The 57,671-nt window shown below is 57.8% G+C and carries 37 protein-coding genes, 3 tRNA genes and 1 other RNA gene; 18 read left to right on the top strand and 23 right to left on the bottom strand.

The features are described from left to right. Positions 1-201: 201 nt before the first annotated feature. Positions 202-298: signal recognition particle sRNA small type (ffs, locus tag QFX05_RS04805), an RNA gene on the bottom strand. Between the two features lie 198 nt (positions 299-496). Here ffs and QFX05_RS04810 point away from each other — a divergent pair. The 7 genes from QFX05_RS04810 (at position 497) to purL (ending at position 10,775) form a co-directional block, all read left to right on the top strand. Further along, positions 497-3,313 (top strand): DNA polymerase III subunit gamma and tau, encoded by a 2,817-nt coding sequence (locus QFX05_RS04810; protein ID WP_279741387.1) that lies wholly within the window; start codon positions 497-499, stop codon positions 3,311-3,313. A gap of 170 nt (positions 3,314-3,483) precedes the next feature. Continuing rightward, entirely contained in the window at positions 3,484-4,629 is a 1,146-nt protein-coding gene (recR, locus tag QFX05_RS04815) for a recombination mediator RecR (RefSeq protein ID WP_279741389.1), read from the top strand. Between the two features lie 187 nt (positions 4,630-4,816). Then, a complete protein-coding gene (locus QFX05_RS04820; RefSeq protein ID WP_279741391.1) occupies positions 4,817-6,112 on the top strand; it encodes an aspartate kinase in 1,296 nt (431 codons plus the stop codon). Between the two features lie 97 nt (positions 6,113-6,209). Then, positions 6,210-7,160, top strand: coding sequence for a 3-methyladenine DNA glycosylase (locus QFX05_RS04825; protein WP_279741393.1), 951 nt, complete (start codon positions 6,210-6,212; stop codon positions 7,158-7,160). A 201-nt stretch (positions 7,161-7,361) separates the two neighbouring features. Then, entirely contained in the window at positions 7,362-7,613 is a 252-nt protein-coding gene (gene purS / locus QFX05_RS04830) for a phosphoribosylformylglycinamidine synthase subunit PurS (protein WP_279741394.1), read from the top strand. 5 nt (positions 7,614-7,618) lie between these two features. Next, complete coding sequence (purQ, locus tag QFX05_RS04835) at positions 7,619-8,431, top strand: phosphoribosylformylglycinamidine synthase subunit PurQ (RefSeq protein WP_279741396.1); 813 nt, start codon at positions 7,619-7,621, stop codon at positions 8,429-8,431. A gap of 25 nt (positions 8,432-8,456) precedes the next feature. Continuing rightward, complete coding sequence (gene purL, locus QFX05_RS04840; RefSeq protein WP_279741398.1) at positions 8,457-10,775, top strand: phosphoribosylformylglycinamidine synthase subunit PurL; 2,319 nt, start codon at positions 8,457-8,459, stop codon at positions 10,773-10,775. Positions 10,776-10,883: 108 nt separating this feature from the next. Here purL and QFX05_RS04845 read toward each other — a convergent pair whose 3' ends face one another. Beyond that, the gene (locus QFX05_RS04845; protein WP_279741399.1) at positions 10,884-11,546 is read right to left on the bottom strand and encodes a biliverdin-producing heme oxygenase; all 663 of its coding nucleotides are present in this window, start codon (positions 11,544-11,546) and stop codon (positions 10,884-10,886) included. Between the two features lie 235 nt (positions 11,547-11,781). Between QFX05_RS04845 and QFX05_RS04850 the strand changes: the two genes are divergently transcribed. From QFX05_RS04850 to QFX05_RS04880, 7 genes are all read left to right on the top strand, one after another. Beyond that, complete coding sequence (locus tag QFX05_RS04850; RefSeq protein WP_279741400.1) at positions 11,782-14,187, top strand: HtaA domain-containing protein; 2,406 nt, start codon at positions 11,782-11,784, stop codon at positions 14,185-14,187. Between the two features lie 181 nt (positions 14,188-14,368). After that, entirely contained in the window at positions 14,369-15,532 is a 1,164-nt protein-coding gene (locus tag QFX05_RS04855) for a heme/hemin ABC transporter substrate-binding protein (RefSeq protein ID WP_279741402.1), read from the top strand. Beyond that, complete coding sequence (locus QFX05_RS04860; RefSeq protein ID WP_314079102.1) at positions 15,532-16,611, top strand: FecCD family ABC transporter permease; 1,080 nt, start codon at positions 15,532-15,534, stop codon at positions 16,609-16,611. Before QFX05_RS04855 ends, QFX05_RS04860 begins: the two co-directional genes overlap by 1 nt. Continuing rightward, complete coding sequence (locus QFX05_RS04865; RefSeq protein ID WP_279741404.1) at positions 16,608-17,378, top strand: heme ABC transporter ATP-binding protein; 771 nt, start codon at positions 16,608-16,610, stop codon at positions 17,376-17,378. The genes QFX05_RS04860 and QFX05_RS04865 overlap by 4 nt, the downstream gene beginning before the upstream one ends. 243 nt (positions 17,379-17,621) lie before the next feature. Next, positions 17,622-20,183 carry an HAD-IC family P-type ATPase gene (locus QFX05_RS04870; RefSeq protein ID WP_279741406.1) on the top strand — a complete coding sequence of 854 codons (2,562 nt, stop codon included), beginning with the start codon at positions 17,622-17,624 and terminating at the stop codon, positions 20,181-20,183. 547 nt (positions 20,184-20,730) lie between these two features. Further along, positions 20,731-22,824, top strand: coding sequence for a glucose PTS transporter subunit IIA (locus QFX05_RS08370; protein WP_279741428.1), 2,094 nt, complete (start codon positions 20,731-20,733; stop codon positions 22,822-22,824). Between the two features lie 196 nt (positions 22,825-23,020). Continuing rightward, positions 23,021-24,049, top strand: coding sequence for a dihydrodipicolinate synthase (locus QFX05_RS04880; protein ID WP_279741430.1), 1,029 nt, complete (start codon positions 23,021-23,023; stop codon positions 24,047-24,049). Positions 24,050-24,231: 182 nt separating this feature from the next. On the opposite strand, the gene QFX05_RS04885 is transcribed toward QFX05_RS04880, so the two are convergent. From QFX05_RS04885 to QFX05_RS04935, 11 genes are all read right to left on the bottom strand, one after another. Further along, positions 24,232-25,935 (bottom strand): ABC transporter family substrate-binding protein, encoded by a 1,704-nt coding sequence (locus QFX05_RS04885; protein WP_279741432.1) that lies wholly within the window; start codon positions 25,933-25,935, stop codon positions 24,232-24,234. A 255-nt stretch (positions 25,936-26,190) separates the two neighbouring features. Beyond that, positions 26,191-27,891 (bottom strand): ABC transporter family substrate-binding protein, encoded by a 1,701-nt coding sequence (locus QFX05_RS04890; RefSeq protein ID WP_279741434.1) that lies wholly within the window; start codon positions 27,889-27,891, stop codon positions 26,191-26,193. Positions 27,892-28,222: 331 nt separating this feature from the next. Continuing rightward, positions 28,223-29,932, bottom strand: coding sequence for an ABC transporter family substrate-binding protein (locus QFX05_RS04895; RefSeq protein WP_279741436.1), 1,710 nt, complete (start codon positions 29,930-29,932; stop codon positions 28,223-28,225). Positions 29,933-30,376: 444 nt separating this feature from the next. After that, positions 30,377-32,077, bottom strand: coding sequence for an ABC transporter family substrate-binding protein (locus tag QFX05_RS04900; protein WP_279741437.1), 1,701 nt, complete (start codon positions 32,075-32,077; stop codon positions 30,377-30,379). Between the two features lie 410 nt (positions 32,078-32,487). After that, positions 32,488-34,218 (bottom strand): ABC transporter family substrate-binding protein, encoded by a 1,731-nt coding sequence (locus QFX05_RS04905; protein ID WP_279741438.1) that lies wholly within the window; start codon positions 34,216-34,218, stop codon positions 32,488-32,490. A 369-nt stretch (positions 34,219-34,587) separates the two neighbouring features. Then, positions 34,588-36,288, bottom strand: coding sequence for an ABC transporter family substrate-binding protein (locus QFX05_RS04910; RefSeq protein ID WP_279741440.1), 1,701 nt, complete (start codon positions 36,286-36,288; stop codon positions 34,588-34,590). A gap of 430 nt (positions 36,289-36,718) precedes the next feature. Further along, positions 36,719-38,812, bottom strand: coding sequence for an ABC transporter ATP-binding protein (locus QFX05_RS04915; protein WP_279741441.1), 2,094 nt, complete (start codon positions 38,810-38,812; stop codon positions 36,719-36,721). Next, a complete protein-coding gene (locus tag QFX05_RS04920) occupies positions 38,812-39,813 on the bottom strand; it encodes an ABC transporter permease (protein WP_005507216.1) in 1,002 nt (333 codons plus the stop codon). Before QFX05_RS04920 ends, QFX05_RS04915 begins: the two co-directional genes overlap by 1 nt. After that, complete coding sequence (locus QFX05_RS04925) at positions 39,810-40,805, bottom strand: ABC transporter permease (RefSeq protein ID WP_005507218.1); 996 nt, start codon at positions 40,803-40,805, stop codon at positions 39,810-39,812. The genes QFX05_RS04920 and QFX05_RS04925 overlap by 4 nt, the downstream gene beginning before the upstream one ends. 516 nt (positions 40,806-41,321) lie before the next feature. After that, positions 41,322-43,049 (bottom strand): MDR family MFS transporter, encoded by a 1,728-nt coding sequence (locus QFX05_RS04930; RefSeq protein ID WP_279741446.1) that lies wholly within the window; start codon positions 43,047-43,049, stop codon positions 41,322-41,324. 132 nt (positions 43,050-43,181) lie between these two features. Next, positions 43,182-43,895 carry a TetR/AcrR family transcriptional regulator gene (locus QFX05_RS04935; RefSeq protein ID WP_044146137.1) on the bottom strand — a complete coding sequence of 238 codons (714 nt, stop codon included), beginning with the start codon at positions 43,893-43,895 and terminating at the stop codon, positions 43,182-43,184. 71 nt (positions 43,896-43,966) lie between these two features. On the opposite strand from QFX05_RS04935, the gene cls reads away from it, so the two are divergent. Together cls and QFX05_RS04945 are read left to right on the top strand one after the other, a co-directional pair. Next, a complete protein-coding gene (gene cls / locus QFX05_RS04940; RefSeq protein ID WP_279741451.1) occupies positions 43,967-45,445 on the top strand; it encodes a cardiolipin synthase in 1,479 nt (492 codons plus the stop codon). Between the two features lie 63 nt (positions 45,446-45,508). Beyond that, entirely contained in the window at positions 45,509-46,066 is a 558-nt protein-coding gene (locus QFX05_RS04945; protein WP_279741453.1) for a hypothetical protein, read from the top strand. 222 nt (positions 46,067-46,288) lie between these two features. Here the strand turns inward: QFX05_RS04945 and QFX05_RS04950 are convergent, their stop codons facing one another. Beyond that, on the bottom strand, positions 46,289-47,485 hold the full coding sequence (locus tag QFX05_RS04950) for an RNase H family protein (RefSeq protein ID WP_279741455.1): 1,197 nt from the start codon (positions 47,483-47,485) through the stop codon (positions 46,289-46,291). 270 nt (positions 47,486-47,755) lie between these two features. Between QFX05_RS04950 and QFX05_RS04955 the strand changes: the two genes are divergently transcribed. Further along, positions 47,756-48,034, top strand: a complete 279-nt coding sequence (locus tag QFX05_RS04955) for a putative quinol monooxygenase (protein ID WP_279741457.1) — start codon at positions 47,756-47,758, stop codon at positions 48,032-48,034. 88 nt (positions 48,035-48,122) lie between these two features. Here the strand turns inward: QFX05_RS04955 and QFX05_RS04960 are convergent, their stop codons facing one another. Both QFX05_RS04960 and ilvD read right to left on the bottom strand, forming a co-directional pair. After that, positions 48,123-49,157 carry a 2-oxoglutarate dehydrogenase gene (locus QFX05_RS04960; protein ID WP_279741459.1) on the bottom strand — a complete coding sequence of 345 codons (1,035 nt, stop codon included), beginning with the start codon at positions 49,155-49,157 and terminating at the stop codon, positions 48,123-48,125. A gap of 252 nt (positions 49,158-49,409) precedes the next feature. Beyond that, a complete protein-coding gene (gene ilvD, locus QFX05_RS04965) occupies positions 49,410-51,254 on the bottom strand; it encodes a dihydroxy-acid dehydratase (RefSeq protein ID WP_279741461.1) in 1,845 nt (614 codons plus the stop codon). 402 nt (positions 51,255-51,656) lie between these two features. Here ilvD and QFX05_RS04970 point away from each other — a divergent pair, with 402 nt between their 5' ends. Continuing rightward, complete coding sequence (locus QFX05_RS04970) at positions 51,657-53,483, top strand: alpha,alpha-phosphotrehalase (protein WP_279741462.1); 1,827 nt, start codon at positions 51,657-51,659, stop codon at positions 53,481-53,483. A 145-nt stretch (positions 53,484-53,628) separates the two neighbouring features. On the opposite strand, the gene QFX05_RS04975 is transcribed toward QFX05_RS04970, so the two are convergent. The 7 genes from QFX05_RS04975 to QFX05_RS05005 form a co-directional block, all read right to left on the bottom strand. Further along, positions 53,629-54,594 carry an ABC transporter substrate-binding protein gene (locus QFX05_RS04975; protein ID WP_279741463.1) on the bottom strand — a complete coding sequence of 322 codons (966 nt, stop codon included), beginning with the start codon at positions 54,592-54,594 and terminating at the stop codon, positions 53,629-53,631. Positions 54,595-54,599: 5 nt separating this feature from the next. Next, entirely contained in the window at positions 54,600-55,298 is a 699-nt protein-coding gene (locus tag QFX05_RS04980; RefSeq protein WP_279741465.1) for an ABC transporter permease, read from the bottom strand. Between the two features lie 3 nt (positions 55,299-55,301). Continuing rightward, the gene (locus tag QFX05_RS04985; RefSeq protein ID WP_279741467.1) at positions 55,302-56,066 is read right to left on the bottom strand and encodes an ABC transporter permease; all 765 of its coding nucleotides are present in this window, start codon (positions 56,064-56,066) and stop codon (positions 55,302-55,304) included. Next, entirely contained in the window at positions 56,066-57,013 is a 948-nt protein-coding gene (locus QFX05_RS04990; RefSeq protein ID WP_279741468.1) for an ABC transporter ATP-binding protein, read from the bottom strand. Before QFX05_RS04990 ends, QFX05_RS04985 begins: the two co-directional genes overlap by 1 nt. Before the next feature lie 264 nt (positions 57,014-57,277). Continuing rightward, a tRNA-Phe gene (locus QFX05_RS04995) sits at positions 57,278-57,350 on the bottom strand. 73 nt (positions 57,351-57,423) lie between these two features. After that, a tRNA-Asp gene (locus QFX05_RS05000) sits at positions 57,424-57,497 on the bottom strand. 69 nt (positions 57,498-57,566) lie between these two features. Next, positions 57,567-57,639, bottom strand: a tRNA-Glu gene (locus QFX05_RS05005). Positions 57,640-57,671 lie beyond the last annotated feature (32 nt).

Here is a 57,671-nt window from a genome sequence, read left to right on the forward strand (position 1 = left end):
AGCGGGCACGCAGTGCATATGACGGGTGCAAACTATCCAGGTGCCTAATTTTGGGCATGAAAAACCTCCTACGCAACCGCTGAGGATTCGGATTCTGAGCGAGCGAAGAACAAATCCGGATCCGAAGCCGCGGAGCGCCAGCGGAGCGGGCACGCAGTGCATATGACGGGTGCAAACTATCCAGGTGCCTAATTTTGGGTATGAAAAAACCTCCTACGCACCCGTCATAGCTCGAATACCCTTGCTACCTTCCGGTCCTGGGGGAGTTTTCCAAGATAACGCCACGTAAGAGGCAAGAACCAGTGTACCGGATTTTTGGGTTCTTGGGAATTCGGCGTGTCTGCGGTATTTCTGTGGGCATACATATCACCCGGGCGAGCATCCGGGGTGGTGGTGTGATGTGTTCGCTGGTGACTGTCGGCCACTCGGGCTGGGGGTAAAACGTCTAAAATGGTATGGATTGTCCTATCCGCACCCCCGAGTTGAAGAGGTTGCCGTGAGCACTGCCCTTTATCGTCGTTATCGTCCCGAGACCTTTGCTGAGGTTATCGGGCAGGAGCACGTGACCGAACCTCTTATGGTCGCCCTGGAGAAGAACCGTGTAAATCACGCGTACCTGTTCTCGGGTCCGCGTGGTTGCGGTAAGACCACGTCGGCGCGTATTTTGGCGCGTTGTTTGAACTGTGCGCAGGGTCCGACTCCTACTCCGTGTGGTGTGTGTGATTCGTGCCGTGAGCTCTCGCGTGATGGTGGCGGTTCCCTTGATGTGATTGAGATGGACGCGGCGAGCCACGGCGGTGTGGATCATGCCCGTGACCTGCGTGAGCGCGCTACTTTGGCGCCGGTGCGTGACCGTTACAAAATCTTCATTATTGATGAGGCGCATATGGTGACCCGTGAGGGTTTCAATGCGCTACTAAAGATCGTAGAGGAGCCGCCGGAGCACGTGAAGTTTATCTTCGCGACGACTGAGCCGAATAAGGTGCTGGGTACTATTCGTTCGCGTACTCACCATTACCCGTTCCGTCTGGTTCCGCCGGAGGTTCTTCTGCCATTCCTTCAGGGTCTGTGCGACCAAGAGCAGGTGGCTGTAGAGCCGGGTGTGCTGCAGCTGGTGATTCGTGCTGGTGGCGGTTCGGTGCGTGATTCGCTGTCGATTCTTGATCAGCTGATGGCTGGTGCGTCTTCGCAGAGCGGTATTGAGTATGACCGTGCGGTAGCACTGCTGGGTTATACCCACGCACAGCTTCTGGATGAGGTTATTGAGGCGTTGGGTGCGAAGGATGCGCCGACTCTCTTTGGTGCGGTTTCTCGTGTGGTGGCGACTGGTCAGGATCCTCGCCGTTTTGTGGAGGATTTACTCGAGCGTCTACGTGATTTGATTGTGGTGAAGGCTGTTCCACAGGCTGCCGGTCAGATCTTGCAGGGTATTCCGCAAGATCAGTTGGAGCGTTTGGCTCAGCAGGCTCAGGCTCTGGGTGAGCGTGAGCTGACGGTTGCTGCGGGTACGGCACATGAGACTTTGAATGGTATGACAGGTGCGGCGAATCCGCAGCTTCAGCTGGAGTTGCTGTGTGCTCGTCTGCTTCTGCCTGCGGTGGAGAATTCTGCCGGTGGCACTGAGGTTGCGGCATTGGCTTCTCGACTGCAGGTGTTGGAGCGTCGCGTGGTTTCTGGTTCTGCTGGTTCAGTTCCGGCGCAGGATGGCATGTCTGTTGCTCGTGCGGCAGGTATGGCGGCAGCTGGCCTGGCGCCTAAGACTCAGACTCCTAATGCGCAGGTTCCTAGCACCCCGATTCAGGAAGCGGTTCAGGAGCCGGCTCAGCCCGTGCAGCAGCTTACTTCCCAGCAGGTACCCCCTCAACAGAGCGGCTCTCAGCAGGCTAGCGCCGGTGCTCCCCCGCTGGCGGGCGCGCCCCTTAGCACTGTACCTCTGGCACGGACCGTGCAGGCCCCTGCACCTCAGGTTGGTGCTCCCCTGGCGGGTAACACCCCTGCAGCACCTCATGCTCCGGAGGCTCCGAATGCCCCGACTTCTGCTGCAGCTGATGCCACTGCGTCGGGTACCCCCTCCGCGCCTTTGAAGCTTAACCCGAACGATCCGCTGGCGGCTGTTCAGGGTAATTGGCGTGCCATCCTTAACCGAATGAGCATTCCGGGTGCGGCGGAGCAGCTGATGAAGGTGCATCCAGCCCGGATGGACGACGCGACCCTGTACGTGAGCGCCGACATTGCGACTTTGCATGCGGTTAAGGGCTTTGTACCCGAGCTGACCGCCCGCGTGAGTGAGTTCCTGCGCCGTCAGGTGACCATTCACGCTCAGGTGGCGAAGCCCGGTGAGCAGGCCAGGCCTGCAGTTCAGCCTGCCCCTGTAGCTCAGTCCACAGCCCCCAGTGCTGCCGCAACGCAGCCTGCAGTTCCGGCGGCTGTCGCCCCGCAGGCGTCTCAACCGTCCGTTCAGCAGACTCCCCCGCAGTCCGCGCAGCCGGCGCCACTGGCTGATGGTCTGCGCGGCGGTGAGGATGCGTGGCGTCGCCACGGTCAGCCGCTGACCGGCGCAAACACCCCCGAGTCTACGAGCGTGGATGCGCCCCTGGGTGCATGGGAGGTTGCCACGATTCCGCAGAGCGCCACCGAGGAGGCACCTCAGCAGGCTGCCCCGGTTGCCCCGCAGGCACCGGCTGGCCCGCTTGCACCTGAGCCCCCGGTAGCCCAGCAGGTTCCGGTTGCTCCGGCGGGCGGTTTTGGTGAACGTGATTCCTTTGCGGCCTCCGGTAGTGGGGTTCCACAGCAGGAGAGCGCTGCTGAACCCCAGCATGCCCCAAATCCCCAGGGTGAGCCGGAGTCTCCGTTCTCGCAGGAGCCCCCTCACCTGGAGGAACCTCCGTATGAGGAGGAGCCCACCTTTGAGGATGAGCCTGCCTACACTGAACCGGTTGAGGCACCCGCGATGCCCGCAGCGCCTGTAATGCCTGCTACGCATGCAGCACCGGCTGGTCCGCTCGCTACTCCGGTTGCCCCAACAGACCCCCTTGCTGCGGCAGGTCCGTTGGCAGAGACACCGCAGACGACTGCGGCTGATAATACTCCAGCAAGCGATGTGAAGCCCGCAGCGCCAGCTTCTAACGCACCTACCGTGCCGACTCCTAACGCACCGGCGGGACCGGCTCGCCCGCCACACGCCGCATCCGATGAAGACTACGTCTCTGAGGATGACGAGAAGCTCGAAAACAGCGCCTTTATCGGTTTGCGCGCTATCGAAAAAATTATTGGGGGCACCGTCATTGACGAACGCCCCCTGCACCAGCCCTAACACGGGGTCGTAGGTGCCGCGCCCGCCATCGCACCGATGGCGGGCGCACTCATTCCACCCGCATACTCGCTACGCGAAACGCCCCTAAACTGTCGGGGGTTGGGTGCATACTCATAACGTCGCCCAAGAACAACACACCAGCACGACACACCACATCTGAAGGAGAAGCCATGTACGAGGGAGCAGTTCAAAACCTCATTGACGAGCTCGGCCGCCTGCCGGGTGTGGGCCCCAAGTCGGCTCAGCGCATCGCTTTTCACATTCTGAATGCGGATGCTGCCGATATGGCGCGCCTAGCCAACGCCATTTCCACGGTGAAGACCAGCGTGAGCTTCTGCGAAGAGTGCGGCAATGTTTCCGAGACGAAGCTGTGCACCATCTGTCGTGATGAGCGCCGCGACCCGTCCGTGTTGTGTGTGGTCGAAGAATCAAAGGATGTGGTGGCGATTGAGCGCACCCGTTCTTTTACCGGCCGCTACCATGTGCTCGGTGGCGCCATTAACCCGCTGGCGGGTGTGGGCCCGGAGCAGTTGCGTATTCGTGAGCTGGTGTCCCGCCTGGCGGATGAGCGCATTCAGGAGATTATTCTGGCAATGGATCCGAACCTTGAGGGTGAGGCAACCGCAACCTACCTGTCACGCATGCTTGTGCCTCTGGGTGTGCGCCTATCGCGTCTGGCGTCGGGTCTGCCGGTCGGCGGCGATCTGGAGTACGCGGACGAGATTACCCTAGGCCGCGCGTTGGAGGGCCGCCGCGTTATTAGCGAGGGCACAGCGGTGGCTCATACTGCCGCCGAGGACTTTGAGCGCGTGAACCGCGAGGAGGAACAGGAGCGTGAGCAGGCGGCTCAGGTTCAGGCTCAGGAGGCGAAGCAGAGTCGTCGCCGCTGGAATTCGAGCATGTTTGATGACCTGGATTCTGAGGATTCTGCCGGTGCCCGCAGGGAGGCACCCGCCGCTGAGGGTGTGCAGGGCACAGTTGATGAGCAGCTGATTGAGCAGGTTCTGCAGGAGGCTGAGGAATTCGGCGACAAGGAATCCGGCGAGGAGGTCTCACCCGCCGATTCTGCTAATACTGAAACCACCGCAGAAGCCACCCCTGATCTGGGCGAAGACTCCGGCAAGGACGCCCCAGCGAGTACCGCCTCCGAACCCGCCGAAGCACCCGTAGCCGAGCAGGCAGAAAATGCGCCGGAGGTGTTCCGCACCCCCGACTATGAAGAGAAGATCCGCTCGATTCAGAACGCCCCGTTGCGTACCCCGAAGCCGGATGTTCCGCCGCTGCCGGGTGTCACTTACGTGAACCCGTGGACATAAAAACTCGCCTCCGCGGGCTTGCCGCACCCACCTCCACATTCCGCATCACTACCGCGTAATACTACGTAATATTTCACGGGACAATACATACGGGTGCACAGTTCGCCGCTTGTGCTGAACGCCGTCTACTATAAACGAGAGGCCGGCGTCTGCCGGTAGCACACAAGTAACTGACCTGGAGATATCAATGAGCCTGATCGTCCAAAAGTTCGGCGGTTCCTCCGTAGCGGATGCGGAGGGTATCAAACGCGTTGCCCGCCGCGTCGTGGACACTCAGAAGGCAGGTAACGATGTAGTCGTCGTGGTGTCCGCTATGGGTGACACCACCGATGAGCTGCTCGACCTTGCCGCAGAGGTCACCAGCAATGTCACTCCTTCCCGTGAGCTGGACATGCTGCTGACTGCCGGTGAACGCATTTCGACCGCAATCCTGTCGATGGCAATTAACGACCTGGGTGCTAAGGCCCAGTCTTTCACTGGTTCTCAGGCTGGCATGATTACCGACGGCGTGCACGGTTCTGCGCGTCTGGTAGAGGTCAAGCCGGAGCGTATCCGCGAGTCGATTGACGCCGGCAATATTGCGATTGTTGCTGGTTTCCAGGGTATGAACCGTCAGAGCGGCGATATTACGACTCTGGGCCGTGGCGGTTCTGATACGACCGCTGTTGCGCTGGCAGCTGCACTGAACGCTGACGTGTGCGAGATTTACTCGGATGTTGACGGCGTGTTCACTGCTGACCCGCGCATCGTTCCGACCGCGCATAAGCTGGATACCGTCACCAGTGAAGAGATGCTGGAGATGGCGGCAAATGGTGCGAAGATTCTGCACCTGCGCTGTGTCGAGTATGCTCGCCGTTTTAATTTGAAGCTTCATGTGCGTTCTTCGTTCTCGAACCTTGAAGGCACCATTGTGATCCCGGAGGACTCCGCGGAACTGACCCCCACCCATCTGAAGGAGATTCCCTTGGAACAGCCCCTGATTTCTGGTGTTGCACACGATCGTAGCCAGGCGAAGATTACCGTTGTTGGCGTTCCGGACGTTCCCGGTTCGGCAGCTAAGGTGTTCGGCCTGATCAACGAGGCGAAGGTTAACCTGGACATGATTGTTCAGAACGTGCCGACTGACCGCCCGAACGTGACCGATATTTCCTTCACTCTGGATCAGGCTCAGGGCGATGCTGCGCTGAAGGCGCTGAAGGCTGCGCAGGCTGAGCTGGGCTTCCAGGAGGTTATTTACAACGAGTCGGTTGGTAAGCTGTCGCTGGTTGGCGCGGGTATGAAGACTAGCCCGGGCGTTTCGTTCACTTTCTTTGACGCACTGTCTTCTGCTGGTGTGAACATTGACATGATTTCGACTTCTGAGATTCGTATTTCTGTGATTACTGAGCTGAGCAAGCTGGATGAGGCTGTGCGCGCGGTGCACACTGCGTTCGGCTTGGACACTGAGGGCGAGGCTACTGTTTACGGTGGTACTGGCCGCTAGGGCTCGTTTGTGAGCTGTACGCTTCGGGAGGGGCGGTACCGGGTTTTCTCGGCACCGCCCCTTCGTCGTATTTTTATGCATAGTTTAGGCTAGAAGCATGAGTAGTGTTGTATTTTCCCAGGTGATGGATGCCCGCGAATGGCGTGCCGCCCAGTCAGCGCATGAGGCGCGTGCCGGCCGCTACGCCGACCCGTTTGCGCAGCGTCGCGCCCGCCACGAGGCGCACCCCGTGGAGGACTTCCTCTTCACCTACTACACGCTCAAGCCCGGCCAGTTTAAGCGCTGGCACCCCGGCGCCGGCATCATCCTGCTGGATGCACCCGAGCGCGCCTCCTGGCGTTTTTACCGGCCCGCAACCGAACAGGAGCTCCTTGACGCTGGCTGCACTCCCGAGGTGGCGCGCACCCAGGCAGAGGCCGCCTCCGCCGTCACCGTGGACGTCACCGATTTTGTGGAACGCCGCGCTACCGCTCTTGCTTTTACTCATGAAATTCTGCGCAATACCGCGGCGAAGAAGGGGCAGTTCGGCTGCTTTGGCATGCACGAGTGGGCGATGGCATACAAGTCAGTGGAGAACAATATCCGCCACGACTACCTGCAGTTGCGCCTGGGTGCGGAGGGCACGGACCATGTGGTGGAGAAGCACCGCATCCGTTGCTCCCACTTTGATGCGTTCCGTTTCTTTATGCCGCAGGCCGCACCCATGAACGAGCTGCAGCCGACCCGCGAGTCCCAGCGTTTTTTGGAGCAGCCGGCGTGCCTACACGCGAATATGGACGTGTACAAGTGGGCATATAAACTGTTGCCGCTGGTTGATTCGACCCTGGTCATGGATTGTTTCGACCTAGCGTGGGATGCGCGCGAACTGGATATGCGCGCGGCCCCCTACGATATTCGTGACTGGGGGTACGAACCGATTCCGGTGGAGACGACCGAGGGTAAGGCTGAGTACGTGCGGATTCAGCGTGAGCTCTCGGAGTATTCGATTGAGCTGCGTGAGCGCCTACTGAGGGTGTGCGAGCAGTATCTACCCCCGTTGGGTGATTAGCGGCCGGTGTTCACCGGTTTGTCGGGAACTACTCGCGGATGGGTTTCTAAGGCTCTGCTGCTGGCCCAGTGCATGAGAAAAAGACAGGTGATGGGTCGCTCATTTGTTCATTGGTAGGTCTCGCCATCTCACTTTTTGCTTCACTGGGGTAGAATGAGATACGGCTCATACAGAACCCACGCACCCAAGGAGTGCCCACACATGGCCCGTATTGTTGTTGATGTTATGCTCAAGCCCGAAATTCTTGACCCGCAGGGTAAGGCTATTTCTCACGAGCTTCCCCGTATCGGCGTCGATTCCTTCGTGGATGTTCGCCAGGGTAAGCGCTTCGAGCTGACCGTCGAGGGTGAGGCTACTGAGGAGCACCTCGCAGTTGCCCGTAAGGCTGCTGAAGAGTTGCTGTCGAACCCTGTCATCGAAGACGTTGTGAACGTTTCGGTTCTGGAGGACTAAGACCTATGGCTGAGTCCCTCGCACCTACTGAAGTCCCCCTGGTTGGCGACTTTTCTACTTATTCTCCGAACCCCGCTTTCGCCGATGCGCGCGTTGGCGTGGTGACTTTCCCCGGCACCCTGGATGACCGTGACGCTGCGCGTGCTGTCCGCCTGGCTGGCGGTACTGTTGTCGAGCTGTGGCACGACGACGCTGATTTGAAGAACGTTGATGCCGTCATTATTCCTGGCGGTTTCTCCTATGGTGACTACCTGCGTGCCGGCGCTATTGCTGCGAAGGCTCCCGTGATGCATTCGGTGATTGATGCCGCTAACGCTGCTGGTACCTCCGGTTCTGCTCCCCTGCCTGTTCTGGGTATTTGCAATGGTTTCCAGATTCTGACTGAGTCTCACCTGCTGCCCGGTTCGATGATTAAGAACGATCACCGCAAGTTCATTTGCCGTGACCAGGTTCTGCGCATTGAGAATAACTCCACCTCCTGGACGAGCAACTACGCTGCTGGCCAGGAGATTGTTGTTCCTCTGAAGAACCAGGACGGTCAGTATGTTGCTGACCCGAAGACTCTGGAAGCGCTGGAGGCTGAGGGCCGCGTGGTGTTCCGCTACGTTGGTTTCAACCCGAACGGTTCCCGTAACGACATTGCTGGCATCAGCAATGAGCGCGGTAACGTGGTCGGTCTGATGCCGCACCCGGAGCACGCTGTGGAGCCTGGCTTCGGTCCTTCCTCTTCCGGTTTTGGTGAGGTTTCTCTGCGCGGTGGCGCCGATGGTCTCGGCGTATTCACCTCGGTTCTTGCCAACCTGATTAACGCCCGCTAACGCACGACAAGGATTCTAAGAAGTTATGAGCGAAAAGCAGTTTAACCTCGACACCGTCGAGCACGCGGCGGCAACCCCGGACACTGAACTCCCCTGGGCTGAGCTGGGCCTGAAGGAGAACGAGTTCGAGGATATTAAGGAGATTCTTGGTCGCCGTCCTACCGCGGCTGAGCTGGCGATGTACTCGGTCATGTGGTCCGAGCACTGCTCCTATAAGTCTTCTAAGGTTCATCTGAAGCAGTTCGGTGCGAAGGTCACCGATGAGATGAAGAAGGACCTGATGGTCGGTATCGGCGAGAACGCCGGTGTGACCAACATTGGTGACGGCTGGGCTGTTACCTTCAAGATTGAGTCCCACAACCACCCGTCGTATGTGGAGCCTTACCAGGGTGCTGCTACCGGTGTGGGCGGTATTGTGCGTGACATTATTTCCATGGGTGCACGCCCGATTGCTGTGATGGATCCGCTGCGTTTCGGCGCGATTGATCACCCGGACACCGCCCGCGTTATTGGCGGCGTGGTTGCCGGTATTGGTGGTTACGGTAACTCCCTGGGCCTGCCGAACATCGGCGGCGAGGTTGAGTTCGATTCCTGCTACCAGGCAAACCCGCTGGTCAACGCACTGGCTGTGGGCATTATGCGCCACGAGGACATCCGCCTGGCGAACGCATCGGGCGTGGGCAACAAGGTTGTTCTGTTCGGTGCACGCACCGGTGGCGACGGCATCGGCGGCGCGTCGGTGCTGGCTTCTGAGTCGTTCGATGACACCAAGCCTTCGAAGCGTCCTGCTGTTCAGGTGGGCGACCCCTTCGCTGAGAAGGTTCTGATTGAGTGCTGCCTGGAGCTGTTCAAGGGCTCCGTGGTTGAGGGTATTCAAGACCTGGGTGCTGCGGGTATTTCCTGCGCAACCAGCGAGCTGGCTTCTAACGGTGAGGGCGGCATGCACGTCGACCTTACCAAGGTTCTGCTGCGTGACCCCACTCTGACTCCAGGTGAGATTCTGATGTCTGAGTCTCAGGAGCGCATGATGGCTGTTGTCTCCCCCGAGAACGTGGAGCGCTTCGAAGCGATCATGAATAAGTGGGGCGTGGAGTACTCCTTCCTCGGTGAGGTCACCGATTCTGGTCGCCTGGTCATCGAGTGGGACGGCGAGGTCATCGTGGATGTTGACCCCCGCACCGTTGCACACGACGGCCCCACCTACGAGCGTCCTTACGCACGCCCCGAGTGGCAGGATGACCTGCAGGCTAACCACTTCACCGGTTCGCCTGCTGACGATTCCCGCCCGCGCGGTGAGGAGCTGGGCGAGGCAATCAAGGCGTTCATGGCGTCCCCGAACATGTGCTCCAAGTCCTGGATTACCAACCAGTACGACCGCTACGTTCAGGGCAACACCGCCCTGTCCATGCCGGACGATGGCGGCGTGGTGCGCGTGGACGAGAACACCAACCTCGGTGTTGCTCTGGCGACCGACGCCTCCCCGCGTTTCACCTACCTGGATCCGTACGAGGGTGCTCGCGCGTCCTTGGCTGAGGCGTACCGTAACGTTGCGACCGTTGGTGCACGCCCCGTGGCTGTGTCTGACTGCCTGAACTTCGGCTCTCCCGAGGATCCGGACGTCATGTGGCAGTTCGCTGAGGCTGTTCGCGGCCTCGCTGATGGCTGCATGGAGCTGGGTGTTCCGGTGACCGGTGGTAACGTGTCCCTGTACAACCAGACCGGTGGCAAGGCTATTAACCCGACCCCCGTGGTGGCGATGATGGGTGTGATGGATGACGTCACTCGCCGCACCCCTTCGGGTTGGGCTCCTGAGCATGACGGTCAGGCTATCTACCTGCTGGGTACTACTCGGGATGAGCTGGACGGCTCCGAGTGGGCTCGCTTCAAGGGCCACCTGGGCGGTCAGCCGCCGAAGGTTGATCTGACTCTGGAGCGTCAGCTGGGTGACATGCTGGTGAATATGTCTCGTGACGGCATGATTGATGCCGCACACGACGTGTCTGCTGGTGGTCTGGCTGCGGCTCTGTCGGAGGCTTGCCTGCGTTTCAACACCGGTGCCCGCATTGGTCTGGGTGAGGTTGCTGAGCGTGACGGCGTGGACCTGTTCACCATGCTGTTCTCTGAGTCCCTGGGCCGCGTTGTGGTTTCGGTTCCGCGTTCTGAGGAGGTGCGCTTCAAGGATATGTGCACTGCTCGCCAGTTCCCCTTCGCACGTATTGGTGTGGTGGATGCTAAGTCGAACGCTCTGGACTTCCAGGATGAGGTTTCTATTGACCTGGATGAGCTGCGTGCAGCTCACGAGGGTACTCTCGCTTCTTACTTCGGTGAGGTTGCGAAGGGCTAGTTTTCGACTAGTTTGAGACTAACGCCGAAAGGGGCGGATGCTTGTGAAAGCATCCGCCCCTTTTGTTATGCCCGCAGGCTTGTGCGTTGGACGTTTAGGCGTTCAGGTTTATGCCTCGGCGACCTTGCGGCCCAGCTGCGCGAACAGGGAAGCGTTGATGCGGAAGCCTTCGACGCATTCTTCGATGAGAGCTTCGCGCTGTTCGTCGGTCAGGGGTGCGTTGTCGAGCAGTTCTCGGTAGCCGTCCTTGAAGACCTTGGGCTTGGGCAGTTCGGTGAAGCGGTACATGCTCAGTGCTTCGGCTGGGATGCCGTAGTGCCGGGTGACCAGCGCTGCGACTGCCTGGCCGCCGGAGAGGTCACCGAGGTAGCGCAAGTAGTGGTGTGCGAGGTAGCGTTCGGGGGAGTTGATGGTGGCGCGGATGCGCTCTACGTATTCTGCGGTTGCGGGCAGGGGCGCGTCGATGTCTCCGTCCTGGCCGAGCGCACGGATGTCTGCACGGATGTATTCTGCACGGTCGAGGCCGGGGTGGATAAAGGGTTCGGTGATGGGGCTGGGTTCTGCGCGGTAGTGTTCGGAGACTGCTTCGAGCGCTTCGTAGATGTGCACGTACTGGTTGATGAGACGCAGGTATGCCTCGGTGTTGAGGGAGCCGCCCATGAGGTCTTCCATGAAGGTGGAGTGTTCGGCGTTGTCATGGACGTGCTTGGTGCTTTCCTTCAGGCGTGAGGAGAAGCGTTCCTGGGTGGTTTCGGGGGCGGTCACGGTCATTGTGAGTTCCTAAAGTAGCTTGTGGGTGAACAATAAATGCTTTAGTGACACAATGTCACCAAACATGCTACTGACATATTGTCACCAAAAACCGGTTTTGGCAATAGTTTTCAAAAACTTTTGCTAAGGTTTACCTCAGGCGCAAGTCATCCTAGGCATTAAGTTACACAAATATAGGCTAATAAGGCTAGACTTGATACGAACACCACAATCGCAAAATTCAAGGAGACACCGAATGTCTACCCCCTCTCTCACCAAGCGCACTTGGGCGTTCTTGGCTTCAGCAACCATCGGCCTCAGCGGCGTCGCTGGCGTACCCGCGGCCTTCGCAGCTGAAACCAACTCCCACATCAGCGCCGGTGAGGTAACCGCAGCCTCAGAGCAGAGCCTGCAGGACGTCACCGTCAACTGGGGTCTGAAGAAGTCCTTCCGCTCCTACATCAACGGCGCCTTCTCCCAGGGCTCCCAGAAACTGACCGGCGTCACCACCAACGAAGACGGCTCCTACCACTTCACCTCCGCCGAAGGCACCGTAGCCAACGGCGAATACTCCGTCACCTTCACCGGCTCCTCGATTCACTACACCGCACACCACGGTCTGCTGGAAGTCATCATCTCCGACCTCTCCGTCACCATTAAGGACGGCGTGGGCACCGTGCGAGCCAACGTTCAGTCGCGCCCCTACAACGGCAACACCACCCCGAACGACCTGGTCGAAACCAAGAATATGACCATTGGCACTTTCAACGCTTCCGGTCTGAAGGTTGAGGGTAACACCATCACCCTGCCCAGCGTTGACGAGGAAAACGGCACCCGCGTCAAGCTTGCCGAAGAGGCAACCGGCGCCTTCGCGGGCTTCTACAGGGCAGGTCAGGAGCTGGATGCACTCGGCTTCTCCGCAACCATCGTGACCAAGGAAGCACCCGCGCCGAGCCCTGAGCCCAGCAATGAGCCGACTGCAGAGCCCAGCAGCGAGCCGTCCGCTGAGCCCAGCAACAAGCCAACCTCTGCACCGACCAGCGAGGCACCCAAGCCCGCAGAGCCCACCTCTGCACCGACCAGCGAGGCACCCAAGCCCGCAGAGCCCACCTCTGCAGCACCGAGCGCTGAGCCCTCCCCCACGGCACCTCCCTCCCCCGCCGCAACCACCGAGCCCAAGCGTGAAGAAAAGGTCACCGGCAACGTCGTCGAGTCCGGCACCCTCAGCTGGGATATCCGTGAGTCCTTCCTGAAGTACCTGACCGGCTTCGCACACGGCTCCGTGAACGTTGAGGGCATGGAGAAGACCGCGGCTGGCGGCTTCAAGTACACTCAGGCATCTGGCGTGTACAACCCCGAGACCAAGACCGGCCAGATCAACTTCGCGGGCATCGCAGAGTTCACCGGCCACAATGGTCAGCTCAAGACCACCTTCAAGAACATGCGCCTGGTCGTCGTCAACGGTAAGGGCACCCTGGTCGCTGACGTAGACGCACTGACCCGCGACGGCAAGTCCATTTCCAAGACCGGTCTGGCATTCGCTGAGGTGGACCTCTCCGGCGCGAGCGTGAAGGACGGCTTCTTCTCGGCGCAGAACGCGGCAGTCACCCTCACCGATGAAGGTTCCGATGTGCTCTTCGCGGGCCAGTACCGCGGTGCCGACAACGCCATGGCACCGCTGAACTTCTCCGTAAAGCTCAGCGAGCAGATCGCAGAGAACACCGTTGAGGTTCCCCGCATCTCTGAGAACAAGTCCTCCGAGAGCGGCACCTCCGATAACAAGGGTTCTGAGAACGGCTCTTCTAACGAGGGCTCCTCGAACTCCGGTGCTAACGGCTCCGGTTCTAACGGTTCGGCAGGCGCCTCCGGCAGCGTTTCTAACGGCGGTTCTTCCTCGAACGGTTCTGTCAGTAACAACCCGGCACAGCCGGTCTGCGTACCCGTCACCCGCACCCGCGAGGTGCAGGAGCAGGGCGCATCCGACGGCACCATTAAGAGCGCAAACCTTGGCTGGGGCGTGCGTGATTCCTTCCGCAACTACCTGCGCGGCGGCATTGCAAACGGTAGCTGGGAGCTGAACGGCACCTCCTACTCTTCGGAGGCGTTCAACTGGTCTAACGGTACCGGCACCTTCAATGGCGGTAAGGGTTCTATCTCCTTCAGCGGTTCGGTTCGTTTCACCGGTCACCACGGCATTCTGGATACCACCATTGCGAACCCGCGCCTTGAGATTAACGGCAATTCCGGCACTCTCTACGCGACCATGACCAGCAATGATCCCTCCGGCAAGGCAACTAACTACGGTGAGGTGGCACTGCTGAAGGTGGATCTTTCGGGTCTGCAGAGCTCCGCTGAGGCTGTTAGCGTCAACGGTGCGGCAACCGCCCTGACCGCTGAGGGTGCGAAGGCGTTCGCTGGCTTCTACGATGCCGGTAAGGACATGGCTCCGCTGAGTTTCTCCGCAGCGGTTAACAGCGCGAAGACCACCACCAAGACCGTGACCGAGACTGTCTACGAGGGTGAGGGTTGCGACCCGGTCACCGGCAAGCCTCTGGCTTCCACCGGTGCATCCGGTGTTGAGGGCACCCTGGTTGCAGGTTTCATCGCTGTTGCAGCTGGTGCGGGTACCGTCGTGTACACTCGCCGCCGCAAGAAGGCATAACGGCACCTCACGAGGACGCCCACACTATCGGCTCGCCTGTGAGACTCAACTATGAGGTTCGCCGGTGAGCCGACACGGTCCTGCGGGGGTGCAGATTTTCACTGCACCCCCGCTTCAGGTGCCAGGTTTTGCCCCGGCGCCCACCCCAGTTTTCTAGCTCCCCTTTTTCTGAGAGACGACGATGTTTTCTTCCCTTTCCTCTTCTGCCCTGAACCGCCGCGATGCAATGAAGTATGCGGCGTTCTCTATCACTTCCGCGTTTCTGCTGAGCTCTTGCGGTGTGGGTACTCAGAACCCGGCTGCTTCTTCAAGTGCTTCGCAGGCTGTGGTGGATGAGCAGAGCACCCGCACCGTTTTGGAGAACCTGGCGGATCAGTTGCGTTCTTCTATTGCCCCTGATCAGAAGGCTCTGCGCGGCCCCAATAGCGCCGCGGACACCCCCGAAATTCAGCCGATGGTCGATACCTCCACTCCGGCTTTCCCGGTAACGTTCAAGGATTTCAACGGCACTGAGGTGACCGTTAAGTCCGCTGACCGTGTGCTGGCGCTGGACCTGTACGGCACTCTGGCTCAGCAGATGATTGCGCTGGGTCTGGGCGGTCGTCTGGTCGGTCGTGTCACCTCCTCGACTGAGCAGTCGCTGGCTCATCTGCCGCTGGTGACTCAGAACGGTCACGACCTGAACGCTGAGGCGATTCTGGCGACCTCCCCGGACCTGGTGCTGTGGGATAAGAGTAACGGCCCGATTGAGGTTGTAGATCAGCTGCGCGCGGCGGGTGTGACTGTCGTGGTCTTCGACCATGAGCGTCGTATGGATAAGATCATTCCGCAGCTCAAGGCTGTTGCGCAGGCGCTGGGTGTTCCAGAAGCGGGCGAGCAGGTTGCTACCCGCGTGCAGAAGGACCTGGATTACGCCCTGCAGGTGCTCAAGGACGTTGCCCCGAAGGGGGAGCAACAGGTGTCGTTCGCGTTCCTCTACGTGCGCGGTACCGCTGGTGTGTTCTTTGTGCTCGGCAAGGGTTCGGGCGCTGATGATTTGATTCAGGCTATTGGCGGCAAGGATGTGGCATCTGAGCAGAACGCGACGAATATTATTCCGGCAACCAGTGAGGCGCTGGTGAAGCTGAACCCGGACGTGATTCTGACAATGAGCGGCGGCATTAAGTCCACCGGTGGTTTGGATGGTTTCTTGGCTCGCCCGGGTGTGGGTGAGACGAATGCCGGTAAGAATAAGCGCATTATCGATATGGGTGACGGCCAAATTCTGTCCTATGGCCCGAATACTCCAGCGGTGTTACTCTCGCTGGCTAAGGCTGCGTACTCCACTCCTGCAGGAGCCCAGTAGTGGCTGCTATGAAGAGTGCGGCGGGTACGCGGGATTATCGTGCTTCGCGTCGGCGTCGTGCCGGTCTGACGTTTACGTTTTTGGCGGTGGCGCTGTGCGCTGTGATGGTGTTGTCTGCGGGTTTGGGCCAGTACAATATCCCGATTGATCAGGTGGTTGCTTCTGTTGGCCGCCGTCTGGGTCTTGCACCGGAGAACCCGGCGATGCAGCTGGCGGATAGCACTCTGTGGAATATCCGTTTCCCACGTGTGCTGTTAGGCGTGCTGGTGGGTGCCGCTTTGGGTACTTCCGGCGCGGTGATGCAGTCGGTGTTTGGTAACCCGTTGGCTGAGCCGGGCGTGATTGGTGTTTCCTCGGGCGCGGCGGTTGGCGCGTGTTTGTCGATTGTGTTGAACCTGCAGTTCTTCGGTATTTTTACGACTCCTGCATTCGCGTTTGTGGGTGCGTTGGCGGCTACTGCACTGGTGTATTTCCTGTCGCGTTCTTCGGGCCGTGCGAAGGTTCTGTCGATGATTTTGACGGGTATTGCGGTGACTGCGGTGGCGAATGCGATTATTGCGTTCCTCATGTTTATTGCTGATACGACGAGCCGCGATCAGATTGTGTTCTGGCAGATGGGTTCGCTGAACGGCTCCACGTGGAAGGCTGTGGCGAGCGTGTGGCCGGTTATTCTGATTGGCTTGGTGGCGTGTTTTGTGATGGCTTCTTCGCTGGATGTTTTGGCATTGGGTGAGCGTGCGGCGCAGCATTCGGGCGTGAACGTGGAGCGTCTACGTGCGGTGTCTATTGCGGCGACGGCTTTGTTGACGGGTGCCGCGGTGGCGTATGCGGGCATTATTGCGTTTATTGGTCTGATTATTCCTCACCTGTTGCGCATGATTTTGGGTCCGTCGAATCGTGTGTTGTTGCCGGCTTCGGCGTTGGGTGGTGCCCTGTTGATTGCGCTGTCTGATTTGGGTGCGCGTACGCTGGTACCTTTTGCTGATTTGCCGATTGGTATTTTTACGGCTTTGGTGGGCGGCCCAACGTTCTTCGTGTTGTTGCGTCGTTCCCTGGGCCAAAGCGGAGGTGCTTCGTGAGTGAGTTGTTGAGCCTGTCCGGTGTGTGTTTTAGCGCTGGTGGGCGTCAGATTTTGAATGATGTGTCCCTGTCGGTTTCTGCGGGCGAGGTTATTTCGCTGATTGGTCCTAATGGTGCCGGTAAGTCGACTCTGCTGGGTGTGATTGCTGGTGATATTGCGCCCAGTAGCGGTGAGATTCTGCTGGATGGCGCCCCTTTGGGTTCGATTCATGCCCGTCAGATGGCGCGTCAGCGTGCGATGCTGCTGCAGAAGTTGAATGTGGCGTTTTCGTACACGGTGCATGAGGTGGTTCAGATGGGCCGTACCCCGTGGAAGGGTACGGAGCGCGCTGAAGAGGATGACGCCGTGGTTGCTTCGATGATGGAGCGTACGTCGGTGACTCATTTGTCGGATCGCGATATTACGACTCTGTCCGGTGGTGAGAGTGGTCGTGCGCATTTGGCGCGTGTGTTTGCTCAGCAGACTCCGCTGATTCTTTTGGATGAGCCGACTGCGGCGCTGGACATTACGCATCAGGAACAGACATTGCGAGTGAGCCGCGAGTTAGCTGCTGAGGGCGCTGCGGTGCTGACAGTGCTTCATGACCTGGACGTGGCGGCTGCGTATTCTGACCGTATGGTGTTGTTGCGTGGTGGTGAGGTGGTTGCTTCGGGCGCCCCTGAGCAGGTATGTTCGGCGGAGTTGTTGTCTGAGGTATATCAGCATCCGATTGAGGTGTTGAGGCATCCGGTGACGAATCGTTTGTTGATTCTACCGGAGCGCTGATTCTGCTGGTGTGCTGATTCTATGGGGCGTTAGCGAACCGTCCCACAAACACTTTCTACCTCAAAATATGCCAGTATTCGCATATATTAAATCTCCGTCCCGGAATGGCTGTAAATATCAAGCTCATTAACAGGGCGGAGATTATCTTTATCCCCTTCTGCACAGATACACTGAAAGGTAGTGTCCGCAATACTGAACTCTATTCAGTTCAGCATTCCATCCATTCGAGAAAGAGACCCCTGCATGGATCCTCAGCAGAAAACGGCAGCGCCTGCTGTTGCCGGCTACATTCCCGAATATTCTGAAACACCGCATAGCGGATCTTTCGATATTGCCCAGCACGGTTTGAGTAGCAATGATGTTGCTCGCCTGACTGCTGAGGGTAGGGTCAATACCCAGAACACTAAGTCTTCTCGCACGCTGTGGAGCATTATGCGTGCGCACTTGTTCACGGTCTTCAACTTTGTGTTGGGTGCCTGTGGCGCTGTGGTGATTGCATACCAGCGTTGGGCTGATTTGCTCTTCCTAGCGGCTGTTATCGCTAACGTGGTGATCGGTTTTGTGCAGGAGTACAAGGCGAAGCTTGAGCTGGACCGCATCTCCCTGCTGGATCGCTCCCCCGCTACTGCTGTGCGTGACGGTAAGAGCGTTGAGGTTCCGATGGAGCAGCTGGTTGAGGGTGACGTTGTCATCCTCAAGCGCGGCGATCAGGTTCCCGCGGATGCTATTGTGCTCACCTCCGATTCTTTGGAGCTGGACGAGTCCCTGCTGACCGGTGAGAACGACCCGATTGCTAAGCGCCCCGGCGATATGGTGCTGTCGGCGTCGAGTGTGCTGGGTGGTACTGGCCGCGTCCTGCTCTCTCACGTGGGTGCTAATTCTCGTGCAAGCAAGATTTCTGATGAGGCGCGCCAGTTCTCACGTATTCAGTCCGAGCTGCGTGATGCGCTGAACCGTGTGGTCCGCTGGATTACGGTGGGCCTTGCGGTCATTATTCCTGTGGTGTCGTGGGGTCAGATTCAGGCGGCTGGTGGCCTGGAGACCGTGCAGCAGAACCACCTGTGGGAGCAGGTTTCTATTGCTGTGGTGTCCTCGGTTGCTTCGATGATTCCGCAGGGTCTGGCGCTGATGACTACTCTGGCGTTTGCGGCGGCGGCTGTGGCGCTGGGTCGTAAGCACAACATCCTGGTGCAGGAACAGCCTGCGGTTGAGGTTCTGGCTCGTGTGGATGTGGTCTGCTTCGATAAGACCGGCACCCTGACTGAGGGTGGCGTGATTTTTGATTCGGTACGCCCACTGGACACCGTTGCTGAGGCTGAGGGCCCTACCGTTAACTCGGCGGAGCACACTTCCTGGCGTGCTTCTCTACCTGCTGGCTGGAATGAGGCGTTGTCGTGGTTTGGTCACGATGAGAACGCGAACCCGACCGCTGCGGCTCTGACCGGTGGTTTCCCGGATGGCTCCTCTGCGTCGGTGAGTGGTATTGTACCGTTCTCCTCAGCTCTACGTTTTAGTGCGATTGAGTTTAAGGATTCGGGTGCGTGGCTTCTGGGTGCTCCGGAGGCGCTTCTCGCCAAGGGTAGCGCTGAACGTGAGCGCGCCGCTGAGCTGGCGGCACTGGGTCTGCGCACTATGGTTTTGGCACATGCTTCCGCGGTGGTTCGCAATGAGAAGGATGAGCCGATCCAGAAAATCCCGTCGGATGCTGCCCCGGTTCTGTTCGTCATTTTCCGTGAGAATGTGCGTGCGGATGCACCTCAGATTGTGGAGTATTTCCACCGTCAGGGCGTGACTTTGAAGGTCTTCTCGGGTGATAATCCGTTCACTGTGGCTGCAGCTGCGAAGACTGCGGGTATGGATACTTCTGCGGGCGCGGTTGATGCTTCGACTCTGCCTGAGGACGGTCCGGAGCTCGCTGAGGCTGCGGCTACTCACAATATTTTCGGTCGTGTGTCGCCCGAGCAGAAGAAGAACATGGTGATTGCTCTGAAGGAGCGTGGCCATGTGGTGGCGATGACCGGTGACGGCATTAATGACGCTTTGGCACTCAAGCATGCAAGCTTGGGTATTGCGATGGGTAACGCTGCTCCGGCGACGAAGGCTGTTTCTCGCCTGGTTCTGTTGGATGGTAAGTTCTCGTCTCTGCCGGCTGCGTTGGAGCAGGGACGTCAGGTCATTACGAATATTGAGATGGTGGCGAACCTGTTCTTGACGAAGACTGGTTTCGCGATTCTTCTGGGTGTTATGTTCAGCCTCTTTGGTTTGACCTTCCCGTTCTTGCCGCGTCAGTACTCAACTGCGGACTTCTTGATTGTGGGTGCATCGTCCTTCGCATTGACCCTGTTGCCGAATTCACGCCGTTATGTGCCGGGCTTCTTGCGCCGCGTGCTGAATTACACGGTTCCGAACTCGATTATTGTGGTTGCGATGCTGTTGGCGGTGACATTCACGGCTCGTGGTATGGGTGTTGAGGATATCCGTCAGATTCAGACAGCTTCGTTCATTACCCTGGTGATGATGGGTCTGTGGAACTTGGCTGCGGTGGCTCGTCCGTTCAACCGTGCTCGTGTTCTGCTGTTTGGTGCGTTGCTGGCAGTATTCTTTGCAGCGCTGTTCGTGCCGATTCTGGTGGAGTACCACCAGTTCGTTGCTGTGCTTCCCCACCTGCTGTGGACCGCTCTGGGCGCAGGCGCTCTGGGTGCCGTGCTGATTGAGGTGAATGCGCACCGTAACCGCCGCTGGCAGAAGCGTAATTACCCTGAGTTGGAGGTTGCTCCGCTGAATTTCTTCCCGGCTAAGAAGTAGTTAGTCGGAAGGTAGTTACTTCGGTAGCGTGTGGGCTCCGTATCCTGTGGATGCGGGGCCCTTTCGCGTTATCGAAAGCACCCCGTCCGGTGTGTGTGGGGATTTACCGGGGCACGCTGGAGCCCTGCCGGAGGCTCCCCACAAACGATGCCGAGAGTGTGTCTCAGCGATCACTTGAGTGGAACTTTTAACAGCTTCTGATACCGCCCTGCTCCCACCTTGCTCTTAACCTGGGAAAACCCTTAGAGTTACAGGGAACTATTTGAGAAGGGAAACCTTCTTCAGGGTTGTTACTGGTTTGGCAGGCAAGACCTGAGTTACTCAACACCGTATGGGACGGCAGTATATACTTGCCGAGAATCCCCTCTATTTGCTGTACCGAAGCTCTATAGTGAGCACGAGTGTAGTGCTTCCGGTGATTGAGAGACTCGGGTCTTTTGTGTTTTCTGAACGTGTTTTCCGGGGCTTTTCGGCTACCGCAACGTCAGGTAGGCACAGCCTCCGGCAGCAACAGTATAGACATTGACCGCATATCTAAGGAAGTATCGTGAATAACCGCGAACTTGGCGAGAAGATTCTTGACGGCCTGGGTGGCCCCGAGAACATCGCGCACATTACTCACTGTGCAACCCGCCTTCGTGTCACTCCTGTATCCAACGATGCAGTGCAGAACAAGAAGATTGAGGGCCTGCCCGGTGTTCTCTCTGTGATTGAGCAGTCCGGCCAGACTCAGGTTGTTCTGGGCGAGCGCGTTGAGGCCGTGTACAACGAGATCAACGCTCTGCCGGCTATGGCTGGTCACTCTGAGGGTGATACCAAGGTTGAGGCTGAGGGCAAGAAGACCAACTGGATCAACAGCGTCTTCGACGTTCTGTCTGACTCTTTCCGTCCGCTGCTGTGGGCACTTCTGGGTACCTCGATGATCCTGACCCTAATCGTGTTCATGCAGCAGCTGGGCTTCTTCGGCCAGTACACTGACTTGACCGGTCAGAGCGTGAACATCGACATCATTAACGGTGCTCGTGTGGCTGACCCGGAGGAAGCTAAGGCTCTGAACACCCAGTGGATGCAGCAGTTTGCTTTCTGGTACATCCTGAAGGCTGCTTCGCTGTCTGTTCTGAACTTCATGCCCATCATGCTGGGTGCTACCGCTGCTAAGCGTCTGGGCGCGAACATGTGGGTTGGTGCGGCTATCCCCGCTGCACTGATGACCGGCACCTTCACCGATCTGACTGCTCTTGCTGACCCCGCCACCAAGGTTCTGAACGTTCCGTTCTTCGGTCTGGATCTGCCGCTGTACGCATTCAGCTACACCGGCCAGGTCTTCCCCCCGCTGCTGGCTGTTGCTCTGCTGGCTCCGCTTGAGCGCTTCCTGAAGAAGGTTATTCCTTCGATGCTGCAGATGGTGTTCGTGCCGATGATTTCGGTCATCATTCTGGTTCCGGTGACCGCGTTCCTGGTTGGCCCCATCGGTATCGGTGTGGCTATGGGCATCTCTGACTTCCTGAAGATGGTTAACGACCAGGCTCCGGCTCTGGTTGGTGCTCTGATTGCTGGCCTGTACCTGTTCATGGTTCCGCTGGGTCTGCACTGGCCGCTGAACGCTGTCATGATTAACAACCTGCAGACCATGGGTACTGACTTCATTCAGTCCCCGATGGGTGCTTACAACTTCGCTGTGTTCGGCCTGGTCACCGGTGTGGCTATTAAGGCTAAGCACGACCGCGAGCTGCGCCAGACCGCTGTTGGTGCGTCGATGTCCGGTCTGCTCGGTGGTATTTCTGAGCCGTCCCTGTACGGTGTTGTGCTCCGTTACAAGCGCGTGATTCCGATTATTCTGGTTCCCGCTGTTATTGGTGGCGCTACCATTTCCTTCCTGGGTGTTAAATCTTACGCGTTTGCGTTCACTTCGCTGCTGTCGATTCCGGCGATGCAGCCTTCTCATCTGTACGCGATTGGTCTGGCTATTGCGTTCTTCGGCGCTATGACCGGTGTTCTGCTGTTCGGTTACGAGTCGAAGGCTGACGCTGTAAGGCACGCTGCGGAGCGTAAGGCTGAGGATGCTGAGGCCGCTCCTAAGGCTGAGGCTGTTGCCGCTAAGGCTGAGGCTGTTGCCGCTAAGGCTGCTCCGGCTGCTACCGCTACTACGACCGCCGTTGCTGCACCCGCTGCTTCCGCCGGTGAGGTCATTGAGCTGCACGCCCCCATTGAGGGTACTGCTGTTGCTCTGTCTGATGTTCCGGACCCGATCTTCGCTGCTGGCAAGCTGGGCGAGGGGGTGGCGATTGAGCCGACCGGTACCACCGTGGTTGCTCCCGCTGCCGGTAAGGTTGCTGCAACCTACCCCTCGGGCCACGCTGTGGGTCTGAAGCTGGAGAACGGCATTGAGCTGCTAATTCACGTTGGTCTGGATACCGTGAACCTGGACGGTAAGGGCTTCAGCGTGAAGGTTGCTAAGGGCGATGTTGTTGCTGCTGGCGACGCTCTGATTGAGTTCGACCCTGAGGTTATCAAGGAGGCGGGTTACCCGCTGATTACCCCGGTGATTGTGACCAACACCCGCAAGTTCGCTGAGGTTAAGGGTCTGCCGGGCGTTGCTCACCAGAACCTGAGCACTGTCCTGAAGGTGACCACTAAGTAGTTCGCTATATAGGCTCTAAGGGGCCCCACCATTACGGTGGGGCCCCTTTCCTTATATCACCCCTTTTCATATGCTCTGCTTCCTGATGTGCTGATTCTTTGGGCCGGGTTTGCTGGGGCGTATGCACTAGCCGGGGGTATTTCTGCTAATGTAAGAATAAGCTCAACAAGGAAGTTCTCAAGTGATAGGGAGTACGATGATGTCTTCTGATACTAGGACATGGGATACCGGGGTGTGGGAAGAGCAGCAAAAAGAGCTACGCGCTCTTTCTCCTGTTCGGCGGCTGATGCGCCGGCTCAATCTTGAGGCGCTCGTTTACGAGTCCGCGCCGTTCCCGGTTCTGCTGCGTAGACTCTCCGCGCTGATTCCAGCCTGCCTTCTGTGGTGGGTTATCTACGAGCCGCACCGGCTTGCTTCCTCCACCAGCCTCCCCGAGGGTACTCATGCTATTACGCTACTCCCCGGAGCCTGGGGTGACCCCGCTACGGGGGCTTATGGAGGTCTTCCTGAGCTGCCGGGGGTCCTCGTGCGCTGGGTGCTGTGCATCGCGGCAATGGTGGCTGTCGTTCATCTCTGCGGCGTCAAGGCGAAGGGTCAGAGCTTCACCATTCCTCACGATGCGCGTTCACGGCTGATTGCGCTGATGCAGGCTCTGGGCATTTTCGGTGCTTTCGCCCTGGTCGTCTGGATCGAGTACATGATGACTCCGCTGACCCTCATGTTTGAAACCGTGTACGCGGGCCCGACCGCAGCCTATAGCGGCGACGGCATGATTCCCCTGCACCTGTTCCTGTCCTCCTCGTTGAGCGCTATTTTCTTGGGCTATTTTTGTGTGAACATTCTTGCCTCGCTGAATATCCCCGGGTACCTGGGCATCCCCGCAATTATTTACGTGGGGGCGCTCCCATGGGCTCAGGCGGAGCGGCACCAATTCACCTTGGCGCTGGCGTGGGTTATTGCGGTGGCGCTGGTGAGTTGGCTGGTACGCGGCATGTGGGGCACCCTGCTGGCATGCGTGGGCTATTCTCTCTGGATTGTGCTGGTGGCAACCAGCGGTGATCCTTTTGATCTGTCCGCTAATATGAGCCGTGTGCTCGTAATTTTGGGTTTCCCGCTGGCTTTCATCGTCGCTGGAGGCGGCATTTACCGCATCTTCTATCTGCGGCAGAACCCGAAGATGTTGAGGTACCTGCAAGAGCGCGCCCTGTACCTGGGCGAGTGGTAGCAACCGGTTAGGGCGATGTTCCCCTAGTTTTTGTAATTACATATCCCGCTAATGTATCCAGCTAAAGGACACAGAACAAGCGGGACAGAAAATCCCGGGCACTCTCTCGTGAGAGTACCCGGGATTTCGAGTCCTACAGGACGACTAGAGCATTACCGAAAAGGGTATTACTCCCGTCTGTTCTACTCCTGCCAGCCAACGTTGACCCAGTAGTCAGCGCTGGTGTAGCTCTGCTTGAACAGGGACGGACCGTAGTTCGCGACCTTAGCCTTGACAGCGGCGTACATCGGGCCGTTTGCGTAGGGCAGGTACACTGCGACCTTCTCGTAGTAGAGCTTCTCCGCCTCGTTAGCGATCTTGATGCGCTCGTCTTCCTTCTCGGTGTTCTGCAGCTTCTCGATGAGCTTATCAACTTCGGGGTCACCGACTCCGAACACCTCGGTGGTGAAGAAGTAGGGTGCCGAGGAAGCCAGGTCGGGCAGAACGCCCCAACCGGTGAAGATTGCTTCGTAGCTCTTCTGGCCGAGCACGGAGTTGGAGTTCGACTGCGGCTGGTTGTCAGCGCTCAGGCGGATACCTGCGGACTTCAGCTGCTGCTCCAGAATCTGGTAGACAGCCTGGTAGACCGCCTCGGAACCGAAAGAGGTCAGAGCGAAGCCAGCAACCTTGCCGTTCTTAGCGTAGTAGTCGCCGGACTTGGAGTAGCCTGCGGCCTCCAGAATCTTGCCAGCTGCCTGTGCACCGGTGTCACCAGCGTAGTTGTTCTGGTAACCCTTCTGGAACGGCATTGCGATGATGGAGCCGGGCAGCGGCTCGGTCCAGCCGAGCTGCGAGAAGTATGCCTTAGCGATCTGCTCGCGGTCCACAGAAGCAAGGATTGCGCGGCGCAGTGCCAGATCCTCGATGCGCTTGGGGTTCAGCTGAATGACGTTGACGTTGGTGTTCTGGCTCTGGCGAATCTCGGTGCCAGCCTGGCCCTTCACAGCGTTGTAGCTGGTTGCGCCGATGAAGGTGAACGCGTCCAGTTCGCCGTTCTTGAAGCTTGCACGGATTGCTTCGGAGTCCATCTGACGCCAGATGATGCGGTCCAGGACCGGCTTCTCGCCCCACCACTTGTCGTTCTTGACCAGGGTGAGAACCTTCTGGGAGGAGTTCCACTCGCCAATCTTGAAGGGACCTGCCCAGTACTGGTCGAGGGGCTTGTCAACGAAGCCTTCGTTGAAGAGGTTGACATCTTCCAGTGCGGGGTGGATTGCGAAGGCGCACAGACCCTCGGAGGGGTAGTACGGGGTCTTCATGGTGACCTTAACGTGGAAGTTGTCGCCGTCCACAGCCTCGATGCTTTCAACCTGCTGCCACATGGTGTTGTCGGTGATGTGGTAGGGGTTGTCGGTGGTTGCGCGGTAGACCTTCCAGCAAGCCTGCACAGCCTTCACGTCCATGGGGGTGCCGTCGTTGAAGGCAGCCTTGGGGTTGATCTTGAAGGTCGCGGTCTGCACACCGTTGACGGTTTCGGTCTTGTGCTCGAGGCAGAACTCGGGGTTGAGGGTGCCTTCACCGTCAGGGCTCATAGTGTAGAAGCCCATAACAGCGGGGATGTTGCAGGGTGCCAGCGCATCCAGGTTGCTGGAAGTATAGCCGCTCTGGGTCTGCAGGTTGAAGTTGGGGCCCAGCGCAGTAGCTGCGAGGGTCAGGGTTCCGCCCTGCTTGAGGGAGGAACGGTCCTGCTTGTTGACCTGAAGGTTCTTCAGAATATCTTCAGCGTTGCTAGCGGCGCTACCGCCAACCTTTTCCTTCGAGCCGCCGCAGGCAGCCAGCAGACCGACGGTGCCGAGGGCAACGGTGCCGGTCAGGAGGGTACGGCGAGAGACAGACATGCTCTTCATGGAATTTCTCCTAGAGTATTCGCAGTGTTGTGGAGTCGGTACGCGAACGGTGCGTAGCCAGCACTCCAACCCGGCGGGAGGACAGTCTCTGCCGGGGTGGGCAGAATGCCCACATTTGCTTTTAAGTATATCCTTGCTACTCTCTAGGGCATGGAAAAGCGGCGCGCTACAGAAGGTTTTAATCCTTTTGTAACACGCCGCGGTAGCGCTTTTGCCCTTATGGGGTGTGTGAGCTGTGCTCAGCGCTTAAGATTTTTACTTTTCCCAACCGACGTTGATCCATACGTTCGGGTTGTAGTAGGGCAGACCGAAGAGCATGGGACCGTAGTTCGCCAGGCCCTTACGGCATGCCTTGAAGTTTGGGCCGTTGTGGGTCGGGACGTAGATTGCGACCTCGTCCATGTGGCGCTTCTCCAGCTCGTTCATGATCTTGAGCTGTTCCTTCGGGTCCTCGGTGGACATCATGGTTGCTGCCAGCGAGTCCAGGTCCTTACCGTGACCGTTGTTGGTCGCGGAGATGTAGAAGTAGTTCGCTGCGTCCACCGGGGAGGTGGTGATGCCGTAGCCGCCGCTCTTGATGGTGAAGTTCTTCGCAGAGATGATGCTTGCCATTTCGGATGCACCGTGGTTGTCGATGCTCAGCTCAATACCGATTTCCTTCATCTGCTGGGTGAGGAACTGTGCGGTGGAGCTGACGACCGGGTCGGTACCGAAGGTGGTCACCGAGTAGGAAGCCTTAACCCCGTCCTTCTCGTAGTAGTCGCCATTCTTGGTGTAGCCTGCATCCTCGAGGATCTTGGTAGCTACGTCCTTGCCGAGCTTGGTCGGGTAGTTGTCCTGGTAGCCTTCCTGCATGGGCAGCATGCACATGGAGCCGGGCAGGTTTTCCTTCCAGCCAAGCTTCTCGTAGCGCAGCTTCAGCAGCTGGTCACGGTTCAGAGCTGCAACGAATGCGCGGCGTACGGGCAGGGGCATCTTTTCGGGGTTGATTTCGTAGTTGCCCACGGCCAGTGCGCTACCCTTGCGGATATCGGTGTTTGCCACGCTGGAGAGCTCATTGTAGGAGCTGAGGGTGCTTGCGTCAGCGTAGTCGATTTCGTTGTTCTTGAATGCTGCCTGCTCTGCCTGGGAGCTCATTTCACGCCAGATAATACGCTCAAGCAGAGGCTTGGTGCCCCACCACTTCTCGTTGCGGACGACGGTGAGCACCTTGGAGGAGGAGTTCCACTCGCCGACCTTGAAGGGACCTGCCCAGTACTGGTCGAGGGGCTTGTCGTTCAGGCCGTCGTTGAAGAACTTGGGGTCGGCGAATGCCGGGTGCAGGAACGAGGTGAAGCTGCCTTCGATGGGGTACCAGGGCTTGGACATGGTGACCTTCACGTGGCGGGTATCGCCGTCCACAGCCTCGACGCTTGCGACCTGTTCCCAGATGGGCGAGGGGGTGATCTGGTAGTCCGAACCGGATGCCGCGGCGGTGTAGATGGTCTGGTAGCTCTTGACGGCGTTCACGTCGATGGGGGTGCCGTCGTTGAAGACTGCCTTGGGGTTGATCTTGAAGGTGACGGTCTGCACGCCGTCAACGGTCTGAGCCTTGTATTCGGTGACGTAGTCCTCGTTCATGTGGCCTTCACCGCGGAAGTCGGAGTAGTAGCCGCCAGTGAATGAGGAGTTAATTGCCGCCTGAATATTTAGGTTACCTGCGGTGTAGCCGTTGGTGTTGAGGATGTTAAAGTTCGGGCCAATGCCGTCTGCGCTCAGTCGCAGCTCGCCGCCATCCTTGAGGGCGGAGCGGTCCTTCTCGTTGTAGGAGACTGCCTTGGAAAGGTCGTCGCCAGCGGAGAGAGCGTTGCTTTCGTTCTTGGCGGAGTTGCCGCCGCAGGCTGCGAGCAGGCCGACGGTACCCAGGGCAACGGTGCCGGTGAGCAGGGTACGACGGTTGAGAGTGAAAGTGGTCATTAGTTTTCCTCAGTTAGGTGGGATGCTGCTTTGCTGTACGCGGGGGAACACAACCCGCACACCTTTGTGACAGCACACACATTTTGCATTGGCAACAGTATACACACATTTCCCACACAATATGACCCAGTTCACCATTCCAGGGAAATATTTCAGTCAATCCCCGAAACCACCCCACCACAAAACCACCCTTCAAAAACACAGAAAAGCCCCGCAGTACCCCACCTCTGAGGCGGAATACCGCGGGACTTTACCCTTCCGGAGTCTTATGCCGGCGCCTCCGAAAATTCAGAAACCCCCGGATAGAAATCCAGAAAATTAACCTGTGGCTTTAGTTCTGCCAACCCACATTGACCCAGCGCTTGGGGTCGGCGTAGCTGGTTGCGAAGAGGGAAGGACCGTAGTTAGCCAGCTTCTCCTTCACAGCTGCGTAGCTGGGACCGTTGCCGTAGGGGAAGTAAATAGCAACCTTCTCCATGTGCTGCTTCTCAGCCTCAGCAGCCATCTTCAGCTGCTCATCATGGGATTCCTTCTCGTAAATGGACGCAATGAACTTATCCAGCTCGGGATCACCCACACCCTCGTTGATTTCGCTGGTGTAGAAGTACTGAACGCTGTCTGCGGGGTCAGCACCAATACCCCAACCGGAGAAGGCGCAGTCGTACTGCTTGGAGCCCATCACGGAGTTGAACTGGGACTGCGGCTGGTTATCCTGCTCGAGCTTAATACCTGCCGCCTTGAGCTGCTGCTCAAGGTTCTGGAACTGAGCCAGGGAGGTTGCATCCGAACCGAAGTAGGTGATGGAGAAGCCTGCAGTCTTGCCGTCCTTGGCGTAGTAGTCGCCGGACTTGGAGTAGCCTGCTGCCTCCAGGATCTTTGCCGCAGCCTCGGCACCGGGGTTGGTGGGCATAGCGTCCTGGTAGCCCTTCTGGAAAGGCATAGCAATCAGGGAGCCGGTCAGAGGCTCTTCCCAGTTGATCTGGCTGAACTTGACCTTAGCCAGCTGGGAGCGGTCAACCGCGGCGAAGACTGCACGGCGCAGGGCGGTGTCGGTCACGCGGGTCGGATTGAACTGCAGGTTGACGACACCGACACTCTGACCGGAGCGAATCTGAACACCGGGCTGACCCTTGACAGCGTTGTAGGTTGCCAGGCCAGCAAAGCCGATACTGTCCAGCTCGCCATTCTTGAACGCTGCGCGCTCTGCTTCGTCGCCCATTTCGCGCCAGATAATGCGGTCCAGCAGAGGCTTCTCGCCCCACCACTTGTCGTTGGGCACGAGGGTGAGGGTCTTAGCCGAAGAGTTCCACTCGCCAATCTTGAAGGGGCCGGACCAGTACTGATCCATGGGCTTGTTCACGAAGCCGTTGTTGAAGAGCTCCTTGTCGGTCAGTGCGGGGTGCAGACCGAGCAGGCCGAGGGTCTCAGCGGGGTACAGGGGCTTGGACATAACGATCTTGACGCGGGTCTTGTCGCCATCCACGGGGTCGATGGACGCCACCTGCTGCCAGAAGGGAGCTGCGATGACGTTGTAGCCGTCATCGGGGTTGCGGTAGACGGTCCACGCGGCGCGGATTGCCTCAATGTCAACGGGGGTGCCGTCGTTGAAGACAGCCTTAGAGTTGAGCTTGAAAGTGATGGTCTGCACGCCACCAACGGTCTCTGCCTTGTAGTCGCTGACATAGTCGTCGTTGAGGCTGTATTCGCCAGCAGGGCTCAGGGAGGTGAAGCCGATAGCGGAGGGAATGTTGCAGGCGCCACCGAATGCGGTGAGGTTCTCGGTGGTGTAGCCGCTCTGAGTCAGAATGTTGAAGTTCGGGCCGATTGCGGAGACGCTACCGCGGAAATCGCCACCCTGCTTGAGGGAGGAGCGGTCCTGCTTGTTGATTTCGAGGTTCTTGACGATTTCCTCGGTGCTTGAAGCAGCCTTACCGCTGATCTTCTTGTCAGAGCCACCACCGCATGCAGCGAGCAGGCCGACGGTACCCAGGGCAACGGTGCCGGTCAGCAGGGTACGGCGGTTAATACGTAGATGAGTCATGTGTTCTCCTCGTGCCGGAGGGCTCAGGTGCTATTCGATAAGCGCACCGTGTTGTGCGCCGTTTTTTGCGGGAGCGCCGAAGCTCCCGCCCATCACCTTTGTGAGAGCCCCCACATATTTTGTAATTGAAACACAGTATACCCCCAAAAGAAGCGACGCAGACCACAGTCCAGGCTCTGGAAGAACTATACACTGTCTAAAAGTCATAGATTCAGCATCTGAACCCGCATCATCACGCGGAAGCCGCGTGCAAAAACTAAAAAATGAAATATTATGTCGCATTGGCGCGCGAGCGTGTCACATCCAATACTTTGAGAGTCATTACAGGGTAAAAGCATATCAACGGGTAGCTAAAGCACCCCTGCACCTTCCAAAAGAAAAAGCTCCCCCGCCCCTATACGACACTGCGAAAACGTATAGGGGCGGGGAGCTTAAAACTGCGGCTTATGCCATCCAGCCGACCGTAGACCAGTCAGTACTCTTGAAGAGGAACGCACCGTAGTTAGCGAGCTTCGGGCGGCATGCCTTAAAGTCTGGACCATTGAGGAACGGGACGAAGAGGCAAACCTCGCTCATGTGCTTCTTCTCAATTTCGTTGCACTTCTCGGCGCGCTTAGCGTCGTCGAGAATGGTGACCATCTCGTCGACCATAGCGTCGATTTCGGGGGTGCCGACGCCGTTCCAGTTCTTGGAGTGGTAGAAGTACTCGGCAGCACTGGTCGGATCGGAGCCCACACCGAAGCCCGAAATGCTTACGTCGTACTCGCGGTTACCAACAACCTTCGAAAATTCGGACTGTGCACGCGAATCGAGTTCGAAGTTAATGCCGATTTCCTTCATGCTCTGAATGAAGGTCTGTGCCTGGCCCTTGGTGGTGGCGTCATCACCGAAGGTGGTCAGCTTCAGGGTGATGGTCTTGCCGTCCTTCGCGTAGAAGTCGCCAGACTTGGTGTAGCCTGCGTTCTCCAGGACCTTGCGTGCTTCCTCCGGGTTACGTGCCGGGTAGTTGTCACGGTAGTACTGGGAGGAACCCATCAGAAGCATCGAGCCGGGAACTTCTTCTTCGTAGGGCAGACCCTGGAAGCGAATCTTTGCCAGGGCACCACGGTCGATACCCAGGAAAATTGCCTTACGCACGGCAACATCAGTGATGTGCTGTGCATTCAGGTTCATGCCGCCAGCGAAGAGTCGGTGACCGCGGCGGATCTCGGAGTTCGCAACGTCCTTCATCTCATTGTAGGCGCTGAGGGTACGTGCTTCCACGACGTCCAGTTCGCCATTCTTGTAAGCGGCGCGAGCTGCAGCATCTGCCATTTCACGCACAACAATCCGGTCCAGCTTAGGCTTCTCACCCCACCACTTGTCGTTGGGCACAGCGGTAAAGGTCTTCTCGGAGGAGTTCCAGCCGTTGGGTGCCAGAGTGAAGGGGCCGCAACCGAGCTCGGGGTGGGGATTGTCCACGAAGCCTTCATTGAAGAGGTTTACGTCAAGCATTGCCGGGTGCAGGATTCCGCCGAAGAGCAGACCCTTGAGGGGGTTGTGTGCAGTCTTGAAGACAACGCGTGCGTGGTAGCGGTCGCCGTCGATAGCTTCAACACTTTCGATGAACTCGTAGATACCTGCTGCAGCAATCTTATATTCACCCTCGGGGTCACGCTGAATCTGCCAAGTTGCCTTGAGAGCCTCAATGTCGATGGGGGTGCCATCATTGAAGACTGCCTTGGGGTTCAGGCGAACCTCTGCGGTAATCTTGCCATCTACTTCCTTAGCTTCGAAGCCGAGGCAGTAGTTGGGGTCGATCTCATCTTCACCCTTGTAGGTGCTGCGCCAGATGCCGGCGCTGGCGATAACACCCATGGTTTCGGAGACGGAGGTGCTGGAGCCGTTCTGGGAGAAGCGGTTGAAATCCGGACCCAGGGAGTAGGTGCTCAGGTTCAGGGTACCGCCCTGCTTGAGCTTCGAGGGGTCCTGCTCGTTAATTTCGTAGAGCGGGGTTTCGCTTGCCTTGTGCTCGGTCTTGGAGGATGAGGAGCCACAAGCGCTCAGTACGCCGGCAGCAGCGACGGCGGTTGCGCCGCCAAACAGTACGCGGCGGCTCATGATCGGATTGAATCCGGAGAGGGAGGGGATGGGGTGGGGGCTCATGATGGGCTCCTTGTGGGTGTAGACTGCGCTAATGCAGTGTTTGCAGTGTAAAGTGGGTGGCTCGTATGCTCTGGCGGCGGGGTTTCCGCTTACAGGAGCGCCTGCCATCTGCGGTGATGGGCGGGCAGGTCATGCCATGGAAAATAATGTGACCTAAATCTATGTTTTAAGCCACATTTAATATTTTTAGTAGTGTACACCACACACGTCACTACAAGTGTGCACCACGATAAATATTTCTTAATTATTACGACAGAACCTAAATCCACCTCACCAAAACCCCACCACCCGTCGCGCCGCACGCCCTCCCCCGCCACCCAAAATCCCGCCTCCCAAAATGACTAACGGGCACAGCAAAGCGGGTCGAACGCGCACATACGCATTCGACCCGCTCACAAGACAGGCTCCTTTTAGGAGTTCATCCAACCCACAGCAGCCCAGTCCATCGACTTATACAGGCGCGGACCGTAGTTAGCCAGGTTCTTCTTGACCATTACAAAGTCCGGACCATTGGTGATGGTGCTCAGGAAAGCGAACTCAGCCATGTGCTTCTTCTCAATCTCATTGCAGGCAAGGTTACGCTCCTTGTCGTCCTCAATGAGAGTCATAGCATCAATGAGGGCGTCAATTTCCGCGCTACCGATACCCTCGTTGTTCTCGGAGTAGTAGAACTGCTTGGTACCCTCGGTTGCATCAGCAGAGACCGAGTAACCACTGAAGGAAATATCATAGTCCCAGTTGCCCAGAATGGTGGCGAACTCACTATCAGCGTGCTGATCAATCCGGATCTTGATGCCAACATCCTTCATCTGCTGAGTGAAGGTCTGAGCCTTACCCTTAGTGGTCGGATCGTCACCGAAGACCACCACTGCGCAGCCAGCCTTCATGCCGTCCTTCTCGTAGTACTCGCCGTTCTTGGTGTAGCCGGCAGCCTCCAGAATCTTCTGCGCCTCCGAAACACTGTTATTCGGGGTCGGGTAGTTGTCCTGGTAGTAGGGCGAGAACGGCATGTGAATCATCGAGCCGGGAATCGATTCTTCATAAGGCAAGCCCTGGAACTGAATCTTTGCGAGTGCTTCACGGTTGGTACCGACGAAGATCGCCTTACGCAAGGCAGCATCCTTGACGCGGCGGGGATTGATATCCAGACCACCGGCGTAGAGGCGGGTGCCCTTACGCAGTTCGGTACCCGCAATGTTTTTCACCTCAGCATAGGTGGAGGAGGTGCTTGCACCGATAGCGTCAATTTCATCGTTCTTGAACGCGGCACGTGCAGCGCTGGACTCCATCTGGGTAAAGACAATCTTGTCCAGCAGGGGCTTGGTGCCCCACCACTTGTCGTTGGGTACAATGCTGAAGGTCTTTGCGGTGGAGTCCCAGCCCTTATCCGCCAGGGTGAAGGGGCCAGCCCAGTACTCGGGGTGGGGCGCATCCACGAAGCCGTTGTTGAAGAGCTCGACGTCTTCCAGTGCGGGGTGCAGAATCTCAGAGAAGAGGCTCTGCAGCGGGTAGAAGGGCTTGGAGAAGGTGACGGTTGCACTGTAGTCGTCTTCGCCCTTTTCTACGGATTCAACGAATTCGTAGATGCCGCTGGAGACAATGTTGTAGCCGTTATCCAGACTCTTGAAGATGTTCCAGGTGGACTGGAGCGCCTTGTAGGTGATGGGGGTGCCATCGTTGAAGACAGCCTTGGGGTTGAGCTTGACGGCAACCTGAACCTTGTCGCCCTTCTTGCTGTGCTCGAAGGAGACAGCGAAGTCGGTGTTCAGCTTGTAGGTGCCATTAAAGTCGAGGTTCCACATGCCAGCCTGACTGATGGTGCTCATAACGTTGACGTTATCGCTGGTGTTACCGCTCTGGGTGTAGAAGTTGAAGTTCGGACCGATGGATCCGGCGGGCAGGCGCAGGATGCCGCCCTTCTTCAGGCTGTTCACATCCTGAGCGTTGATGTTGTAGAGGTCTTCGATATTGGCACCGGCGCCGGCTGCCTTGGTCTTTTCGGAGCTTGCGCTGCCGTTGCCGCAGGCGCTGAGCAGACCTACAGCTCCCAGAGCCGCGGTGCCGCCAATGAGGGCGCGGCGGCTGAAGCTGTTCTTGGTCGCTTCGTGGCTACTCGCGGTGTATGCGGTGTTGGCGGTCATGGGAGTGGTTTCCTTCTGTCTTGTGCGGGCGAGTGTATCCTGTATTCCCGAAGTAATGATTATTTATGCAGAGCACTGCATAACTTTGTATGACTTCACTGTAGCGCACCTCGAGAGTGGAAGCCAAGCATTTTTCACAATATTTCTTAATATTTATCGTGTTTTTTGAATATTCATACTATGAATACCCTGTTTTTACACGAATTTTTCGGTTTTACACCGGATAGCTATACCGCCCCCCCCCGCATCGGTACACAAAAACACCCAAAGCGCTTCCTCCAGATATGCAAAAAGTGTCCACCCGGATGATCCGGGTGGACACTTTCAATAGCTCTAGGCTATTCACCTAGCAGGTGAAGGGATGAGGACTTACTTAGCCCAACCAACCTTCTCCCAGTGAATGCCGGTGCCCTGGAAGAGGGACACGCCGTAGTTGCGCAGACCCTTCTTCACGAACTTGTACTCGGGGCCGTTGATGAGCGGAATCAGCACTGCAAACTCAGCAAGGTGCTTCTTCTCGATCTCGTTGCAAGCCTGGTTGCGTTCCTTGTCGTCAGCAATGAGCTTCATCTTTGCGATCATCTCATTGATCTCGTCGGAACCAGCTTCCTCAGGCTTACGGCGCATGTAGAACTGCTCGGTAGCCTCGGTAGCATCCGGGGAGTTCGGAGCGAAACCGGAGGAGGTTGCGTCGTAGTCCTTGGAGGTCATGGTCTTGTTGAACTCGCTAGCAGCACGGGAGTCGAGCTCAGCATTAATGCCTACGGACTTCAGCTGCTGAACCAGGGTCTGACCGACGGCCTTGGCGGTGGGGTCCTCACCGAAGATGGAGAACTTGAAGGCCGCCTGCTTACCGTCCTTCTCGTAGAACTCACCGTTCTTGGTGTAGCCTGCCTCTTCCAGAATCTTGGATGCTGCGGCGGCATCGTTGTTCGGGGTCGGGTAGGTGTCCTGGTAGTACTCGCTGAAGGGCATGTGAATCATCGAGTTGGGAAGCTTCTCTTCGTAATCCATACCCTGGAAACGAACCTTGGCGAGAGCCTCACGGTTCAGACCAGTAACCACAGCGCGACGCAGAGCAACATCCTGCATGCGGGCGGGATTCATGGTCACGCCACCGGAGAACAGGCGAGCGCCTCGGCGAATCTCGATGTTAGCAACGTCCTTGAGCTCCTTGTATGCGGAAGCGGTGATAGCACCAATCGCGTCAAGCTCATCGTTCTTGAACGCTGCACGCTCAGCAGTGGGATCCATCTGACGGAAGACAATGCGCTCCAGAACGGGCTTCTCGCCCCACCACTTCTCGTTGCGGGTCAGAGTCAGGGTCTTCTCGGTCGAGTTCCAACCACCTTCAGCAATGGTGAAGGGGCCAACCCAGTACTCGGGGTGCGGCTTGTCAACGAAGCCTTCGTTGAAGAGGTTCTTATCTAGCAGAGCCGGGTGCACAATGCCAGCGAAGAGGGTATTCAGCGGGTAGTAAGGTGCGGAGAAAGTTACCTTCACCTTGAAGTCATCACCGTCGCGCTCCACGGAAGCAATGCTGCTGTAGATGCCGCTGCTTCCGACCTTGTAGTCACCATCGGTGCTCTTGAGGATGTTCCAGGTAGCCTGCAGAGCCTTGTAGTCGATGGGGGTACCATCGTTGAACTTAGCCTGGGGGTTCAGCTCAATGGAGACGACGGGCAGACCGTTTTCTTCGGCGACATCGAAGCTCTTCGCAAACTCGGGAGCCAAAGTGCGCTTACCCATGGGGTCACCCTGCCACAGGCCTGCGTAAGCCACGGGGCTCATAGCGGTCTGGGTGTACAGGGAGTTGCCATCCGCGCTGAAAAGGTTGAAGTCCGGACCAATACCCGGAATAGCCAGGCGCAGAGTGCCGCCATCCTTCAGCTCAGAAACAGCGGCCTCAGCAAGGTCATAAAGCTCCTTAGTATCGGTGCCCACGGTTGCACCCTTGGTGGTTGCCTTGGAGTTCTTGGACGAGCCGCACGCAGCCAGTACGCCCACGGTACCCAGTGCTGCAGCGCCACCGAGAACGGTACGACGGTTCAGGATGAAATTCTTCTCCATGAGAGTGTCCTCTTATACGTTTGACCCTCAATAATCCTGCAGGAAAGCGTCAAGGGTTCCCTGCTCATGCGCCGCAATAGGCTGCGGTGAGCGGTGAATTAGTGCCGGTCTATGAATGTGTTCCTTGAGGTACGCCCCTAGCGGCGCACCCACAGGCTTAATTATGGCTTACCTGCGGTATAGAAGCTCGCCTATAAATATTCATATCTTGAATGGTGAGAAAGGTTACGCCTAGTCAGTGCAGTTTTTCCTGTTTTCTTGCTGGTTTCAGTGCCAAGCGCCACATTCTGAGGCTCCCGCCGTCTCACCAGGTGACAATCTCAAGCTGCACGCGCCTCACCAGTACCGGGCATTAAAAAACCCGAGGGGCGAATATTCAATGAATATTCGCCCCTCGGCACACATGCGACTTATTCAGCCGACTCTAGAGCTACACCGTAGCGGCCTCAGCCTCCGGGAAGTAGCAAGCATAACCGTGATCCTCACCCTCAACGTGGGTCAGCTCCGGCATCTCCTCCAGGCAACGACGCTTCTTGTCCTCAGGCAGCAGCTTGAAGACCGGGCAACGGCTCGAGAAGCCACAACCCTTAGGCGCGTTCACCGGAGTGGGCAGGTCGCCCTCAAGCATAATGCGGTGGCGCTTTGCCTCAACCTCGGGATCCGGAACCGGAATTGCCGAGAGCAGTGCACGGGTGTACGGGTGGATCGGGTTGTCGAACACCTGGTCGACGTCACCAATCTCAACAATACGACCCAGGTACATCACTGCAACGCGGTCGGATGCGTGGCGAATCACCGCGAGGTCGTGAGCAACCATCAGGTAGCTCAGGCCCAGGTTTGCACGCAGCTCCTCCAGCAGGTTAATCACACCAGCCTGGACGGACACGTCCAGTGCGGACACCGGCTCATCCAGAACCACGAGCTTGGGGTTCACAGCAAGCGCACGAGCAATACCGATACGCTGACGCTGACCACCAGAGAACTGGTTCGGGAAGCGGTTCACGTGGTCAGGCTGCAGACCCACAATGTGCATCAGCTCGATGACGCGCTTCTTGATGTCTGCCTTGTTCATGCCCTGGTTTTCCAGCGGCTCAGCAAGCACCTCGTAAACGGTGAAGCGCGGATCCAGAGCACCGGTGGGGTCCTGGAACACCATCTGCTGGTTCTTACGCAGCTCAAGAATCTCACCTGCGGACTTGCCGTCCTTGGTGGAGGTTCCGTTAATCAGAATCTCACCGTCGGTGTTCTTGTTGAACTCCATGATTTCCAGCAGGGTGGTGGTCTTACCACAACCGGACTCACCCACGATGGAGAAGCACTCGCCCTCACGAATATCGAAGGACAGGCCGTTCACAGCCTTCACAGTGCCCACGCGGCGCTTAATCAGCGCACCCTTCATGAGCGGGAAGTGCTTCTTGACGTTGCGGACCTCCAGGACGGGGGCACGCTCCTCACGCGGAATACCGTCGTACTTCGATACCGGGGGTTCCGGAACCGGGTACAGCTCGTCTGCGGTCTTACCGACCAGCTCCTGAGAGATGGTGCAGGAGGAGTAGTGGCCCTCGCCAACGCCTTCCAGCAGCTGCAGATCGGGCTCGCCGTTGGAGTCCTGGCAGCACTGGCCACCGCTCTTAGCGATGGGGCAACGCGGGCGGAAGGAGCACGCGGTCACCGGGTTAATCAGGTTCGGAGGGGTACCCTCAATCGGAACCAGGGAGACCTTCTCGGAACGGTCCACACGCGGGACCGCACCCAGCAGACCGATGGTGTACGGGTGGGAGGGATGCTTGTACAGGTCTTCTGCCTTCGCAATCTCCACCGGCTTACCGGCGTACATCACCAGAATGTCGTCAGCCATACCAGCCACAACACCGAGGTCGTGGGTAATCATGATGGTCGCTGCGCCGGTCTCTTCCTGAGCCTTCTGCATAACCTCCAACACCTGCGCCTGAATGGTCACATCCAGTGCGGTGGTGGGCTCATCGGCGATGAGCACGCGGGGGTCATTCGCAATCGCCATAGCGATCATGATGCGCTGACGCATACCACCGGAGAACTCGTGCGGGAAGGAACGCAGGCGGTCAGCCGGCGAGGGAATACCCACCATACGCATCAGTTCAATGGAACGGTCCTTGATAGCCTGCTTGCTCATGCCCTTGTTGTGAACCTTGAGCACCTCAGCGATCTGATCACCAATGGTGTACACGGGGGTCAGCGAGGACAGCGGATCCTGGAAGACCATGGAGATCTCCTTGCCGCGGTATGCGCACATTTCCTTATCGCTCAGACCCAGCAGCTCGGTGCCGTTGTACATAATCGAGCCGGTGATGTCAGCGGTAGTCGGGTGCAGGCCCATAATCGCCATGGAGGCAACGGACTTACCGGAACCGGACTCACCCACAATACCCAGGGTCTTACCGGGGTACAGGTCAAAGTTCACACCGCGAACAGCATGCACGATGCCATTCTCAGTGTTGAAGCGGACGTTAAGGTCCTTAACGCTCAGAACGGGAGAGGTACTCATTAGTTCTTCGCCTCCTTTGCAGCGGCAGCAGGTGCCTCTGCCTTCTCGTTCTTCTTGGACTTCTTGATCTTACCGACAGACATGGAGGTCGGGTCGAATGCGTCACGCAGACCGTCGTTCATGAGGGCCAGCGGACCAACCAGCAGGAAGAAGAACAGAACCGGGAACCAGAACATGTGCGGCAGGGTGTTAATCTGCTGCGAAGCATCCGAAATCAGCGAACCCAGCGAGTAGTTGGGGTACTTAATACCGATGCCGATGAAGGAGTAGGCAACCTCAGAGAGCACAGCGCCCATGATGCCGCTGGTGAAGTTCAGAACCAGCAGGGAGCCAATGTTCGGAACCAGGTGGCGCATCACAATCTTGAAGGGGTGCACACCCATGTAGCGTGCAGCCTTCACGAAGTCGCGGTTGATGAGGGACTGCGCCATTGCACGAATAACACGGGCGCTACCCATCCAGCCGAAGGCAATCAGCACTGCAGAGAGCAGAACCCAGGTGGGGACGCTCTTCTGAATCTGCTTACCAACCTGACCGTTAATCAGAATTGCCAGAATCAGCAGCGAGGGAACCATGATCAGGGTCTCGAGGATGAACAGCATAATCTTGTCAATCCAGCCACCGAAGTACGCCATCACACAACCGTAAACTGCGGAGATGAACACAGTGGCCAAACCGACGACCACACCAATCTGGAGAGAGGTCCAGACGGCCTCAGACATCATGGCGAACACGTCATTACCCGCGATGGTGGTACCGAACCAGTGCTCGGCCGAGGGGCCTTCACCCAGCGCCATGTAGTCAATGTCGTTGGGCTTGTACTTGGTCAGGTACTTACCGAACAGACCGAACAGACCCATGCCGATGAACACGCACAGACCGAAGACTGCAGCCTTGTTACGCAGGAAGCGGCGCAGAATAATAACGCTCTTGTTGATGACCTTGAAGTCACCGTTCTCCTGTACCACCGGTACGGAGGAAGTTGCAGTTACCTGACTCATGAGATCCTCACTCGGGGGTCGACGATGGTGGTAGCGATATCAGCGATAATCGCACCGACGGCGAACAGTGCAGAACCGTACGCGAGGGTCACGGTCGCAGCGTTCACGTCCTGCGCGGAAATGGAGTCAATCGACCACTTACCGATACCGGGCCATGCAAAGACGGTCTCGGCGAAGAATGCACCCGCAAAAATCATCGGAATCTGGTACGCGATGGACTGTGCCACGGGGATGAAGGAGACGCGCAGTGCGTGGCGAGTAATCGCCTGGTTACGGGTCAAGCCCTTAGCACGAGCGGTACGCACGAAGTCAGCGTTCACGTTATCGAGCAGGTACTGACGCTGTGCAATCTGGTAACCAGCCCAACCGAAGATGGTCATACAGAAGGTCGGCACGACGTAGTGCGCCGCCATATCCATGGTGATTTCCCAGAATCCGGTCAGACCCGGAGTCGAAATACCGGTCACATAGAAAATCTTCTCTCCACCATTAGCAACGGCGATGTTGTTGATAGTGGTAGCGCCCTGCTGCACCACGAAGTAAGCAACGGGAGCGGGGATGATGTAGACCAGGTAGGAGTAACCGGTGATAACACGGTCAGAGAACTTGTACTGGCGAGCTGCCGAGTACACACCCAGGGCAATACCAATCACAATCGAGAGAATGGTAGCCACCAGCAGCAGGCGGGTAGAAACCCACACGCGCTGGCCAAATTCCTGGTTAATGTACGCGCCGTTGGGGCTACGGCCCCAATCGAACTTGGTGACCACATTGGTCAGCCACTGAACGTAGCGGTCCCAGGGGTTCATTTCGGGATCGAGACCCAGGGACGCGAAGTTACGGTTCACCTGCTCGGGGCTAGGCTTCGGAACCTTTTCCTGCTCCAAGAGGGCAGGCTTCAGGGCAGTAACCGCAGCAAAGTAACCCATCGTGGTCGTAATAAAGACCATAACGAGGTACGTCAGCGATCGCTGGAGGATGTACCTAAACATGGGACGGTTCCCCTCCTTGTGTAGATGTCGGTATTAAGGCATGTGTGTCATGCTGTCCTAGCGCACTGCTTCGTGATGACTGTCACTAGGAGCATAGTTACTTTATCTTATATAGCCTGTAACACTTCCACCAAACCCACATTGGGCACTTTCACCCCTTAGAACAGCCTGTATGCAAGCTAAAAGGGAGCTGGGTAAAAAAATGCCCCGGAATACCGGGGAAAAGGGGCGGATTAACAATTTTTACGAAAATTTTACATCCGAAACAATTAATCCCAGATAGGGACGTAATAACCTTTTCGATAAGCGCTTTAACAGGGTAAAACACCACGTAAACCCACCATTTAGGGGACTAAACCAACACTTCAAACCCCTAAAGCAAGCACTAAGGCACACCTCTTAAGCGCGCTATTTAAGGCAACTCAGCCAAAAACAGCGCCCCGGCACGAGCACACGACTCGCACCGGGGCGCCGCTTATATAGGAAGGCAACGCCTCCGCGTCTAGTGCTAAGACCCTAGCTCTTAGCGTTAGGCTCCGAATCAGGCAAAGCCTCCGAACTCAACGACTCATCAATACGAGCACGAGCAGAGGCGTGCATGCTCTTCAGAGCCTCAGCATCCTTAGCCGCCATCTCCGGAGTAATCACCGGAATCGCACCGGTCGCCGCACGGGCAATATCAACAGCCGGCTCAGTCTCCAGGGTCGTCGCCAGCGCATCCTCACGAATGAAGAACAGAAGCAGCGTAGACACCAGGCCCAGCGGCACCAGGTACAGGAACAGCGGAATCAGCGCATCGTTATACGCATTCACAATGATGCCGTGCACCGGCTCCGGCAAAGACGCCACCAGCTCAGGAGTCAGAGACGAAGACGCATGGCTACCCGAAGACTGCAGCGCCTGCTGCGGCATACGCTCAGAAATCAGCGAGGTCAGACGCGAGGTAAACAGACCACCCACCAGCGAGGCACCCACAGTAGCACCCACCTGACGGAAGAAGTTATTCGACGCCGTCGCGGTACCAACCACACTCACCGGGAACGCATTCTGAACAATCAGAGTCAAGAACTGCATAGACATACCCAGACCGGCACCCATCACCGCAAGGTATATACAGAACAGCCAGGTCGGAGTCTCAACAGTCACAGTCGACAGCAGGAACAGGCCCAACGCCACAACCGCGGTACCGGTCGTCACGTAACTCTTATAGCGACCGGTCTTCGACACCACGCGGCCCGTCACAATCGACACCACCAGCATGACACCCATCATCGGGATCATCAGCAGACCGGCCACCGTAGCGCTCACACCCAGCGCCATCTGCAGATAAGTCGGGATGTACTCCACCGCACCGAACATTGCCACGCCCAGCGCCAGTGAAGCGCCCAGAGTCAGCAGGAAGTTACGATTCTTGAACAGGTACATGGGCATGACCGGCTCAGCCGCACGGTTCTCCACCGGGATAAACACCAGCGCAGCAACCACAGAGAAGACCAGCAGACCAATAATCTGCGGTGAAATCCACTCGTACTGGTTGCCACCCCAAATCGTGGCAAGCACCAGCGCACTCGTACCCGCCATCAGAATCAGCGAACCAAGGTAGTCGATACTGTGCTTCTCACGGTCACGGAACGGGCGGTGCGGTAGCAAGAAAATCACCGCAAGAATCGACAGAATAGCCAACGGCAGATTAAGCCAGAACGCCCAACGCCAACCCGGACCCTCAGTAATCCAGCCACCAATCAGCGGACCAGCCACCGACGAGAAAGCAAAAACGCCACCGATAATACCCATGTAGCGGCCGCGGTCGCGGGGAGGGATCACGTCAGCAATCACAGCCTGAGAAAGAATCATCAGACCGCCACCGCCCAGACCCTGCAGGGCACGAGCAAAAATCAGCCAGTTCATGTCCTGAGCGAGCGCACCAACAATCGAACCCGCCATGAAAGCAACAATCGCAAAAATCAGGAAGGGCTTGCGTCCGAACTGGTCAGAAAGCTTGCCGTAGACCGGCATCGTAATCGTCGAAAGCAGGATGAAAATGGTAATCACCCAGCTCATGTGCTCCACGCCGTGAAGCTCACCAACGATCGTGGGCAGCGACGGCGCCAGAATCGTCTGGTTCAGCGAGGACATGAGCATCACAATGACCAGGCCCAGGAACATGGCGCGGATGCGGTTTTTACTTTCCTGCTTAGCCTCACCGGCTGGCGGCTGAGGTAGATTCTTTTCCTCTGTACTCATCGTTTAATCCTTAGTTACGTTCTATATATGTCTGTTGTGAGTATCCGCCGGGCTCTGGATTCGGTTACCTCGATTCGGGGCCTCCGATTCGGTTTCCGGCGGGCTTTTGTCATTTGTAGCAGTGAACCGCCGCTAGATTGCCGGTCGGTTCTGCTCAAAAAGCAGGAACTGGAAGGTCTTCACCGTCTGGCGGATATGGCGGGCGATATCCTCTTTGTCTTCCAGGTCGCGGGCAAACTCCAGCTGACGAAGCACCGCGGAGGCAAGCTGGACCTTTGCGCGCGATCGCTCGCGGAAGTGATCGGTCAGCGGGTCAGCCGGGTTTCGGCGCGGGAAGGGGCCGCGGCGACCAGCAGCATCAAAAGCCACCCAGTCGATGGTGTTCAGGTACTCGGTGAGCACCTGTTCGCACTTCATGTAGTGCATCTTCATTCGTTTCGCGGACTCGGGGAACTCCTGATAGGGAGCTCGAGGGTCCTTGCCCTTGGCGTAGTGGAAGCTCTGGAAAATGACCTCCCAGAGAAGGTGGGTTACACGAATGATCGTGTTGTCATCCTCGTGGGCACGGTCTGTTTCGAGGATTTCCTCGCTGACCACCGGTTCGCGCAGACCCAGGACGGCATCCTCTTTAGAGGGGAAGTAGTTGAAGAAGGTACGCGGGGAGACGCCCGCCTCCTGGGCGATTTCTTCAACGGTGGTTCCGCGCATCCCGTGTTCGCGGACGCGTTTGAGGGCTGCTTCATGGATTGCCGTCCAGGTTTGTTCGCGGCGGCGTTCGCGAAGGCTCTGTTCCTTTTTCTGCATAACTGCAATTATTTCATCACTGCACACAATGCTCAAGTGCATTTTTGGCGTTAAGGCCCACAGCATAGCCAGCTAAGCTCCAGCCCCACACAAAACATCGGCATAATAGAGGGATGAACTTGTTTGCCCCCGCCTATCTCGATTTCCTGCCAGACTGGCTACGCCTCGCACTCGGCATCGCCGATATCCTCATCCGACTCGCAGCCCTCTGTTGGCTCCCCTACAACCGCAAACCCGTGGTTGCCCTGGGCTGGCTCATGGCCATCTTCTTCATCCCCTTCGTAGGGTTCATCGCATTCCTCGTCTTCGGCTCCTCGCGCCTGCCCGCCTACCGCCGCGCACGCCAACACGCCATGAACGACTTGATCCGCGAAGTCAGCGAGAACAAGCCCTTCCTCACCCGCACCGACGACCTCTCCGACCCCGCAAAGGCAGCCAGCCAGCTCAACTACACCCTGGGCTCACTCCCCCTGGTCGGCGGCAACCAATTCACCCTCCACACCGACAACCACGAGGCAATGGTCGCCATGGCGGAAGAAGTCGACCGCGCCACCAAATACGTGCACTTCGAGTTCTACATCACCGCCTACGACGAGGCGAGCGCAGTCCTCTGGGACGCCCTCTTCGCAGCCCACGAACGCGGTGTACAGGTGCGCGTACTCCTCGACCACATCGGCTCCCGCAAATACCCGTCCTATAAGAAACTCGTGAAAATGCTCAACGACTCGGGTATGCAGTGGCGCCTCATGCTGCCGCTCAAACCGTGGAAACTCAAGTGGCAGCGACCCGACCTGCGTAACCACCGCAAGGTCCTCGTCGTGGACGGACGCGTCGCGTTCTCCGGTTCGCAGAACGCTATTCACCGCTCCTACGACATGCCCGAAAACATTAAGAAGGGCTTGGAGTGGAAGGACCTGACCTTCTCCTGCACCGGCCCCATCGTTGAAGAGCTCAACGCCGTTTTCGTCTCCGACTGGTACTCCGAAACGAACCAGCTGATCCTGGCAGAAATTAACACCAATATCCCCTACTACAAGGATGGGATGCGCGCCCAGGTTGTGCCCTCCGGCCCCGGTTTTGAAACCGAAAACAACCTGCGCCTCATTAACTACCTGATCTACAACGCCGAGCGGCGTATTACCATCTGCTCGCCCTACTTCGTGCCCGAAGAGACCCTACTGCAGGCACTCACGAACGCCGCCTACTCCGGTATTGAAACCACCGTGATTGTGTGCGAGAAGGGCGACCAGTTCCTGCCGAACATGGCGCAGCGTTCCTACTACGAGCAGCTGCTGCAGGCGGGTGTGCGTATTCTGCAGTACCCCAGCCCGACCGTGTTGCACTCCAAGTTCATGATGGTCGACGACGAAATTACGTTCATTGGCTCGTCCAATATGGACCCGCGTTCCTTCTCACTGAACATGGAAGTGTCAACGTTCATCATTGACCGCGGCATGGTCGCGATGCTAGATGAAGTATGCGCCGAATACGAGCAGGTCTGCACCGAGCTGCTGTACACCCAGTGGGCGGAGCGCCCGCGCCGTATCAAGATGACGGAGAACCTCTGCCGACTGTGGTCATCGCTCCTCTAAACTATTTTTTACCCATTCGCAGGGTCTGAGTTTTCATCTCCGCACTCGCTAAAGGACTATCAGTTGCCCCTTCTATTTCGTAAAGCACGGCGCAAATTCGCGGAACTCGATGCACACGATGTAGCCCAGCACATCTCCGCGTACACCTACGGTAATTTCTTGGTGCTGGCGGCTCTGCTGAGCATCTACGACGCGAACGCTATCTTTGACGGCACCGCGATCCTTTACATTACGGGTACCGGTCTAACCACTTACATTGCCCACGTCATCTCAGAAATGCAGGAGTACCGGGTACTGCACGGCGGCACCCCGCCGCGAGAATTCGTCAAGCGCGCGCTGGGCAACGCAAGCCCCATTCTGGGTACGACCGTGTACCCCGTGCTGTTGCTGATTCTGGCGGCAATCCTACCACCCGGCGCCACCTACGACATCATTTTTGACTGCACTATTCTCCTCTGTCTTGCGACCGTGGTGTGGCGTATTTTTAGCCTCAACTTCACGATTGCTCGCTACCGCGGTGAGCCACTCTGCTGGCGTACCTTCCGAAGCGCTGTGTGGCTCACCCTCGCGGTTATTGTTCTCGCGATTGTGAAGATTATGTTCACTCACGCTGGTAAATAACCTCAAAGCTCCCCTGACACTCAGATTAACCGAGATCAGGGGAGCTTTTGTATGCACCATCGCAGGATGCGCCGGGCCACAAGCCAGAGCAGTGCTACACGCCAGCCGCGCACAAGCGCATGCAGAAAAGGCAAAGGGCAAAAAGAAACACGCGACACCTCCGACATCGCACACCTTCGTATGCGGCGAATGCATCGCGCGTTCATTTCTACCCTGAGTAGTTTAGCGCCATAAACGGTTTCCCGTGTGGATTGAAGAAGGTTTAATCTGCAACCACTCCGGCGCAAGCAGGCGAACAGCTTTCGCACAACCTGACAAAGCAGTAATAATCGACTCGCAACGCTGATTAAACTCGCTCTGGTGACGCTTATCCACAATCTGCCCCGGAAAATGGCGGTGCATCTTCGACACAGAGTCGCTACTCTCCTGCAAACCGTGGCCCGTATGGCCCGGAACATGCTTCACCAACACACGCTTCTCGCGGATAGCTTCCGTTAAAGCACACATCTGAGCTACAACACGCTCATCCTGAATACCCTCAGAAACCCAGGCTTCAAAAGCCCAACGGCTATGCGCCAAACGCAACACAAACGTCAACGCACCCAAAGAATCCGTGTGAATAATCAGGCGGCGCGACCCACTATGGAACACCGTATACGCCGCTAACATAGCCGACAGCTCACCGGTCATAATATTCACGCCATCATAGTGGGTATGAAAATAGAAGCCGTCCTCACTCACGCCAGCGATACCCATACGGCCGCCACGCTGATACTTCTTATTGTGAGTCGAACGGAACGAACAATCCGTGAAAACGCTATAGTCCTGCAGCTGATCCAGCGGTCGAGGGGTCAGGGCTTCCTCCACCATTTCATCCACAGCGGTACGTGCCGCACACACCTCAGCATGCATCCGCTCATAGGCGGACGTGCCAGCAAGCTTCACATGCACTTCACCCAAAGAATGGTTATCGTACGGGTCCAGCACCTTCTCAAAGGCGCGGTACTCCATAATCGCCTTCAGCTGATCGCAATCACGGAAAAGCTGCTTCAAATTCTTACGATCAGCAGCAATCGTGACCAGGTTCTGACGGTACTGCTCCGGAACCACATCCCACGCTATCAGTACCGCACGGCCCAGCAGACAGGGATGCACCTCATCACACGGCTCCATGAGGGAATGAACATGCGTGAAAAGCATCGGCTCCTCATGCACCACGGTACGGGTGCCGTCCTGTTTAGAAATAAAAACCACCGTCGACAAGGCTGAATAGCAGAAGCCCTGCGCCGTACGATGCTCTTGAGCTACCGCAATCACAGCAACGCCATGATCCGTGTACCCGGCAGGGTACGAAGCGCTATAGTCGGGCGCCTCCCAAGTCAGGGTGCATCGTTTGATATGCGCCGGTGAAAATCCCATGAGTGTCACCCCCCATGCGTGCCATACCGCGTCTCCTTCCATTCATGCGGTGTATCATCCTCATTCTTTTATAGGTCGAAAAGAAAGGGGCACGCAAATATAAAATACCTTTTTTACGGTAAGCGAATGGGCCAGCCGAAAATCCTCTCAGACACCGCCACAGCACGTGAAAACCACGACCATTGCCTCCCCGAACCGGGGTTGAAGGTGTACGGTAAAAGAGTCATATACGACGCGGCCTCACGCCGCCCACCCCATAAGGAGAGCCCAATGATTGGTGTTTACGCCGGAGTATCCGTCAAGCCCAAGCACATCGAAGAATTCCTCAAGATCATCGAACCGCTCGTGACCGCAAGCCGCCAGGACGAAGGCAACGTCAGCTACGACTTCGGTGCCATCTCCAACACCAACTTCGCATTCATCGAGCGTTGGGAATCCCAAGAACTGCTCGAAAAGCACATGGGCACCGAGCACTTCCAGAAGGCTGTCGCCGCATGGGAGCCGCTGCTCTCCTCCGAGCTGGACGTTCGCATCGTCAACTTCCGCTAAACAACGTTAAATACCGAAGCTGCCCGGTACCCCCTATGTGAGGGGGACCCGGCAGCTTCATATATCAGCCTTCGAGCGAGCACGGCCACTAGCGGCGTTCTACGCCAACCTCCACCGAATCAAGAGTGAAACCATTCGTCGCGCTCACGCAATGCACCTTACCGGTATTCACCGACTTGCAGGTGTAACCGTACGCAGTCACCACCTGACCGGCAGGTAGCGCAGTAATACCCTCGGTATTCACCGGCTCCGGGGTGGCGGTCTGACCGACCAGGCTCACCGCAGGAGCCTGGCCCTGCACCATATGCACGCGCTGCTGCGCGGCACCGGAGGCGGCATCCCAGCCATCCAGGGGTACACCCACCAGCGCCTGGCAATCCACACCCGACGGGGTCAGAGAGCACGCGACCCTAGAGTCCGGACTGGTGAAACGCAGCGCCTCAACAGTCTTCGCCGAATCGCCCTGACCGAAAGTGCCGCCGCCGTACGCCTTAGCGAAAGTCAACGTACCCGAGAGCATGCGGGTCTGCGCCGGAATCAACGCCAGGCTAGGCTTCTCAACGCTACCACCCTGCATGAAGCAGGCACCCGTAATGTAGTCGCGACCCTGCACCTTCGTAGCGCACTGGTACCACTCCACACTTGCCGAACCGTCCTGGTTCTTGCGGCTGTTGAAGAGACGCACCGCCTCCTGAGCCTTCGCACAATCCGAACCGTCATACACGTAAATACCGGCAGAACCACCCAGCAGGCTCGTCACACCACAGCGGGTGCCCGCATCAATAGTGTTCGCGGAGCCGCTCGCCTTAGCGTACGCCGCCTCGTACTCAGCCTCCGTGCTCGGCTCATCGGTCAGGGTTGCTACAGCATCAAAAGTCGCAGGCGCATCCAGGCCGGCAGAAATCTGCACAGTATTCGGCTTCCAGGAGCCGTCCGCCGCTTTAAACAGGGTCTTCGCATCAACGGATGCCGAGGAAGTCGCGATCTTCATCGGGGTGGTTTCAGACTCATCAGCCTGCGGCTGAGCGGAGCAAGAACTCAAAGCGAGCGCACCGATGCAGGCAAGAGCCGCCAGAGCGCGACGAGTAAAAACACGCTGTGCGCGTGCGGGCAGTGTAACCATGGATACGTCCTTGTGAGGGTTGCGAATTGCGTTGTATTTGAGTGGTTGTACTGAGTCGGTAAAGCGGGTACCTAAATACCTCCTTACACCCTACTGCACCGCAACTGACAAGGCAATACCCCGCGCCGGGTATCCCACGATAGCAGACGAAGACGCGGATAAAGAACAGCGCCCCGCCCGCAGAAAAACCGCGGAACGGGGCGCTAGCCTATCAGGGCAATATATTAAATTCTCACACGATAAGTGAGGGGCTTATGCGTCCTCGGGCAGGATGCGCACACCGCCCTTATCAGCCGAAGCAGCCAGCATGCCATACACCTTCAGGGCGTCCGAAACCTGACGCTCACGCGGCTTCGACGGACGCCACGGTGCAGTGCCCTTCGCCTCGCGGCGAGCAGCAAGCTCCTCATCCGAAACGTTCACACGCAGGATGCGGTTGTTCACGTCGATCTCAATCTCGTCGCCGGTCTGCACCAGGCCGATTGCGCCGCCAGCAGCAGCCTCCGGGGAGACGTGACCGATTGAAATACCGGAAGTACCACCGGAGAAACGACCGTCAGTGATCAGAGCACACTTCTTGCCCAAACCCAAACCCTTCAGGTAGGAGGTCGGGTACAGCATCTCCTGCATACCCGGGCCGCCCTTCGGACCCTCGTACTGGATGACGACAACGTCGCCTTCCTTCACGTTTTTCGACAGGATCTCGTACACAGCCTCATCCTGAGACTCGACCACGAAGGCGCGACCCTTGAAGTGGAACAGTTCCTCATCAATACCAGCGGACTTAATGATCGCACCGTTCTGGGCGATGTTGCCGTACAGGACCGCCAGACCGCCATCCTTGGTGTACGCGTGCTCCACAGCGCGGATGCAACCATTCTCGGAGTCAGTCTCGTGGGACTCGTACTTGTTCGCGGTAGAGAACGCCTGAGTGGTGCGCACGCCACCGGGAGCCGCGAGGAACAGTTCCTTCGCCTTCTCACTCGCCTTGCCACCGCGGATATCCCACTCATCCAGCCACTCGTCCAGCGAGTCAGCATGAACAGAATGAACGTTCTTATGCAGCAGGCCGGCACGGTTCAGCTCACCCAGCAGGGCGGGGATACCGCCGGCACGGTGCACATGCTCAATGTGGTACTTAGTGGAGTTCGGGGCAACCTTCGCCAGGCAGGGAACCTGACGCGAAATACGGTCAATGTCATCCAGAGTGAAGTCAGCGCCCGCCTCGTGAGCAATCGCCAGGGTGTGCAGCACAGTGTTGGTTGAACCGCCCATCGCCACATCCAGCGCCATAGCGTTCTCGAACGCCTCCTTGGTCGCGATAGAGCGGGGCAGAACCGACTCGTCATCCTGCTCGTAGTAGCGCTTAGCCAACTCAACGATACGGCGGCCAGCATCCAGGAACAGCTCCTTACGAGCAATCTGAGTAGCCAGAGTGGTACCGTTACCGGGCAGCGCCAGACCAATCGCCTCATTTAGGCAGTTCATGGAGTTCGCGGTGAACATACCCGCGCACGAACCACAGGTCGGGCAAGCGTTCTTCTCAACCTGAGCAAGAGTCTCATCGCTGACGCTGTCGTTAACAGCCATCACCATGGCATCAATCAGGTCGAGGCGGTGCTCAACAACACCCTCAATGCCCTCGCCGGACTCCATCGGGCCGCCAGAGACAAAGATAGTGGGGATGTTCAGGCGCATAGCCGCTAGAAGCATACCGGGGGTGATCTTGTCACAGTTAGAGATGCACACCAGCGCGTCAGCACGGTGGGCGTTAACCATGTACTCGACCGAGTCAGCAATCAGATCGCGGGAAGGCAACGAGTAGAGCATACCGTCGTGGCCCATCGCGATGCCGTCATCAACGGCGATGGTATTAAATTCCTTGGCGACACCGCCAGCCTCACGAATCGCGCCGGCAACCAGCTCACCCATATTCTTCAGGTGCACGTGGCCAGGCACGAACTGAGTGAAGGAGTTCGCGATAGCAATAATGGGCTTGCCGAAGTCGTCATCGCCCATACCGGTGGCACGCCACAGGGCGCGGGCACCAGCCATGTTACGGCCGTGAGTTGAAGTACGTGAACGCAGTTCTGGCATTGTTTTACCTTCCGTAGTGATGCAAGTACTGATTTTACGCGCGGCGTCCAACGCTCTTCAGCTCAGGGTCACTTTGGTTTCATACATCGAAACGCGCACGAGCCCGCAACCGCCTATCAGTGGGAGGGTTGAGGCCACGGGGGTTGTGCCGGATCTGCGGCAGAATTGCCCCCTTTGGGATAAATGGGGACATCACCCCATTATGCCCCCTAATCTGGAATGAGCCCAGGGTGCGGGCGGCGATATTCAATCGGCGAACGCACCGGGAGGCGGCGGGGCACTATGCCTGCCGCGTACGGGCCTCACTGAGCATACGTAGCAGCGTACGTAGCACCGGGGCGGTTCGTTTCCAACACACTGGTTTATACATGCTGAACCCTGCATACGTTTCAGAAGGTTTCCATGACACAGGCACCCACCGCATCGCCCACCCTCACCCCGGCAACCACCCCGGCAGGTGGCAAAGACTTCGCGTCCTCCGTCATCTACCAGGTGTACCCCAAGTCCTTCTACTCCTCAGCGGGTGGCGCCTACGGCGATTTGCGCGGCATCATCGAGAAGGTGCCCTACATTGCCTCCCTGGGCGTAGACATGGTGTGGTTCAACCCATTCTTCGCCTCCCCGCAGAACGACAACGGCTACGACATCTCCGACTACTACGCCATCAATCCCGACCTGGGCACCATGGAGGACGTCGAAGAGATGATTGCCGCCCTCGCCGAGCACGGTGTGGGCGTCATGTTCGACATGGTCCTCAACCATATTTCGACCGAGCACGAGTGGTTCCAGCGTGCGCTCGCCGGTGAGCGCGAGTACTGGGATTACTTCTACATTCGCCCCGGCAAGTACACCGAGGACAGTCAGCTGCGCGAACCGACCAACTGGGAGTCGAAATTCAGCGGCTCCTGCTGGTCCCGCTTTGGCGAGTACACGGATGAGCACGGCACTCCCCTGTTCTATATGCACTTATACGACCGCACCCAGGCAGACGTGAACTGGTACAACCCGACTGTGCGCGACGAACTGTTTAAGGTCGTGAATTTCTGGTACGAGAAGGGCGTGCGCGGTTTCCGTTTTGACGTTATTAACGTCATCGGTAAGGGTGAAGAGCTGCTCGACGCCCCCGAAGGCACCGTGGACAAGGCACAATACACCGACACCCCGATTGTGCACACCCGCATTCAGCAGCTGAACCGTGCCTCATTCGGTCAGTATGATGACACCGTGACCGTGGGCGAAATGTCTTCGACCAGCATCGAAAACTGCGTGGACTACTCCAACCCAGCAAACCACGAGCTGGATATGGTGTTCAGCTTCCATCACCTGAAGGTAGATTACGAGAACGGCGAGAAGTGGTCAAAGGTACCGTTCTGTTTTGCCGAGTTGAAGCAGATTCTGAACGATTGGGCGCTGGGTATACAGGCCGGCGGCGGCTGGAATGCGCTGTTCTGGAATAACCACGATCAGCCGCGTGTGCTGAACCGTTTTGGTGACGTTGAGCGTTACCGTGTTGAGTCGGCAACCATGCTGGCGACCGTAATTCACCTGCTGCGCGGTACCCCGTACGTGTACCAGGGCGAGGAAATCGGCATGATTGACCCGGTCTACTCCTCGATCGAGCAGTACGTGGATGTGGAGGCACGCAACGCCTACGTGATGCTGCGTGAACGCGGTCTGAGCGAGCACCAGGCTCTGGAGATTGTGGTGTCGAAGGCTCGGGATAATTCGCGTGTGCCGATGCAGTGGACCGCGGACCCGGCGACTGCGGGGTTTGGTTCCGCGTCGCCGTGGCTGGCTCCCGCCCCGGTGCGTGATGCGGCAACCGGTGCCGGTATTTCGGTGGAGGATGAGGAACGTAACGGCGTGATTCTGCCCTACTACCGCACCCTGATTGCCCTCCGTAAGCAGTACCCGGTCATCTCTGTGGGTTCGTACGCACCCTACGCGCTAGATCACGAGCGGGTGTTTGCATACCTGCGTGAGCTGCCCGCTGGTGTTGCGAACGGTAGCCTAGCGCAACGCCTGCTGGTGCTGACAAACTTCTACGGTGAACCGGCCGAGGTTGAGGTTCCGGCTGAGTTCATTCGTTCCGGTCACGTACTGTTGTGTAATTACAAGAATTCTGCGGTCGATTCCACCGCGGCGGACTCTGCCGTATCTGATTCAGCTGAGACAGTGACGCTGAGCCTACGCGCCTACGAGGCTCTGACGCTACTGATTGAGGACTAAAAGCTAGTGTATGCCTCTACCCAGATGTGTGGGAAGAGGGCGATATAATCCGACCTGGCAATATTCTATTTCTAGAATATTGCCAGGTCGGATTTGTTTACGCCTATTTCTGCAGAGGAATTTATGAGTAATGTCAGGCGGAGTCTTAGAAACCGTGCTCACTCAGCCAGGTAGCCGCTGCCTGCGCGGGCTCTTGCTTAGAAGTACCCGAAACACGGTCATTGAGGGTGCGCAAATCGGCGGTAGTCAGCTTCGCCGAGACACGATTCAGAACCTCCGCCGCGGAGTCGGGAACTCGCGACGTATTGATAATGGGCAGCACCTGTTGAGCCAAAATCATGTTCTTCGGGTCCTCCAGCACCACCAGCTGATTCTGCTCAATCGCGGGCGTGGTCGAGTAGAGGTCAACCACCTGCACTGTGTCATCCAGCAGGGCCTTGACGGTCAGCGCACCACCGCCGTCCGAGAGGGGTACAAACTCGGCGGGGACGCATCCGTACTTCTCTTTCAGACCCGGGATACCGTAGGCGCGCTCAGCAAACTCCGGGGCGGCGCCGAGCTTCAGATTCGTACAGTGGGGAGCGAGGTCTTCAAGGCTTCGCAGACCATACTTTTGGGCAGTCTGCGCGGTAACAACCAGGGAATCCTTATCCTCCGCCTCGGAGGCGTTCAGGGCGCGAATTTCAGCCCCGGAGTCACCCGTGGTGAGGGTGCCGAGAGCGGCGGGTAGCGCCTGCAGAATCTCCTGCGCAGTACTAGCTGTAGCCTTCGGGTCCAGGTAAAGTAGCAGGTTGCCGGAGTAGTCCGGGATAATGTCCACCGCGCCGGAGGCCAGTGCCCCCAGGTACGCTTCGCGGGCGCCGATACTCAGCTGGGTGCGGGCGTTGAAGCCCGCCCAGACGAGGGCTCCGGCGTAGATTTCAGCGAGGATTTGGGATTCGGCGAAGGCTGCTGAGCCGACGATTATTCCTTCGTGTTCGCCCCTGAAGACTTTGTCACCGCTGAGCCCACAGGCGCTGAGAATACCCGCCATGCCGAGCGTTCCAGCGGCGGTTAGGGCAGTGCGACGAGATACAGCGCGGCACGTGAAGGTTTGAGGTGTCTGATTCATCGGGTTCATGCCTTCTTCCAGTTGGTGGTGAGCCCCGCGGGAGTGAGCGCACGTTGCACAAGACCCATGAGTGCATCCACGGCGAAGGCGAGAAGCGCTACGAGCAAGGTTGCGACGAGCATACGCGGGTAGTCGCGCACAGCGAGCCCGTCGAAGAGGTACCTGCCAAGGGTTCCGCCACTCAGGTAGGCGACAATGGTCGCGGTCGCGATGACCTGCACGAGTGCGGAGCGGAGCCCGCCGAGCATCATGTTGGCGGCGAGCGGAATCTCGAGGCGGGTCAGAATCTGCCATTCAGTCAGGCCTTGGGCGCGGGCTGCGTCCACGAGGTCTTCCGGCACGGCGGCGAGTCCTTCAAGAACTCCGGCGAGCAGGGGTGCCGCCGCAATAATAATGAGCACGATGAGAGCGGGCAGGGTTGAGACGCCCAGCCAAAGCGCCAGGATCGTCAGCAGACCGAGCGCGGGCAGCGCGCGGGTGGCAGCAACAGCGCTCATGAGCAGGTTGCTGCGGGGGCGGTTAGTGCCGTCAGAGGGTCGGTGGTGTCCAGCCCAGAGGCCAAGGGGTACGATGATGAGCGCCGCGCAGGCAGTGGCGAGGGCGGTGACGCTCAGGTGTTCAAGCAGGCGCACGAGAATTCCGCCGCTTCCCTGCCAGTTGGTACCGTCCATGAGGTAGGCGAAGGTTCGTTCTATGACGTTCACGGGTTATGCCCTCCTTTCGGGGCTGCGGCGGTTCGCAGCCGTACCCGCCTGCCAGGGCGTAAGTGCCTTCGTCAGAAGGATAAGGAGCAGGTCGAGGACCAGCGCCAGCAGCAGGCTAAGAATCACGCCAGCCAGGATTTCCGAGGGGATATTGCGCGCGAGTCCGTCGGTGAAGAGCGTGCCGAGCGAAGGCACACCGATGAGGGCACCCACGGACACCATCGCAATATTTGCCACGGTTGCCACGCGGATTCCCGCCATAATGACGGGCACGGCGAGGGGCAGGTAGAGCTCCATCAGTGCTTGTCGGGGCGTGTATCCGAGGGCGCGGGCAGATTCGTGCACGCTATCGGGTACGGAGTCGAAGGCGTCCACACCGGAGCGCACCATGAGCGAGAAGGAGTAGATACTCAAGGCGACAAGCACGTTCAGCGGGGAAATAATGGAGGTTCCCAGAATAAGCGGCATCAGCACGAATAGTGCGATCGAGGGGATGGTATACAGCAGCGAGGAGAGGTGCATGAGGGTTCGTGCACCAATGCGGCGTTCGGAACCACGGTCGCGGCGACGGCTCGCGTAGTAGGCGACCGGCAGCGCGAGGAGAGTGCCAATTACGACGGGCACAACACCCTGGTAGAGGTGGCTGAGGGTCAATTCGAGGACGTGCTGGCTATTGTTGACGACCCATTCCCAGTGCATATCGCCTGCGGCGAGGGGTTGCGCGGCGAAAGGTGGTGCCGCGAACACAATATTTTCTGGAAGGCTCATTAGCTTTTCTCGCCTTCTACCGCACCGTTCTGTGTTTCTCGGGAGGCAGTAAGTCGGCGCGCGCGAGCCTGGCGCACCGTCTGTTCATCCAGCAGACCGGCAACGGAGCGGCTCACGAAGGAGCGCACAAAATCATCGGCGGGACTGTAGAGAATCTCTTCGGGAGTACCGAACTGTGCGAGGCGACCACCCTCCGCGAAGACAGCGATTGTATCGCCGAGCAGGAGCGCCTCATCAATGTCGTGGGTAACGAACACGATCGTCTTGGCGAGTCGATTCTGCAGGCGCAATAGCTCTTTCTGCAGATCGGTACGCACCACCGGATCCACCGCGGAGAACGGCTCGTCCATCAGCAGGATGGGCGCATCAGCTGCGAGAGCACGCGCCACACCAACACGTTGCACCTGACCGCCCGAAAGCTGGGAGGGGTAGCGCTTCGCATACGAAGAATCCAGACCGACCACATCGAGCAGTTCGAGGGCACGTACCTGCGCCTCCTTACGGGAGTCGCCGAGCAGACGCGGTACGGTGGCAATATTCTGCGCGACGGTGCGGTGCGGCATGAGTCCACCCTGCTGCATCACGTAGCCTATGCCGCGGCGTAGCTCGTAGGGGTTCTTCTCGTGCACGTTCACACCGTCAATGGTGATGGTTCCGTTATTGGGCTCCACCATGCGGTTAATCATGCGTAGACTAGTGGTTTTACCGCATCCGGAGGGTCCGACGAATACGGTAATCTGACCGGCGGGAATGTGCAGGTTCAGGTTCTGCAGCACCGTGGTGGGTTCACCGGTTCGGCTCAGGTAGCTCTTGGTGATGTTGTCGAAGTGGATTCCACCCGCCTGAGCGGTGGCGGCAGCAGCATTTTTTACCCAGGGAATTTGGGGCGAGCTTGGAATCTGAGGTGAGCTCTCCGGAGGCTGAGCGCTGGGATTCTGAGCGGTCATGGGTGTGGCAATCCTTTCTGCAGCCTGGTGTTACAGCCCAATTTTACAACCCGGTGCGTGCACCGTTCCCGCAGAAATATTTGAATCAGTTTTCTGCGAAAGCTATCTAGAATGAGCATGACATTGTTTCCGCATACACAAAGGCGGCACCTCAGGGTTTTATTCCCAAGATGCCGCCTTTTTGACAGGTTTGCAGTATTTGCAACCGCAAAGTTTTTTAAAAACAAAACCCGCCCCACTGTAGAAGCCTGGAGGCGGATTTCGTGGCTCCGACCGGCGTCGATCCGGTGACCTTACGATTTTCAGTCGTACGCTCTACCAACTGAGCTACAGAGCCTTGCGTATTTACTTTTAGATACGCAATGACCGCGTCTTCGGATGATGAATCATCTGAACTTACGCGGCCAGAGCGACCCCGACGGGACTTGAACCCGCGACCTCCGCCGTGACAGGGCGGCGCGCTAACCAACTGCGCTACGGGGCCTTGTTGGAATCAACAGAAGTAAATTCTATATCATCAAACTTGGCTTTGCAAAATCGTGAGATTTGCAAGTACCCCCAACGGGATTTGAACCCGTGCTACCGCCGTGAAAGGGCGGCGTCCTAGGCCGCTAGACGATGGGGGCCTAGTCGATCGAACAGGTTCAGTTTTCTTCAT

Source organism: Rothia similimucilaginosa, assembly GCF_029850875.1.
In the GTDB taxonomy this organism is placed as follows: Bacteria; Actinomycetota; Actinomycetes; order Actinomycetales; family Micrococcaceae; genus Rothia.

Bases quoted from the DNA above. Each gene is read 5' to 3' on its own strand.
- recR (WP_279741389.1), top strand. From the start codon at position 3,484: ATGTACGAGGGAGCAGTTCAAAACCTCATTGACGAGCTCGGCCGCCTG.
- QFX05_RS04820 (WP_279741391.1), top strand. From the start codon at position 4,817: ATGAGCCTGATCGTCCAAAAGTTCGGCGGTTCCTCCGTAGCGGATGCG.
- QFX05_RS04825 (WP_279741393.1), top strand. From the start codon at position 6,210: ATGAGTAGTGTTGTATTTTCCCAGGTGATGGATGCCCGCGAATGGCGT.
- purS (WP_279741394.1), top strand. From the start codon at position 7,362: ATGGCCCGTATTGTTGTTGATGTTATGCTCAAGCCCGAAATTCTTGAC.
- purQ (WP_279741396.1), top strand. From the start codon at position 7,619: ATGGCTGAGTCCCTCGCACCTACTGAAGTCCCCCTGGTTGGCGACTTT.
- purL (WP_279741398.1), top strand. From the start codon at position 8,457: ATGAGCGAAAAGCAGTTTAACCTCGACACCGTCGAGCACGCGGCGGCA.
- QFX05_RS04845 (WP_279741399.1), bottom strand. From the start codon at position 11,546: ATGACCGTGACCGCCCCCGAAACCACCCAGGAACGCTTCTCCTCACGC.
- QFX05_RS04850 (WP_279741400.1), top strand. From the start codon at position 11,782: ATGTCTACCCCCTCTCTCACCAAGCGCACTTGGGCGTTCTTGGCTTCA.
- QFX05_RS04855 (WP_279741402.1), top strand. From the start codon at position 14,369: ATGTTTTCTTCCCTTTCCTCTTCTGCCCTGAACCGCCGCGATGCAATG.
- QFX05_RS04870 (WP_279741406.1), top strand. From the start codon at position 17,622: ATGGATCCTCAGCAGAAAACGGCAGCGCCTGCTGTTGCCGGCTACATT.
- QFX05_RS04880 (WP_279741430.1), top strand. From the start codon at position 23,021: ATGATGTCTTCTGATACTAGGACATGGGATACCGGGGTGTGGGAAGAG.
- QFX05_RS04885 (WP_279741432.1), bottom strand. From the start codon at position 25,935: ATGAAGAGCATGTCTGTCTCTCGCCGTACCCTCCTGACCGGCACCGTT.
- QFX05_RS04890 (WP_279741434.1), bottom strand. From the start codon at position 27,891: ATGACCACTTTCACTCTCAACCGTCGTACCCTGCTCACCGGCACCGTT.
- QFX05_RS04895 (WP_279741436.1), bottom strand. From the start codon at position 29,932: ATGACTCATCTACGTATTAACCGCCGTACCCTGCTGACCGGCACCGTT.
- QFX05_RS04900 (WP_279741437.1), bottom strand. From the start codon at position 32,077: ATGAGCCCCCACCCCATCCCCTCCCTCTCCGGATTCAATCCGATCATG.
- QFX05_RS04905 (WP_279741438.1), bottom strand. From the start codon at position 34,218: ATGACCGCCAACACCGCATACACCGCGAGTAGCCACGAAGCGACCAAG.
- QFX05_RS04910 (WP_279741440.1), bottom strand. From the start codon at position 36,288: ATGGAGAAGAATTTCATCCTGAACCGTCGTACCGTTCTCGGTGGCGCT.
- QFX05_RS04915 (WP_279741441.1), bottom strand. From the start codon at position 38,812: ATGAGTACCTCTCCCGTTCTGAGCGTTAAGGACCTTAACGTCCGCTTC.
- QFX05_RS04920 (WP_005507216.1), bottom strand. From the start codon at position 39,813: ATGAGTCAGGTAACTGCAACTTCCTCCGTACCGGTGGTACAGGAGAAC.
- QFX05_RS04925 (WP_005507218.1), bottom strand. From the start codon at position 40,805: ATGTTTAGGTACATCCTCCAGCGATCGCTGACGTACCTCGTTATGGTC.
- QFX05_RS04930 (WP_279741446.1), bottom strand. From the start codon at position 43,049: ATGAGTACAGAGGAAAAGAATCTACCTCAGCCGCCAGCCGGTGAGGCT.
- QFX05_RS04935 (WP_044146137.1), bottom strand. From the start codon at position 43,895: ATGCACTTGAGCATTGTGTGCAGTGATGAAATAATTGCAGTTATGCAG.
- cls (WP_279741451.1), top strand. From the start codon at position 43,967: ATGAACTTGTTTGCCCCCGCCTATCTCGATTTCCTGCCAGACTGGCTA.
- QFX05_RS04950 (WP_279741455.1), bottom strand. From the start codon at position 47,485: ATGGGATTTTCACCGGCGCATATCAAACGATGCACCCTGACTTGGGAG.
- QFX05_RS04955 (WP_279741457.1), top strand. From the start codon at position 47,756: ATGATTGGTGTTTACGCCGGAGTATCCGTCAAGCCCAAGCACATCGAA.
- QFX05_RS04960 (WP_279741459.1), bottom strand. From the start codon at position 49,157: ATGGTTACACTGCCCGCACGCGCACAGCGTGTTTTTACTCGTCGCGCT.
- ilvD (WP_279741461.1), bottom strand. From the start codon at position 51,254: ATGCCAGAACTGCGTTCACGTACTTCAACTCACGGCCGTAACATGGCT.
- QFX05_RS04970 (WP_279741462.1), top strand. From the start codon at position 51,657: ATGACACAGGCACCCACCGCATCGCCCACCCTCACCCCGGCAACCACC.
- QFX05_RS04975 (WP_279741463.1), bottom strand. From the start codon at position 54,594: ATGAATCAGACACCTCAAACCTTCACGTGCCGCGCTGTATCTCGTCGC.
- QFX05_RS04985 (WP_279741467.1), bottom strand. From the start codon at position 56,066: ATGAGCCTTCCAGAAAATATTGTGTTCGCGGCACCACCTTTCGCCGCG.
- QFX05_RS04990 (WP_279741468.1), bottom strand. From the start codon at position 57,013: ATGACCGCTCAGAATCCCAGCGCTCAGCCTCCGGAGAGCTCACCTCAG.